General features: G+C 62.6%; 32 protein-coding genes. 23 read left to right on the forward strand and 9 right to left on the reverse strand.

What is annotated here, in order from left to right; translation table 11 throughout:
* The 4 genes from DBR18_RS29100 to DBR18_RS11530 form a co-directional block, all read left to right on the forward strand.
* On the forward strand, positions 1-608 hold a 608-nt coding region (locus tag DBR18_RS29100), incomplete at its 5' end, for an ATPase, T2SS/T4P/T4SS family (protein WP_256588683.1).
* Complete coding sequence (gene gspF / locus DBR18_RS11520) at positions 608-1,819, forward strand: type II secretion system inner membrane protein GspF (RefSeq protein ID WP_108590403.1); 1,212 nt, start codon at positions 608-610, stop codon at positions 1,817-1,819. The genes DBR18_RS29100 and gspF, both read left to right, overlap by 1 nt.
* A gap of 488 nt (positions 1,820-2,307) precedes the next feature.
* On the forward strand, positions 2,308-3,420 hold the full coding sequence (locus DBR18_RS11525) for a substrate-binding domain-containing protein (protein WP_108590404.1): 1,113 nt from the start codon (positions 2,308-2,310) through the stop codon (positions 3,418-3,420).
* A gap of 203 nt (positions 3,421-3,623) precedes the next feature.
* Positions 3,624-16,127 carry a filamentous hemagglutinin family protein gene (locus tag DBR18_RS11530; RefSeq protein ID WP_108590405.1) on the forward strand — a complete coding sequence of 4,168 codons (12,504 nt, stop codon included), beginning with the start codon at positions 3,624-3,626 and terminating at the stop codon, positions 16,125-16,127.
* 65 nt (positions 16,128-16,192) lie between these two features.
* Here DBR18_RS11530 and DBR18_RS11535 read toward each other — a convergent pair whose 3' ends face one another.
* From DBR18_RS11535 to DBR18_RS11550, 3 genes are all read right to left on the reverse strand, one after another.
* The gene (locus DBR18_RS11535; RefSeq protein ID WP_108590406.1) at positions 16,193-16,462 is read right to left on the reverse strand and encodes a type II toxin-antitoxin system RelE/ParE family toxin; all 270 of its coding nucleotides are present in this window, start codon (positions 16,460-16,462) and stop codon (positions 16,193-16,195) included.
* Positions 16,452-16,643, reverse strand: coding sequence for a hypothetical protein (locus DBR18_RS11540; RefSeq protein ID WP_003225628.1), 192 nt, complete (start codon positions 16,641-16,643; stop codon positions 16,452-16,454). The genes DBR18_RS11535 and DBR18_RS11540 overlap by 11 nt, the downstream gene beginning before the upstream one ends.
* Before the next feature lie 269 nt (positions 16,644-16,912).
* Positions 16,913-17,860, reverse strand: a complete 948-nt coding sequence (locus DBR18_RS11550) for a transporter (protein ID WP_108590407.1) — start codon at positions 17,858-17,860, stop codon at positions 16,913-16,915.
* A 210-nt stretch (positions 17,861-18,070) separates the two neighbouring features.
* On the opposite strand from DBR18_RS11550, the gene DBR18_RS11555 reads away from it, so the two are divergent.
* From DBR18_RS11555 to DBR18_RS11605, 11 genes are all read left to right on the forward strand, one after another.
* Positions 18,071-19,111, forward strand: a complete 1,041-nt coding sequence (locus tag DBR18_RS11555) for an AraC family transcriptional regulator (protein ID WP_108590408.1) — start codon at positions 18,071-18,073, stop codon at positions 19,109-19,111.
* Between the two features lie 142 nt (positions 19,112-19,253).
* A complete protein-coding gene (locus DBR18_RS11560) occupies positions 19,254-20,141 on the forward strand; it encodes a Dyp-type peroxidase (RefSeq protein WP_108590409.1) in 888 nt (295 codons plus the stop codon).
* Positions 20,142-20,163: 22 nt separating this feature from the next.
* Positions 20,164-21,129 carry a Gfo/Idh/MocA family protein gene (locus tag DBR18_RS11565; RefSeq protein WP_108590410.1) on the forward strand — a complete coding sequence of 322 codons (966 nt, stop codon included), beginning with the start codon at positions 20,164-20,166 and terminating at the stop codon, positions 21,127-21,129.
* A gap of 174 nt (positions 21,130-21,303) precedes the next feature.
* Positions 21,304-22,056, forward strand: coding sequence for a GntR family transcriptional regulator (locus DBR18_RS11570; protein ID WP_007968661.1), 753 nt, complete (start codon positions 21,304-21,306; stop codon positions 22,054-22,056).
* Positions 22,053-23,783 carry a fumarate reductase/succinate dehydrogenase flavoprotein subunit gene (locus DBR18_RS11575; protein ID WP_108590411.1) on the forward strand — a complete coding sequence of 577 codons (1,731 nt, stop codon included), beginning with the start codon at positions 22,053-22,055 and terminating at the stop codon, positions 23,781-23,783. The genes DBR18_RS11570 and DBR18_RS11575 overlap by 4 nt, the downstream gene beginning before the upstream one ends.
* A gap of 26 nt (positions 23,784-23,809) precedes the next feature.
* Positions 23,810-24,055 carry a ferredoxin family protein gene (locus tag DBR18_RS11580; protein WP_003225615.1) on the forward strand — a complete coding sequence of 82 codons (246 nt, stop codon included), beginning with the start codon at positions 23,810-23,812 and terminating at the stop codon, positions 24,053-24,055.
* Positions 24,056-24,293: 238 nt separating this feature from the next.
* Complete coding sequence (locus DBR18_RS11585) at positions 24,294-25,697, forward strand: ABC transporter substrate-binding protein (RefSeq protein WP_108590412.1); 1,404 nt, start codon at positions 24,294-24,296, stop codon at positions 25,695-25,697.
* Between the two features lie 137 nt (positions 25,698-25,834).
* Positions 25,835-26,617 carry an ABC transporter permease gene (locus tag DBR18_RS11590; protein WP_108590413.1) on the forward strand — a complete coding sequence of 261 codons (783 nt, stop codon included), beginning with the start codon at positions 25,835-25,837 and terminating at the stop codon, positions 26,615-26,617.
* Positions 26,617-27,465 (forward strand): ABC transporter ATP-binding protein, encoded by an 849-nt coding sequence (locus DBR18_RS11595; protein WP_108590414.1) that lies wholly within the window; start codon positions 26,617-26,619, stop codon positions 27,463-27,465. The genes DBR18_RS11590 and DBR18_RS11595 overlap by 1 nt, the downstream gene beginning before the upstream one ends.
* Positions 27,462-28,424: a HEAT repeat domain-containing protein gene (locus DBR18_RS11600; RefSeq protein ID WP_108590415.1), complete on the forward strand. Its 963-nt coding sequence runs from the start codon at positions 27,462-27,464 to the stop codon at positions 28,422-28,424. The genes DBR18_RS11595 and DBR18_RS11600 overlap by 4 nt, the downstream gene beginning before the upstream one ends.
* On the forward strand, positions 28,421-28,699 hold the full coding sequence (locus DBR18_RS11605; protein ID WP_108590416.1) for a DUF971 domain-containing protein: 279 nt from the start codon (positions 28,421-28,423) through the stop codon (positions 28,697-28,699). The genes DBR18_RS11600 and DBR18_RS11605 overlap by 4 nt, the downstream gene beginning before the upstream one ends.
* 131 nt (positions 28,700-28,830) lie before the next feature.
* Here DBR18_RS11605 and DBR18_RS11610 read toward each other — a convergent pair whose 3' ends face one another.
* The 3 genes from DBR18_RS11610 to DBR18_RS11620 all read right to left on the reverse strand — a co-directional run bounded on the left by DBR18_RS11610 (position 28,831) and on the right by DBR18_RS11620 (position 33,308).
* A complete protein-coding gene (locus DBR18_RS11610) occupies positions 28,831-30,489 on the reverse strand; it encodes a phosphoethanolamine transferase (RefSeq protein WP_108590417.1) in 1,659 nt (552 codons plus the stop codon).
* A gap of 206 nt (positions 30,490-30,695) precedes the next feature.
* Positions 30,696-31,433: a TorF family putative porin gene (locus DBR18_RS11615; protein WP_108590418.1), complete on the reverse strand. Its 738-nt coding sequence runs from the start codon at positions 31,431-31,433 to the stop codon at positions 30,696-30,698.
* A 132-nt stretch (positions 31,434-31,565) separates the two neighbouring features.
* A complete protein-coding gene (locus DBR18_RS11620; RefSeq protein ID WP_108590419.1) occupies positions 31,566-33,308 on the reverse strand; it encodes an amidohydrolase in 1,743 nt (580 codons plus the stop codon).
* Positions 33,309-33,411: 103 nt separating this feature from the next.
* On the opposite strand from DBR18_RS11620, the gene DBR18_RS11625 reads away from it, so the two are divergent.
* From DBR18_RS11625 to DBR18_RS11660, 8 genes are all read left to right on the forward strand, one after another.
* Positions 33,412-34,329, forward strand: coding sequence for a LysR family transcriptional regulator (locus DBR18_RS11625; RefSeq protein ID WP_108590420.1), 918 nt, complete (start codon positions 33,412-33,414; stop codon positions 34,327-34,329).
* A 226-nt stretch (positions 34,330-34,555) separates the two neighbouring features.
* The gene (gene lexA, locus DBR18_RS11630) at positions 34,556-35,173 is read left to right on the forward strand and encodes a transcriptional repressor LexA (protein ID WP_108590421.1); all 618 of its coding nucleotides are present in this window, start codon (positions 34,556-34,558) and stop codon (positions 35,171-35,173) included.
* Positions 35,173-35,790, forward strand: coding sequence for a translesion DNA synthesis-associated protein ImuA (gene imuA / locus DBR18_RS11635; RefSeq protein ID WP_007968686.1), 618 nt, complete (start codon positions 35,173-35,175; stop codon positions 35,788-35,790). Before lexA ends, imuA begins: the two co-directional genes overlap by 1 nt.
* A gap of 7 nt (positions 35,791-35,797) precedes the next feature.
* Positions 35,798-37,213 carry a DNA polymerase Y family protein gene (locus tag DBR18_RS11640; RefSeq protein WP_108590422.1) on the forward strand — a complete coding sequence of 472 codons (1,416 nt, stop codon included), beginning with the start codon at positions 35,798-35,800 and terminating at the stop codon, positions 37,211-37,213.
* Positions 37,210-40,287, forward strand: a complete 3,078-nt coding sequence (locus DBR18_RS11645) for an error-prone DNA polymerase (protein ID WP_108590423.1) — start codon at positions 37,210-37,212, stop codon at positions 40,285-40,287. The genes DBR18_RS11640 and DBR18_RS11645 overlap by 4 nt, the downstream gene beginning before the upstream one ends.
* 254 nt (positions 40,288-40,541) lie before the next feature.
* Positions 40,542-41,228 carry a CsgG/HfaB family protein gene (locus tag DBR18_RS11650; protein WP_177482372.1) on the forward strand — a complete coding sequence of 229 codons (687 nt, stop codon included), beginning with the start codon at positions 40,542-40,544 and terminating at the stop codon, positions 41,226-41,228.
* A gap of 28 nt (positions 41,229-41,256) precedes the next feature.
* Positions 41,257-41,625: a DUF4810 domain-containing protein gene (locus tag DBR18_RS11655; protein ID WP_007969675.1), complete on the forward strand. Its 369-nt coding sequence runs from the start codon at positions 41,257-41,259 to the stop codon at positions 41,623-41,625.
* Complete coding sequence (locus DBR18_RS11660) at positions 41,622-42,281, forward strand: DUF799 domain-containing protein (RefSeq protein ID WP_108590425.1); 660 nt, start codon at positions 41,622-41,624, stop codon at positions 42,279-42,281. Before DBR18_RS11655 ends, DBR18_RS11660 begins: the two co-directional genes overlap by 4 nt.
* A gap of 93 nt (positions 42,282-42,374) precedes the next feature.
* On the opposite strand, the gene DBR18_RS11665 is transcribed toward DBR18_RS11660, so the two are convergent.
* The 3 genes from DBR18_RS11665 to DBR18_RS11675 are packed head-to-tail and all read right to left on the reverse strand — an operon-like array spanning position 42,375 to position 45,729.
* A complete protein-coding gene (locus DBR18_RS11665) occupies positions 42,375-43,037 on the reverse strand; it encodes a flavin reductase family protein (protein ID WP_108590426.1) in 663 nt (220 codons plus the stop codon).
* A gap of 11 nt (positions 43,038-43,048) precedes the next feature.
* The gene (locus DBR18_RS11670) at positions 43,049-44,536 is read right to left on the reverse strand and encodes an amidohydrolase family protein (protein ID WP_108590427.1); all 1,488 of its coding nucleotides are present in this window, start codon (positions 44,534-44,536) and stop codon (positions 43,049-43,051) included.
* On the reverse strand, positions 44,533-45,729 hold the full coding sequence (locus DBR18_RS11675; protein ID WP_108590428.1) for an amidohydrolase family protein: 1,197 nt from the start codon (positions 45,727-45,729) through the stop codon (positions 44,533-44,535). The genes DBR18_RS11670 and DBR18_RS11675 overlap by 4 nt, the downstream gene beginning before the upstream one ends.
* Positions 45,730-45,833: the final 104 nt, after the last annotated feature.

Raw genomic sequence — 45,833 nt, forward strand, 5'->3', positions numbered from 1 at the left:
TCACCGTCGAGGACCCGGTGGAATACGACCTGCCGGGAATCAGCCAGATTCAGGTCAACGCCAAGATCGACATGACCTTCGCCCTGGCGCTGCGGGCAATCCTGCGGCAAGACCCGGACATCATCATGATCGGCGAGATCCGCGATCTGGAAACCGCGCAAATCGCCGTGCAGGCCTCGCTCACCGGGCACCTGGTGCTGGCGACGCTGCACACCAACGACGCGGTCTCGGCGGTCAACCGCTTGATCGACATGGGTGTCGAGCCGTTCTTGCTCGCGTCGTCGATGCTCGGTGTATTGGCACAACGCTTGGTGCGACGCCTGTGCAATCAGTGCAAGCAGGAAGACCCGGCGACACCCGGCACTTGGCGCCCGGTCGGTTGCGCCGCCTGCAACCACACTGGCTACAGCGGTCGCACCGGCATCCACGAATTGTTCTGCATCGACGACGACATTCGCACCCTGATTCACCAGGGGGCGGGGGAGCAGGCCTTGCGTGCGGCGGCGGCCAAGGCCGGGATGTTCAGCCTGCGCGAGGACGGCGAGCGCTGGATTCGCAGCGGCGCCACCGCCCCTGAAGAAATCCTCCGTGTGACCCGGGACGCCTGATGAATCGCTATCGTTTTGAAGCCGCCGACGCTACCGGCAAGATCGAGTCCGGGCACCTGGAGGCGGACAGCCAGGGCGCGGCGTTCGGCGTGTTGCGCAGCCGTGGTTTGACCGCGTTGTCGGTGCACAAGGAAAGCAACGTCGCCCAGCATGGCGGCGGTGGCTTGTTCAGTGCGCGGATGTCGGACAACGACCTGGCCTGGGCCACCCGGCAACTGGCGAGTCTGCTCGGCGCCAGTCTGCCGCTGGAAGCAGCGCTCAGCGCGACGGTGGAGCAGGCCGAGAAAAAACACATCGCCCACACCCTCAGCGCAGTACGCGCCGATGTGCGCAGCGGCATGCGTCTGGCGGAGTCGCTGGCTGCGCGGCCACGGGATTTTCCAGAGATCTACCGCGCGTTGATCGCTGCGGGGGAGGAGTCCGGCGATCTGGCGCAGGTGATGGAGCGGCTGGCGGATTACATCGAGGAACGCAACAACCTGCGCGGCAAGATCCTCACCGCGTTTATCTATCCCGGTGTGGTCGGGCTGGTGTCGATCGGCATCGTGATTTTTTTGCTCAGCTACGTGGTGCCGCAGGTGGTCAGCGCCTTTTCCCAGGCGCGGCAGGACTTGCCGGGGCTGACGTTGGCGATGCTCACCGCCAGTGATTTCATTCGGGCGTGGGGCTGGTTGTGTGCGGCAGTGATCGCAGGCGCGTTCTGGAGCTGGCGCCTGTACCTGCGCAATCCGGCGGCACGTTTGAGTTGGCATCATCGGGTGCTGAAACTGCCGCTGATCGGACGGTTCGTGTTGGGCCTGAACACTGCGCGATTCGCCTCGACCCTGGCGATTCTCGGCGGTGCCGGGGTGCCGCTGTTGCGCGCGTTGGAGGCGGCGCGGCAGACGTTATCCAATGATCGACTCAGCCTTAGCGTCAGCGACGCCACGGCCAAGGTTCGCGAAGGGGTGAACCTCGCGGCGGCGTTGCGGGTGGAGAACGTGTTTCCGCCGGTGCTGATTCACCTGATCGCCAGCGGCGAGAAAACCGGCGCACTGCCGCCGATGCTCGAACGGGCGGCGCAAACGCTGTCCCGCGATATCGAACGGCGGGCAATGGGCATGACCGCGTTGCTCGAACCGCTGATGATTGTGGTGATGGGTGGGGTGGTGCTGGTGATTGTGATGGCGGTGTTGTTGCCGATCATTGAGATCAACCAGTTGGTGCAGTAGCTGCGATTGATGTTGTCTGCCCGGGCCCCATCGCTGGCAAGCCGGCTCCCACAGGGGGCAGTGTTGTTAATGCGATCTGTGTCACAACATCAATACCTGTGGGAGCTGGCTTGCCAGCGATAGGGCCATGCAGAACAACAAATAATTCAGACTTTTTTCCAAGGCTTCAGCATCACCCGAGTCAGGTTTCCCCCATCCTCGGGTTCTCCTTTCTGTCATCTGCAACCACCCCGCAACGGCTGCAGCCAATTTCAGTCAAACCCACGATCCAGACCCCTCGCCATCCCCCGCAAACACCCGAGAAAACCCGCTGAAAAACCCCACGCAGCTCCCGAGGTTTTTTCCTTTATCTGTCACCGGAAACTGCGAATTTCTCAGTGCGACTTAACCAAGGCCACCGCTAGCGAGGGTCGACGGTGAGTCCTCCCAGTGTCATGCAAGACCCCCGAAAACCTGTGTCCACAAACCAGTTGAAAAGGAGATTCTTCATGTTCAAGCGCACTCTGATCGCCGCGTCCCTGACCGTCGCCGCTCTGGCTTCCGCTCAAGCCATGGCCGTCACCGGTGGTGGTGCAACTCTGCCAGCTTCTCTGTACAAAGGTTCGGCCGACAGCATCCTGCCTGCCAACTTCAGCTACGCGGCCATCGGCAGCGGCGGTGGCAAGACCGCTTTCCTGACCAACAACCCGGCCGGTTTCAGCACCACCGGCACCGTGCACTTCGCCGGTAGCGACTCGATCCTGAGCGCTTCGGAAATCAGCACCTACAACACCACCTACGGCGCTTCGTACGGCCCGCTGATTCAACTGCCTTCGGTGGCCACTTCGGTTGCCATCCCGTACAAAAAAGCCGGCCAGACCGCGCTGAACCTGACCAGCGCTCAGTTGTGCGATGCGTTCTCCGGTGCCAAAACCACGTGGGGCCAGCTGCTCGGCACGACCGACACCACGCCGATTCGCGTTGTTTACCGCAACGTTTCCAGCGGCACTTCGGAAATCCTCAGCCGTCACTTGAACTCGGTCTGCCCGACTCAGTTCGCCACCAACTCCACCTTCACCAACGCTCGTCTGCCAGCCGGTTCGGCGCTGCCGTCGAACTGGGTTGGCGTCGCCAACACGTCCGATGTCGCCACTGCCGTGAACGCGGTTGACGGCTCGATCGGTTATGTCGGTCCGGACGGTGTCGACGCTACCAGCAACGCTGTTGTTGCTCGCGTCAACGGTGTTCAGCCAACTTCGCTCAACGTCACCCTGGCACTGTCGTCGGTGTCCGCTCCTTCGACCCCGGCCCAGGCTGCAAACCCTGCCAACTGGTCGCCCGTGGTGGCTAACCCGGCTTCGGGTTACAAACTGGCTGCCTACACCAACTTCATCTTCGGTCAGTGCTACAAGGACGCAGCCGTGGCCGCGGACGTCAAAGCCTTCCTGACTCAGCACTACAGCAACCCGGGCAACAACACTGCGACTCAGGCTCACAAGTTCGTCGCCGTGCCTAACGCCTGGAAAACCGCTGTTACCGCCAACTTCATCACCAACACTTCGGGCAACAACCTGGACATCAACAACGCCAGCGTCTGCAACGCTATCGGTCGTCCTTTGTAAGCTCGCGCTGTCGTAACACCGATGACGGCAACCTTCGGGTTGCCGTCATTTTTTTTGGCCCGGATACACGCCGAACATGAAGTTTGTGTGACATCCGTTCGGTCGCGCCCCTCGCCAACGGCCTATGTCGTAACAGCAGGTTTTTGCAGGCCTGCGGCATCTTTGGCAACCAAAGTGTGGCAATCAAAAAGGATCTCGTAGTGATGCTCGCTCGCCCATCCCGTCGTCGTACCCACGTTCTGTCCTCCAAGCGCCAAACCGTCGAGCCGTCGCTTTGGCTGCTCAAACCGTTGGCGCACGCGGTGGCGTTGTGTCTGGTGGCGGGCAGTGCGCAGGCGCAGACGGCGTTCAGTTCGAGCTGGTTTGCTGCCAAAGGTGCGGCGCAGCAGGCTGCAGCAGCGCGTCCGAGCGTTGGCGGGTTGCCGGGGATGACACCGCCATTGGCCCAACAGCAAAAAGCCAATCAGCAATTGCAGCGCTCGATTCAGACCTTGAATAACACGGTCGCGGCGATTGCTGCGCAACAGGCGGCGCAGGCTGCCGGGCGCGCAGCGGCGCTGGGCACGGTGCAGTTTGTGCCGGACGGCCTGGGCGAGGGTGGCTTGAAGGTCGACAACAGCCTGACTCAAGGCTGGCAGAACGCGAAGGGCCCGCAGCAGACCCAGGTCGATGGCAAAACCACAGTGACAATCGAGCAGACCGCCGACAAGGCCATTCTCAACTGGGAAACCTTCAACGTCGGTCGCAATACCACGGTCGATTTCGCCCAGCAGTCTAACTGGGCGGTGCTCAACCGGGTCAACGACCCGACTGCCCGGGCCAGCCAGATTCAAGGCCAGATCAAGGGCAACGGCACGGTGATGCTGATCAACCGCAACGGCATAGTGTTCAGCGGCAGCAGCCAAGTCAACGTGCGCAACCTGGTGGCCGCTGCCGCCAACATCACCGATATCCAGTTCCGTGATCGGGGTCTGTATTTCGACAGCACCGGCACCCAGCCGACGTTCACCGATGCCGCCGGCAAGGTGTTGGTCGAACGCGGTGCCTCCATCGACACCCACAAGCCGGCATCGTCTACCGCTGCCGGTGGTTATGCCTTGCTGCTCGGCAGCGACGTACAGAACGACGGCAACATCAACACCACCAAGGGCCAGACCGTGCTGGCGGCCGGCGACCGTTTCTACATCCGCAAAGGCTCGGGCACCGAAGGCAATGCGCTGTCCACCACATTCGGCAGCGAAGTCATTCCGGGCTTCAAGGCCGGTGCCGTTACGGGAAAAGTCACTAACAACGGCTTGATCCAGTCCGCCACCGGCGACATCACTCTGAGCGGTCACGAGGTGGTGCAGAGCGGTGTCTTGCTCGCCAGCACATCAGTGGCGACGCGGGGCACGATTCACCTCACCAACCCGAGCACCGACAACAACGGCAGCGTGACGCTGGGGCAGGGTAGTGCGACGGCGATCATGCTCGACAGCAGCGACCTGACCGCCCTCGACAGCCAGCATCAGGCCGCGCTGACGGGCGTCACGGCCAACAACCGGATCCGTGGCGATCAGTCACGCGTCGAGATTCAGAGCGGCGGCAGTGTCGAGTTCCAGAACGGCTCGATCACCCTGGCCACCGGCGGCCAGGTTGCGGTCAGCGCACAGCGCCGCAGCCTGGTGCGCGACGGCGCGATGATCGATGTGTCCGGTGCCCTCGGCGTCAAAGTGGCGATGGAAAACAACAGCATCAAGATCAACGTGCAAGGCAACGAGCAGCGCGATGCCTCGGTCAACCGCGAGAAAGGCGCGCTCAACAGCAACGACATCTGGGTCGATGTGCGCGAGCTGGTGCATGTGCCGGCCGGCACCAACGGCTACGCCACGGATCGCTGGTACACCGCCGGTGGCCTGTTGGAAGTCGGTGGTTATCTCGGCACTCAGGGCCACAGCGTCGGCGAATGGATGGCCCAGGGCGGCACGGTGAGTTTTGCCGGCAACGACGTGGTCACGGAAAAAGGCTCGTTGATCAACCTGTCCGGCGGCACCCTGGATGTGCAGAGCGGCGAGATCCGTCAGAGCTGGCTGCGCGGCGCCGACGGCAAGTTGTATGAAGTGTCGCGCGCGCCGGGGGACCTGCTCTACAGCGGCCTGTACAAAGGCTATGAAGACAGCAGCGAACGCTGGGGCCAGACCCGTTATTACTACAGCCCGCTGATTGCCCCGCGCTCGCGTTTCGAGTCGGGTTACACCGTGGGCCGCGATGCCGGGCAACTGGTGATCGCCACGGCCAACGCCGTACTCGACGGGCAGATGATCGGCGAGGTGTATCAGGGTGAACGGCAGAATCAGGCGCCGAAAGCGGTGCTCGACGGCTATCAGCAGAGCCAGACCGCAATGGCCCGGCGTGCGCAGTTGATCGTCGGCAGTTACGACCCGACCTTCGTCGCGGCGTCGAATGGCCTGCTCTACACCCTCGATCCATTGCTCGATCAGGTGCAAATCGGTGGCGCGCGCCCGGTTGCCGGAAATGATCTGGACCTCACCGGCGCGGTGTCCGATACCCGCAAGGGCAAGCTGTATCTTGATAACGATCAGCTCAACGGGTTCCGCCTCGGTGCGCTCAAGGTTTCGGCCAAGGATCAGATCGCCGTTGACGCTGCGCTTACGGTCGATAGCGGTGGCGACATCACCCTGTACGCCCCGGATGTGCAGGTCGGCGCCGACCTGACCGCTCGCGGTGGCAGTCTGCGTCTGGGCAACGTACTCAATCAGTTCAATGGTGGCGCAAACACCGACACGCGCCTGGCGGCCAAAGCTGAAAAAACCACGCAAACCCGCATCGCCGAGGGCGTGCATCTCGACACCCGAGGGCTGTGGAGCAACCTGCGCACCAACCCGGACGATAACGCCAGCCTCGCGTATCTGAACGGTGGCCTGATATCGATCCGCAGCAGCGGTGATATCGACGTCGCTGCCGGCAGCCTGCTCGACGTTTCTTCCGGTGGCGCGGTACTCGCCAATGGCAAGACCCGGGGTGGCAAGGGTGGTGATCTGACGCTGGAGTCCAGTGCGATTTCCGCGCCGGGCACATCGCATCTGAACCTCGATGGCGAACTGCGCGGTTATGGCGTCACGGGCGGCGGCACCTTGACAGTGCAGGCCAACAGGATTCTCGTCGGCCAGACGGATAAAGCCCTGGCAGACAATACCCTGCAACTGTCCACCGACCTGTTCAGCAAGGGGTTCTCCGCCTACAACCTGATCGGTCTCAACGGGCTCGACGTTGCCGAAGGCGCCGCAATTGATGTGACCCTGCCGGTGTACCGTTTCGGTGATGCGGCACCCAACCAGGTCAGTGGCGTCAATCCGCGCACGGCGCTGGAATTGTGGACACCGACGCTGTTCCAGGAAAACCCGACCAAGGGCGTGCTGACCCAACGCGCCGGCGCCAGCCTGACCCTGCAAGGTGGCGCGACGCTGGTCGGGCTGATCGACGCGGCCAACAGCCCCCTGACCCTGGGCCGTGGCTCGCGCATCAGCGTCGACCCGGGGCAGAGCATCAAGCTGCGCGGTGCCGGGCAGATCACTGTCGACGGTGAACTGAATGCCTGGGGCGGCACGATCGATATTCGTCAGCAACAATTCGGCTCGATCCAGCCGGCCACTTCGATTCAAACGGCTGATCCGAGCGCACATGACCGCTCGATCTGGATCGGCGAGCAGGCCGTGCTGGATGTCGCCGGGCGTGCGAATACGGCGACCGACACCCTGGGCCGCACTTACGGGCAGGTCGGCAAGGGCGGCAGCCTCATCATCGGCGGCGAGATCGATGCGAAACTGGCAACCGCCACGGCCGCCGATGCCTACGTGATTGTGCGTCCGGGCGCGCGGCTGGATGCCTCGGGCACCGAGGCTGTTCTGGATATCGCCGGTCAAGGCCCGACGCGTATCGCAACGGACGGCGGGCGCATCAGTTTGAGTTCCTATAACGGTCTTTTCGTTGAAGGCAACTTGCGTGCGGCGGCGGGTGGCGTCGGGGCGGCCGGTGGTCGTCTGGAACTGGCGCTGGAGACGCCGTTGTATTCCGATTCGGCGAGCAACGCGGTGCGCTCGCCGAGGGAAATGATCATTGGTCAAGCGGCAGAAAACGAGCTGCTGCCCGCGAACCTGCAACCCGGCGAAGGCGCCGATGGCTTGCGTTACGGTCAAGCCCGTCTGAGTGCCGATGGCTTGATGACGGGCGGTTTCGACAATCTCAGCCTGCTGAGCAACGGTCTGTTGTCGTTTGACGGTGACGTCAATCTGCGCATGAATCAGAGCCTCAGTCTCTTCGCCGCAGCGCTGTCTCTCGCCGAGAATTCCAAAGGCTCGGCACGGGTTGATTTGAGTGCTCCATACCTGCGTCTGTCAGGGGTGGGCACCTACTTCGCCGGCTTCAACATGATGCGCCCACGGTTGCTCCCTGGCCCGACGGCCCGATCGTCCGATGCAATGTTCAATGCCTCCGCGAATTTGTTGGACGTGGGCAATGGCCTGTCCTTCGGGACTCAGGGTTCGATCCTGCAACGGCAGGCGCCGGCCGTTGAATACAGCCGTCGGGCTTTCGGTCTGGTGAGCCTCGACAGCAGCGGCGACCTGCGCTTCCTCGCGCCGAATGATGGTGCGGAGAAAACCAGGCTGTGGACGCCGGGCGACTTGAACCTCGGTGCGGCGCAGATCTATCCCGCCACCGGCATTCAGGCTGAGGTGCGTGCCGGTTATCAGGGCGCCGTCCCGGTTTCCGAACACACCTTGCGGATCAGCGGCCACGGCGCGGCACCGACTGCGGTGCCGTACTCGGCATTCGGAAAGCTGATTTTTTCCGCCGCGTACATCGAACAGGGCGGTGTCTTGCGTGCACCGCTGGGCAAGATCGTATTGGGTGACGATTTGCTCAGCACCACTCACGAGGTTCGTCTTCTGCCGGGCAGTCTGACTTCGGTCAGCGGTGCCGGCCTGGTCATGCCATACGGTGGCACCACGGACGGTATCGACTATCGCTATAACGGCAAATCCGTGGTGCTCGACGGCATCTCCGGCGAAACATCAGGCGTGTCGATCGGCACGCAGTTCGCCGATGTGCAAAGCGGTGCGGTCATCGACCTGTCCGGCGGTGGCGATCTGCGTGGCGCCGGTTTCGTGTCCGGTCGCGGGGGTTCCACCGATGCACGTTTCAACCCGCTGGTGCGCACTGCGACTGACGGCACCTTCAGCCTGCCGGGGCTGGCGAGCAACCCGGTGTATGCCATCGTGCCCGGCAACCAGAGCAGCTACGCGCCGATGCTGGCCGAAGCGGGTGCGGGCGATCCGCGCATTGGCCAGCAGATCACTATTGGCGCTGGTGTGCCGGGGTTGGCGGCGGGTACTTACACACTGTTGCCGTCAACGTTTGCCCTGATGCCTGGTGCGTTCCGGGTTGAGGTAAACGGTCAGGCAGCACCCGGCGTGACAACGGGGGCGTTGCCACTGCGCAATGGTTCATGGACCAGCAGCGGGCAGATGTCGATCGCCAATACCGGCCTGCGTGACAGCCTGGCCAGTCAGGTGATTCTCACGTCAGCCGATGTGTTGCGTCGTTACTCGCAGTACAACGAAACCGGTTTCTCTCAATTCATCCAGAGCGACGCCGCCCGGCGCGGTGTGCCGCGTGCGCTGGCACCCATGGACGGCAAGACACTGGATCTGCGCCTGGCCTCCGGCGGCAAGCAAGACATCGCTTTGCAGTTCAACGGGCGCACGCTGTTCGAGGCTGCCGAGGGCGGCATGGCCGGCACAGCGGTGGTACGTGGCGGCAACGCCGGGAGCAGCTTCGAGATACTGGGCGCGGGCCGTCCATCGACACCGGGTTTCAACGGTGTGTCGCTGTACGCCGACACGCTCAACAGCCTCAACGCGGGGCGGCTGACCATCGGTGCGATGCCGAATGTCTTGTACAACACGACCGCTAACATCATCGGCTTCCTGGGCGCGAGTCAAAGTATTGTCTTGCGTGAAGGGGCGATTCTGTCTGCGCCGCAGGTTTTGCTGCGTACCACGTCAACGCTTGGCGGCATCACGGTCGAGGCGGGAGGCGGGATCAATACGCTGGGGCGTGGCAACGTGGCCTACGACTCGCTGGCCGGTTACGTTTATGAGCCGAAAGGTTCCAGCCTGTTGGTCGTTTCCAACGGCTGGACCAATGTGCTGGCGCCGGAAGCGGCCAGCGGCATCAGCGGCGCGGGCAGCATCCGGATCGGCACTTGCGCAGCGAGTGCGTGCAACAATCCGGCCCTGCTGTATTCGAACGGCAGTATCACGGCCGCTACGGATAACCAGTTCGAACTCGGTGAAACGGTGCGTTTCGGCACCCGTCATCTGGCATTGTCGGTCGGCTCGGTCAATACCGGCAGCGCCGAAGCACTTGCAGCGGCGGGCAGCCGCGTGCCCGCCGGCCTCACGCTCAACCAGAACGTACTCGACCGCTTGCTGCGCGGTGATACGCAGTTTGCCGCGCCGGCCCTGGAAACCCTGAGCCTGACCACTCGCGACGCCTTCAATTTCTACGGCAGCGTGAGCCTCGACACGATCGATCCACAGACCGGTCAGAGCAAACTGCAGAACCTGGCACTGGTCACCCCGGCGATCTACGGTCTGGGCGATGCCAACGATGTGGCGAGCATTCGTACTGCCAACCTGATCTGGAACGGCGCTACCCAGAGCCCTGGCGCTGTCATCACGGGTGGTGCGGGCACCGGCAGCGGCACGCTGGACATTCAGGCCCAGCGGATCGAGCTGGGTTACGGCCCGATGCCTCAGGCCAGCGGCCTGGATCAGAACAATCGTCTGGCGCTGGGTTTCGCCAACGTCAACCTCAGCGCCAGCGAGCGCATCACCGCCAATCACAAGGGCAGCCTGGCGGTGTATCAGGAGCAGGGCGCGTACGATCCGCTCAAGGGTTACAGCTACAGCGGCGGCAATCTGAACCTGCGCACGCCGTTGCTCACCGGTGAGGCGGCATCGGTCAGCCTGCTCAAGGCTGGCAACAGCCTGACGCTCAGCGGCGCCGCGGCTACCGGGGTGGCCAATGCCTTGGGTGCGGAGTTGAATCTTGAAGCCCGCGATATCGTGCTGGACAGCCGTATCGCCTTGGCCAGCGGCAAGCTGACGGTGAAATCCGAAGGCGATTTGACCCTCGGCGGCAATTCCGTGCTGGATCTGGCCGGGCGGACCTTGCCGTTCAACGATGTCAGCAAATACAGCTGGGGCGGCGACGTATCGCTGTACAGCGCCAACGGCAATATCGGTCAGGCTGCGGGCTCGCGGATCGATCTGTCGGCGAAGAACAATCAGGCCGGTAACCTCAGTGTCGTCGCACTGGCCGATGCGGCCGGGATGGTCGATCTGCAAGGCGAGATTGTCGGCGGCAGCAGCGGTTACTACGACGCCGGCGGCACCTTGGTGCCGTACAAGGCCGGTGGCGTGGACATTCGCGCGCAGCGCCTGGGTGGTGACGCGTCTGAGCAGTTTGCCGCACTCAACCAGCGCTTGAACGCAGGTCAGGTGTTCGGCAGCCGCAGCCTGCAGCTCAAGCAAGGCAACCTGGTGATCGGCGACGGCCTCAAGGCCGGTGAGGTCAATGTGTCGGTGGACAATGGCAGCCTGACGGTGGCCGGTCTGATCGACGCCAGTGGCGAGCGTGTCGGCAGCATTCGTCTGTCGGCGAAAAATGGTCTGACCCTGGCGGGCAGCAGCGTACTCGATGCCCATGGTCGCGTGCTGCGTGTCGACAGCTACGGCAAGATCATCGATGCGCCGAACCGTGCCACGGTCGAACTGAATTCCGGCGATGGTTTGCTCACGTTGGGCAGCGGCGCGCGTATCGACCTGCGCCACGGCACCGATGCCGTTTCCGGTTTCTTCGCCGGGCAGCACGATGGAATACTGCGCGGCACGCTGGAGCTGAACGCGCCGCGTCTGGGCAGCAATGACATCGCCATCGACGCCAGCGGTGTGTTGACCATTCAGGGTGCGCGGTCCATCGGCCTGAACGGTTTGCGCCGCTATACGGATGCCCGCGAGGGTGTCGATCAGGCGGTCAGTGGCCGGCCGTATCAAGTCATCGATCAAGCCATGCTCGAACGCATTCACGGCGACAGCAACAACTTTATCAACGCCGCACTGGGCAACAACGATCTGCTGCAACGCAGGCTCGCCGGGTTGAACAACGCCACGTATGCCGATGCGTTCCATCTGCGGCCCGGTGTGGAGATCGCCAGCAAGACGGCTGACGGTGATCTGGTGGTGGAGGGCGATCTGGATTTGTCCGGTTATCGCTACGCCAGTCTCAATCCGCACACACAGTTGAACCCCTCTGTATATGGTTCCGGGGAAGCGGGCAGCCTGGTGATTCGTGCCGGTGGCAACCTCGATATTTACGGCAGCATCAATGACGGCTTCGCGCCGCCACCGGAAACCCAGGACGATGCCGGCTGGAAACTGATTGCCGGTGTGCAGCCGTTCGGCGGCGATCTGATCGTGCCGGGCAGCGGAGTGACGCTGGCCGAGGGCACGCAGTTTCCGGTGGGCGCGACGCTCAATTACGACGTGACGATTCAGGGCGCGAGACTGGCCAGTGGCACGTTGCTGCCGACCCAGGCGGTACTGGGCGAGGCGTACACGTTCAGCGCCGGCACTGTGCTGGCGGGGGCTATCCATGATGCCAACGGAAATCTGTTGTATGCGGCGGGAACGGTGCTCAGCGAAAGTGTGACGTTGCCGGCGAACACTCGCCTGGGTGCCGGTATCCGCCTGAACAAGGCGACGAGCCTGCAGGCCACGACCTGGCCCAGGGGCGTGCCGCTGCCAGGGGTTTTCGACCTCGATCTTTTGACGGTTTCCGGTGTGAAGCTGAGCAGCTCGCTGGCCTTGCTGCGCGGCTCGCTGATTCCTTCGATGACGGATGTAAAGCTTGCCGATGGCACTTCGCTGATCGAACTGCGTCCGTTCGCGGGTGACCAGCAAGGCAAGAACTGGGCGGTGGCGAGCATGCTGCCATCGGGCAGTGCGTCGTGGTCGATGCGCGTGGTAGCGGGTGCGGATATTGATTCAGCCGACAGCCGTGTCGTGAAACCGGTGACCCGCGAGGGTGATCTGCGGCTGGCCGATACTCATTACGGTGTGAAGGTGACGACATCGCCCGGGCGAATGGTCTGGGCGGCGGGTAACCAATATGGCTTCCCCGAGTTTGAACCCGTCCTCGATGACGCTCTGGTTGCTTGCACTATCGAGCCCAGCGATTGTGCCCCCATGGCTCGCTGGGTCTGGGCGCCAGGCAGTGGAGCGGGCCCGGATTACGAGCCGGTTCCCGAGGAGGCTCAATTCATTTGTGATCTGCAGCCAGAGCTGTGCATCGGCAACAATCCCGGAAAAACCGCTAAAGCTCATACGCAGATGTTCAGTGTCCTGCGCACCGGTACTGGCGATCTCGATCTGATGGCTGCCGGCAACCTGAGCATGGATTCGCCTTTCGGCGTGTACACCGCCGGTACACAGTCATCGAATGTCGACCCGTTGTATAACCAGAAACGCGGGCATCTCTCGGACAATAACTCGGTGTTGGGCACCGCCGGCGCCGATTATGAAAAGTGGGTCAACGGCGGCAGCGACAGCCTCTATCAGGCCTGGTATCCGCAGATGGGGGGCAACCTGACAATCAATGCCGGCGGGTCGGTGTCGGGTGACTCGGTGGGCACGAAAGCGCAATCGGAAGCGGCTGGGTTCCGCGAGCAGATGGCCAGTGTGGCAGTGGGCAACTGGCTGTGGCGCCAAGGCACGGGTAGCCCGGATGTGCCCACGGCGTGGTGGATCAACTTCGGCAGTTACGCCACCCAAATGATCTCGGATCGTGTGATTAATACTGAACCGTACCTGGTGGGGTTCACCGGTTTCGGCACCTTGGGCGGGGGCAATATCAGCCTGCGGACTGGTGGTGATGCCGGCATGCTCAAACCGATGGGCGATGCCGTTCACTATCCGCGCGGGCAGGGGCTGATCGTCGCAGTCGGCAGCACCGGTCGAGTCGCCAGCGATGGCAGCGTGCAGATGACCGGTGGTGGTGACATGGATATTCGTATCGGCGGCACGCTCAACCCGTCGCTGCAAGCGCGGGCCGGAGAAACCGGTATCGGCAAACCGGTCCATGATCTGCAAGGTGCGCTGATCAACCTGCGCGGTGCGGCACAAATGACGGGTGGAGCACTGGGTGGCATCAACCTGCAGTACGGCGCCGGCACCGTGGTCAATGATCTTCGGGAAACCCGGGCACTTGATCCGTTTACCTCGACCACTGGTAGCGCTTCCGGAGGCGTGGTACTGATTCCGGGTGACTCGGGCATGAGCCTGAGCAGCCGCGCTGATCTGGTGTTGGGCGGTGCAGCGGATCCTGGGCGAGTCAGTCTGATGAACGCCAGCCCGATCATGGCGGCCGACGCAAGCGTTCAGCAGGGCGGCACCCTGAGTGGCTTCTCTTTGTGGACGGATCACACCGCAATCGATCTGTTCTCGGCTGGCGGGAACTTGACGCCGGGCACACAGATATCCGAGTTCAGTACCAGCAACGGCCTGATCACGGGACGCAATACCTCGCCTACCGATGGCCGGTTTGTCTACCCGTCGATTCTGCGTGCGGTGGCGGGGCAGGGGTCCATCTATGCAGGGCCGTCCGCGACGTTCACTGGCGTGGATATCTACCCGCTGCAAGGTTACTCACTCCTCCTGGCACCGTCGAAGTCGGGACAGCTTGAACTGTTGGCAGGTGACTCTATCTACGCCGGTGGCTATGCGATCAACCAGTCGGGAGCCAGCCCGATGGCCATTACCACGCCGCTCAACCCGGCGTTCAACACGTATACCACCAACAGCAACACCAGCAAGCCGGTGCGCACCAACTACAGCGACGATGGTGTGGCACCTGAGGGCAACGTGCGATATCCGCTGTTTGCCTTTGGTCCCAACAGCTACTCGGGATTGAACGACGTACAGGGGCCGGCGCGATTCTATGCGCTGACGGGGGATCTGGTGGGCATTCGCAGTGGCGAAACGTTGAGCTTTTCCACTTCCGGACGCACCTGGTACGAAGCGGCGGGGCCTGTGTGGATGATCGCCGGACGCGACATCGTTGCTTCCGGCACTACCCTGGGGCAGCCTGCGGCCGTGCCGACAGTGGAAATGAGTAGCGGCAAGGAGAACATTTTTTCCACCGGCAACCTGTTCGTCCACAATGACCAGCGAGATGTATCGCGGGTGTCGGCGGGTCGCGACATTCTCTACAGCAGCTTCGATATCGCCGGCCCCGGCACGCTGGACATTAATGCCGGGCGCAACATCCTGATGGAAAATCGCGCCAGCATTACCAGCCGCGGCGCGATAGTGGCCGGGGATACGCGGCCCGGTGCCAGCGTGGTATTGCAGGCGGGCGTGGGCGCGCAGGGGCCGGATTACGCAAGGTTCATCGCGCGTTACCTGAACCCGCAGAACCTTGCCAATCCGAATGCCGCTCTCAACGGTCAGCCGGGCAAAGTGGTCAAGACCTACCTCGACGAGTTGCAGAGCTGGCTGACCCTCGGCTATGACTTCAGCGGCAACGCCGAGCAGGCACGGGCGTTCTACGCCGCGTTGCCAAGCGCCGAGCAGGCGATCTTTGCCCGCCAGGTGTACTTCGCCGAACTGCGTGCGGGCGGCCTGGAGTACAACGACGCCGACGGCCCGCGTCAAGGCAGTTACCTGCGCGGTCGCAATGCCATCGCGGCGCTGTTCCCGACCACCGATGTGGCCGGCAACCCGATCCGCTACGACGGCGACATCACGCTCTACGGTGGCGCCGGGGTCAAGACCCTGTTCGGCGGCGATATCCAGATGCTCACGCCGGGTGGCGGTCAGGTGTTCGGCATCGAAGGCGCGGCGCCACCGTCCACGGCGGGGATCATCACCCAGGGTTCGGGCAACATTCAGCTCTACTCGCAGGGCAGCATTCTGCTGGGGCAGAGCCGGATCATGACCACGTTCGGCGGCTCGATCCTTGGCTGGTCGGCCGAGGGTGACATCAACGCCGGTCGCGGCTCGAAAACCACCGTGGTCTACACCCCGCCGAAACGGGTTTACGACACCTGGGGCAACGTGACCCTGTCGCCATCGGTGCCGAGCACCGGTGCCGGTATCGCCACCCTTAACCCCATCGCCGAAGTGGCGCCGGGCGACATCGACCTGATCGCCCCGCTGGGCACCATCGATGCGGGCGAGGCGGGCATTCGGGTCTCGGGCAACGTCAACATCGCCGCGCTGACCGTGGTCAACGCTGCCAACATCTCGGTGCAGGGCAAGGCGACGGGTGTGCCTGTTGTGTCGGCGGTGAACACCGGGGCGATCACCTCGGCAAGCTCTGCGGCCTCTTCAGCCACCCAGGCGGCTGAAGACGTGGCCCGTCAGCAGCAAGCAGCGGCGCGGCAGAATCAGGCGTCGGTGTTTACCGTGCAGGTGCTGAGCTTTGGCAACGAACAACTGGCCCCGACCCGCGATGGTGCCAGCCGTGCCCCGGCCAGCGGATACAACCCGAACAGCCCGGTGCAGGTGCTGGGCGCCGGGGTGCTGGATGAACAGGCGAAACAGCAGCTGACCGAGGAGGAACGGGGGCAGCTGACGTTGTAAAGGACTCTCGTGTAGTACTTTGGGCGACCGGTTGGTCGCCCTTTTTTTGTGTGGGTGGGGAAAGCTCAGGGATACGCTTGTCGAGCGTGCAAAAGGTTGAGAATCTCGATCCGGTCGGTCACCCGATAAACCACGACGTAGTTGGGATGAACAACGATTTCCCGGGTACCGGCGACCTTGCCGAAGCGATAAAGGTAGGGGTGAAGTGGGAGGGCAGAGGTAGCCGCTTCGATGGCGGCGTTCAGTTGACTGGCCGCAACGGCGTTACGGTCAGCGATGTAGCTCAGGGTTTGCCAGAGTTGAGTGCGAGCTTCAGGTCGCCAGTCAACCCGCACTGTTTTTGTTGAGTTTCGATTCGATGAGGGCGCGCATCTCGGCCATCACCTGCTCGTGGGGGATGTTGGGCCGCGGATCATCCATCGAGGCCTGTACCTGTGCCCGAAACCAGCGATCATAACTGGCGGCCTGCTCTGGGGTTTCGAAGTCTGAAACGATAAGTGAAAGTTCGGCGCTCATAGTGACCTCCATGATCAATGTGAAGCAGTCTAAGGGGGATGTGGCTCGCTGTCGTCACTGGCAAGACGAAGTGCGAAGTATCCCGAAGCGCTAGCGGGAAAGATGTCAGACGTTTCCCTTGCCCATAAGGGAAAATCGACGCACGTTGTCATCGGATTCCCCACAACACCGTTCCCTGTAGGAGCTGCCGCAGGCTGCGATCTTTTGATCTGGCTTTTAAAAACAAAAGTCAAAAGATCGCAGCCTGCGGCAGCTCCTACAGGTCGAGGTCAGAAGGCGTAGGGGATGCTGACCTTGGCCCAGAGCATGTCGCCTTCCGGGCGGTTTTCCACGTCGAATTCCCTGGCCCAGCGAATCTCCGCGCTGGCGTATTTGAGGAAGGTCAGGTGCAGCGCCGGGCCAATCGCGAAGACTTTGCCGCGCACGCCGTCGTCCACATCCTGCCCGGCGAATTGCACGGTGTGGCCGTACTGTTTGTCGTCGGTGGTCTGCTTGAGGTAGTAGCCGTTGATACCGAGCATCACGTTGTCGGTGATCTTGTAGCTGGCCGAATAATCGAAGTGGAAAATCTGCCCGGACTTGTAGTCGGTGTCCTTGTTCTTCTCGTTGAAGCTGTAAGTGGTCTTCATCGACACTTCAGTCTTGTCGGTGGGCAGCCAGGTGAAGGAGAACAGCGGCTTGTAGGTGTAGAAATTGTTGCTGGTGTTGGCCAGCCGGTCGACGCTGTATTCACCGGTGGGCACGGTGACTTCCAGGGCCGCGCCGAGGGTCAGGTTCTTGCCCATGTCCCACAGGATGATCGGCGCAATCGTGGTGTCGCCCATGCCTTCGCGGGTATCGCTGGCGCCGTAGACCGAGACTTCCTGCTTGAGCCAGGGCTGGGCGATGTAGCCGGCCAGACGTCCGCCGAATACCCGCACCGGGCTCAGGTAATCGATGCGCGGGATCACCGCCGTGGATTCGATTTCGACATTCGGCACCTTGCCGCCCAACGAACTGATGTTGAGCTTCGTCGATTTGTAATGGTTGTAGTAAAGGTTGAACGCGACCATGTTCTCCGGGAGGCTGTCGACCTCCAGCGGCAGCATGAAGAACCCGTCGGTGCCGGGGCCGATGTTGTCGACGCCGGCTTCGGTGGCCAGGGCCGGCAGGGACGCGGTGCAACCGAGCAAAGTCAGTGCCAGACGCAAGGGGAAAGTGGCGCGGTTCGGGTTCATGGCTGTCCTCATTATTATTGTGGTGGGACGTGGCGCCGGTACGCAGAACGTCCGGCACCATAGAAATAAGCGCTTGGCGCCCGACGGGGCAGGGTATTGGCGGACAGTTAGGGGGACTTCTGCGGACAGTCGGCCAACCCTGTGCTAACGTCGTTCGACATAACCGGTTACAAAAATAACAATCAAGCGTGATCCGGAATGTCAGCCCCCATGAACGTAAAAGTCCAAGACCCCACTTTCGAACTGGCGCTGGTCTCGCCGTTTCTCCTGCAAACCCTCGCCGAAGTCGCGCAGAACAAAGGCATCGACCCCGAAAGCCTGTGCCGTGGCCTGGGCTTCACCCTTGAAGATCTGCAGGATCCGGCGCAGCGGATTTCCTATCGCCAGGCCGTGGCGATGATTCAGCGCGCGCTCAAAGTGCTGCCCAATCAGGGGCTGGGGTTGTGGGTCGGGGCGCAGAATGTGTTGGGTACGTTGGGGCTGCTCGGGCATGTCCTGTCGCTGTGCAAGACCTTGCGCGATGCCTTTGCCCTCGGCATCCGCCACCAGCACACCTCCGGCGGGATCGTGGTGTCCAGCGTCGATGTGGTCGGCGATCAGGTGCAGTTGAATGCCGAGTGCCGCTTGCCGTTCGCCGATGTCCAGGTGTTCGCCGTCGAAGAATTTTTCGCCAGCCTGTTGGTGTATGGCCGGGCCTTGGCGGGCAATGAATTCAAGGCGATTGCCGTGGAGTTCGTGCACGCCGCGCCGGATTACCTGAGCGAGTACCACCGCCTGCTCGGGCCGGACGTACGCTTCGGCTGCCTGCACAACCGCATGCTGATCGATGCGCAATGGCTGGACGTCAATCTGCCCAATCATCATTCGCTGGCGTTGCGTCAGGCGGTGGCCTTGCTGGAGTTGGAAGCGGCGCAAGTGCACCAGAAACTCGATCTGATTCAGGCCGTGGAACGGGCAATTGCCCGGGACCTGAGCCGGGGCAGCCATATCGAAAAAATCGCCGGCGACCTGAACATGAGCAGCCGCACCTTGCGCCGCCGTTTGACCGAGCATGCGCTGACCTTCGAGGCGCTGCTGGAGCAGGTGCGTCAGGCGCGGACGATGAGTCTGCTGGCGAACCCGGACATGCCGATCGAGCGGATTACCGAAGAAGTCGGCTACAGCGATGTGCGCAGTTTTCGTCGGGCGTTCAAGCGCTGGACGGGGATGAGCCCGAGTGCGTGGCGCACCGAGAGCACTGCTGCCATTTAGAAGATCAAAAGATCGCAGCCTGCGGCAGCTCCTACACCGATCCCTGTAGGAGCTGCCGCAGGCTGCGATCTTTTGACTTTCATAGCCCACACAAACCCTCCGGCCACAGGTAAACTCCCGCGCACTTTCCCAAGGAGTTCACATGAGTTACTACCAGCCGGGCATTCTCGCCACCCCCGTTCCTGCGCAAGCACGTCACCTGTTTTTCGCCCTTGCGTCGGTTGAAGCACTGCCGCAGGCGATCGACAACCTGATGAATCTGGTGGACGGCAAGTCGGCTGTGATCGGTTTCGGTGAATCCCTGACCAAGGCTCTCAACGTGCAGATCGACGGTCTGCGCAGCTTCCCGGCCATGACCGGCGTCGGCGTGGAAAACCCCTCGACCCAGCACGCGCTGTGGGTCTGGCTGCACGGGGTCGACCGGGGTGAGTTGCTCAACCGCTGCAACGCTTTCGAAGCCGCGCTGGCCCCGGCGCTGCGTCTGGTGCAGGCGCAGGAAACCTTCCGCCACAAGGACGGCCACGACCTGACCGGCTACGAAGACGGCACCGAAAACCCGCACGATGACGCCGCGATCGCCGCCGCGTTGCTGGGCGAGGGCGCTGATGGTCTGGTCGGTGGCAGCTTCGCCGCGATCCAGCAGTGGCAGCACGACCTCAAGGGTTTCCACACATTGTCCGCCGAAGACAAGGACAACATCATGGGCCGTCGCCTCAGCGACAACGAGGAAATCGACGACGCGCCGGTCTCCGCCCACGTCAAGCGCACCGCGCAGGAAAGTTTCGCCCCTGAAGCTTTCGTCGTGCGGCGTTCGATGCCGTGGATCGAAGGTGATCGCGCCGGTCTGATGTTCCTCGCGTTCGGTTTCTCGCTGGATGCCTTCGAGGCGCAACTGCGCCGCATGAGTGGTCTGGAAGACGGTATCACCGATGGACTGTATCGCATCAGCCGGCCAATCACCGGTGGCTACTACTGGTGCCCGCCGCTGAAAGACGGCCACCTCGACCTGCGCGCCTTGCGCATCGGCTGAATTCAAACAAGGGGAGTTGATGATGAATGTGGTGCGTTGGGGCATGATCGGTTGCGGCAGTGTCGCTGAGCGCAAGAGCGGGCCGGCCTTCTACAAGGCGCCCGGTTCGGCGCTGGTGGCGGTGATGGGCCGGCGCCTTGAAGCGGTGAGCGATTACGCCGCACGCCACGGCATCGCCCGGGTTTACACCGACGCCGATGCGCTGATCAACGACCCCGAGGTGGACGCGGTGTACATCGCCACGCCACCCGACAGCCACCATGCCTACAGCCTGAAAGTCGCCGCTGCCGGCAAGCATTGCTGCGTCGAGAAACCGATGGCGCTCAATGCCGGGCAAAGCCGCGAGATGCAGCAGGCGTTTGCCGACGCCGGTCTGCACCTGTTCGTTTCCTACTACCGCCGTTCGTTGCCGCGCTTTGCCCAGGTTCGGCAATGGCTGGCCCAGGGCCGCATCGGTGAGGTGCGGCACCTGAGCTGGACGCTGACCAAGGCCCCATCGGCGGCGGATCTGGACGGCAGCGCCAACTGGCGAACCGATCCGAGCGTGGCCGGTGGCGGCTACTTTGCCGATCTGGCCAGCCATGGTTTTGACTTATTCCAGTACCTGCTCGGCGATATCGTCGAAGTCGCCGGTTTCACCGCGCGGCAGGCCGGGTTGTATGCGGCGGAAGATGCGGTCAGCGCCAGTTGGCGGTTTGCCTCCGGAGCACTGGGCATGGGCTGCTGGAGCTTTGTCGCGGATCGGCGTGAGGACCGGGTGGAGATTATCGGCAGCCTGGGTCGGATCGCTTTCTCCGTGTTTGACGAACATCCGGTGCAGCTGTTCGCCGATGAGCAGATCAGCCTGGAAATCCCCCATCACGAGCACATTCAGTGGCATCACGTGCTGGGCATGAATGCGCATATCCGTGGCGATTCGCAGCATCCGGCCGTCGCCGAACAGGCCGTCAAGACCGATTGGGTGATGGACCAGATTCTCAAGCGTTAAAGTCAAAAGATCGCAGCCTTCGGCAGCTCCTACAGGGCAATCTGTAGGAGCTGCCGAAGGCTGCGATCTTTGCTTTTCAAGGGCGTGTCTAAGGTTATGCCCAAACAATATTTCTCAAGCTTGTCATAACGTCTCTAAGATCACGTCATAACTCGTTATAACAAGTGATCCCTGATGACCGATAACGTCCTGTCCCTCAGTAGCGTCCCCTTGCACACCCAACTGCGCGATGTCCTGCGTGCGCGCATTCTCGATGGCGAATACCCGCAAGACAGCCAGATGCCGTCGGAAAGCGAGCTCGGCACGCTGTTCAAAGTCAGCCGCATCACCGTGCGCCAGGCGCTGGGTGATCTGCAGAAAGAAGGGCTGATCTTCAAGATCCACGGCAAAGGCACCTTCGTCGCCAAGCCGAAAACCTTTCAGAACGTCAGCAGCCTGCAAGGCCTCGCCGAGTCCATGACCGGGCGCGGCTACGAGGTGATCAACCGCCTGCGCAGCTTCAAATTCATCCCCGCCGACAAACGTGTCGCCGAGCGTCTGCAGGTTGCCGAAGGCGAGACCGTGGCGCAGATCAAACGCGTCCGGTTGATCAACCGCGAACCGATCTCGCTGGAAATCACCTACCTGCCCAAAGCCGTCGGCGAACGGCTGGAGAAGGCTGATCTGGTCACCCGCGACATCTTCCTGATTCTGGAAAACGACTGCGGCATCGCCCTCGGCCACGCTGACCTGGCGATCGACGCGGTGCTGGCCGACAGCGATCTGACCCAGGCGCTGAACGTCGAAGCCGGCTCGCCAATCATGCGCATCGAGCGTCTGACCCACGACGCCAACGGCCAGCCGCTGGACTTCGAACACCTTTACTACCGTGGCGATGCGTTCCAGTACCGCCTGCGGATCGACCGGCAAAAAGGGGAGCAGGCATGACGCGCAACACCTTGGAACAGGAATACGACATCGTCGTGATCGGCGGCGGCACCGCCGGGCCGATGGCGGCGATCAAGGCCAAAGAGAAGAACCGCGATTTGCGCGTGCTGCTGGTGGACAAGGCCAACGTCAAGCGCAGCGGCGCCATCAGCATGGGCATGGACGGCCTGAACAACGCGATCATCCCCGGTCACTCGACGCCGGAGCAGTACACCAAGGAAATCACCATTGCCAACGACGGCATCGTCAATCAGGCGGCGGTGTACGCCTATGCCACCCACAGCTTCGAAACCATCGAGCAGCTTGACCGCTGGGGGGTGAAGTTCGAAAAGGACGAGACCGGCGATTACGCGGTGAAAAAAGTCCACCACATGGGCGCCTACGTGCTGCCGATGCCGGAAGGGCACGACATCAAGAAAGTCCTTTACCGCCAGTTGAAACGCGCGCGGGTGAGCATCACCAATCGCCTCGTTTGCACCCGCTTGCTCACCGACGGGGAGGGCGCGGTCAACGGGGTGATGGGCTTCGATTGCCGCACCGCCGATTTCCATGTGATCAAGGCCAAAGCGGTGATCCTCGCCTGCGGCGCGGCCGGTCGCCTGGGGCTGCCGTCCTCCGGTTACCTGATGGGCACCTACGAAAACCCGACCAATGCTGGCGACGGCTACGCCATGGCCTATCACGCCGGGGCCGAGCTGGCCAACCTCGAATGCTTCCAGATCAACCCGTTGATCAAGGATTACAACGGCCCGGCCTGCGCCTACGTCACCGGTCCGCTCGGCGGCTACACCGCCAACAACAAGGGCGAACGCTTCATCGAGTGCGACTACTGGAGCGGGCAGATGATGTGGGAGTTCCACCAGGAACTGGAAAGCGGCAACGGCCCGGTGTTCCTCAAACTCGATCACCTGGCCGAGGAAACCATCCAGAACATCGAGGAAATCCTGCACAGCAACGAGCGCCCGAGTCGTGGTCAGTTCCACGCCAATCGCGGCACTGATTACCGCACGCAGATGGTCGAGATGCACATCTCCGAGATCGGCTTTTGCAGCGGCCATTCGGCGTCCGGGGTGTGGGTCAACGAACGTGCCGAGACTTCGGTGAAAGGTTTGTATTCGGCGGGTGACATGGCTGCGGTGCCGCACAACTACATGCTCGGTGCGTTCACCTACGGCTGGTTCGCCGGGCACAACGCGGCGGATTTTGTCGCCGGGCGCGAGTTCTCGGCGCTGGATGCCGCGCAGATCGAAACAGAGAAAGCGCGGGTCTACGCGCCACTGGATCGTGAACAGGGGCTGCCACCGGCGCAGGTCGAGTACAAGCTGCGGCGCTTCGTCAACGACTACCTGCAACCGCCGAAAGTGACCAAAAAAATGCAGATCGGCTTGCAGCGCTTCAGCGATATCGAACGCGACCTCGATCAGATGAAAGCCCACAACGCCCACGAACTGATGCGCGCGATGGAAACCAGCGTGATCCGCGACTGCGCGGAAATGGCCGCGCGCGCCTCGCTGTTCCGCGCCGAGAGCCGCTGGGGCCTGTACCACTATCGCGTCGATCATCCGCAACGCAACGACAGCGAATGGTTCTGCCACTGTCATTTGAAGAAGGGCGAGGACGGCCGCATGACCAGTTTCAAGAAGCCCGTCGAGCCGTACATCATCCCGCTCGATGCCGAAGAAATGCAGGCCTATGACCGTTTGCGGGTCGGCGCATTTGCCGCTTGATACACCACTGAAAGAGAGTCCGAACCATGGCCTATCAAGCCCAGGAAATTTTCTTCCGCTCCAACGCCCCGGTCACCGTGGACGAGGACAAATGCATTGCTGAAAAGGGCTGCACCGTGTGCGTCGACGTCTGCCCGATGGATCTGCTGGCGATCAACCCGGCCACCCAAAAGGCCTACATGGCGTTTGATGAATGCTGGTACTGCATGCCGTGCGAAAAGGACTGCCCTACCGGTGCCGTAAAGGTCGACATCCCTTATCTCCTGCGGTGACTGCGCGGACGCCATCGCTGGCAAGCCAGCTCCCACAAGGATTTGTAGTGAGACATGGATTTCGCGAACACCCGAGAAACCTGTGGGAGCTGGCTTGCCAGCGATGAGGCCCGCCTGGACAACACAAAAGCCATCCGGAAACCCCGGACGCTGGATTCACCGAAACCCCTCGTTTCCCACCGCGCCCTGATCGCGGCGGAGACGAACATCCAATAAACGATTCGAGGGGAAACACACCATGTTGCGTGCAGCACTCGCCGGTCTGGTACTGGCTTCATTGACCCTGTCGGCCTCGGCCGAAACCATCCGCATCGCCATCGGCACCCAGGACACCACCATCAACTGCGCCGCTGGCGGGCTGTTGATTCGTGAACTCGGTCTGCTCGACAAATACCTGCCGCACGACGGCGCCTACAAAGATGCGAAATATGATGTGCAGTGGAAGAACTTCACCAGTGGCGCGCCGCTGACCAACGAGATGGTCGCCGGCAAACTCGACTTCGGCGCCATGGCCGATTTCCCCGGTGCGTTCAACGGGGTGGCGTTCGAGACTGCCGGCAAGCACAGCTTGTTCATCAGCGTGCTGTCGGGCAGCATCAAGGGCAGCGGCAACGGCATCGTGGTGCCGAGCGCGTCCGGTGTGCAGGCGCTGAGCGAACTCAAGGGCAAGACCATCTCCGTGCCATTCGCCTCGACCGCCCACGGCATGCTGCTGCGCGCGGTGGCGGAGCAGGGCTGGGACCCGCTCAAGGACGTCAACATCATCGCCCAGCCGCCGGAAGTCGCCGGCTCCGCGTTGCAGGCCGGCAAGATCGACGCCCACGCCGATTTCGTGCCGTTCGCCGAACTGTTCCCGAGCCGTGGTTTCGCCCGCAAGATCTACGACGGCGCCCAGGCCAACGCGCCGACTTTCCACGGAGCGCTGGTGGATCAGGCCTACGCGAAACAGTACCCGGAAATCGTCGTCGCCTACCTGCGCGCAAGCATCGAGGCCAACCAGTTGTTGGCCGCCGAGCCGGAGAAATACAGCGAGCTGATCGCCAAAGTCACCGGCGTCGACGCCGAGGTCAACTACCTGTTCCACGGCCCGCTCGGCGTGCAGACCCGCGACCTGAGCTGGAAGCCGGAATACCGCCAGGCCGTAGGCACGGCGATCGACACCCTGAAGCTGCTGAAGAAGGCCGATCGCGGGCTCGACCTCAACACCTTCATCGACGATCAGTACATCCGCGCTGCCTTCAAGGCCTCGAATCTGGACTACACCGCGCAACTCGCCAACTACGCGCAAACGCCGTTGAAAGCGCCGGATGCGGCGACCGGCAAAGCCATCGCCGACGTTAGCCACGTCGCCGAAATCTGGGTGCGCGGTGAAGACAAGGTGCGCCAGTACGCCTCGGCGGAATCGGCCTTCACCGCGTTGGCCGCACTGAAGCAGGAAGGCAAAAACATCCGCGCGGTGTATGCCCAGGCCAGTGACAGCGGGATCAAATTGCTCGCCGATCAGGCGTGGTTCGCCAGCGATGCCAAGGGCCGCTTGAGCGCGTTCCTGCTCAAGGGTCAGGCGCAGCAGTTTGCGGCGGCGCAGGGCGGCAAGGTCTTCGACTTCACCGATGCCACAACCCAGGCCGTGGCTGCCCGCTAACCCGAGAACACCGCGCCCCTCTGTAGGAGCTGCCGAAGGCTGCGATCTTTTGATCTTGCTTTTTAAAATCAAAATCCAGATCAAAAGATCGCAGCCTTCGGCAGCTCCTACAGGGGGGCGTGGTGAAAGGAATATTTATGTTCAGATCCATTAAGCGCTGGGTTCCAAGGGCCGCGTCTTTGCTGCTCTGCCTGCTCTTCTGGCAACTCGCCGCCAGCCACCACTGGAACCTTGGCCTGGTCACCTTCGCCAACGTGCCCACGCCGTTGGCCGTGATCGAAGCGGCGCTGGGCCTGGGCGATTCCGGCAAGCTGCTGCAGCACCTGAGCGCCAGCCTCAGCCGGGTTTTCGCCGGTTACCTCGCGGCACTGGTGATCGGCATCGCTCTGGGCCTGGCCATCGGCCGCTCGAAATGGGCCGAAGACCTGCTGCTGCCGCCGCTGGAAGTGCTGCGGCCGATCCCGGCGGTGGCGTGGATTCCGCTGGCGATCCTGATGTTTCCGTCGTCGGAGCTGTCGATGGTGTTCATCACCTTCACCGGCGCGCTGTTCCCGATCCTGCTCAACACCGTGCACGGCGTTGAAGGCGTCGACCCACGGCTGATCGCTTCGGCAAAAAGCCTCGGGGCAGGGCGCCGGGCGATTCTGCTGGAAGTGATCTTGCCCGGCGCTGCAACGAGCATCATCACGGGGCTGGCCATCGGCATGGGCACCTCGTGGTTCTGCCTGGTGACGGCGGAAATGATCTCCGGCCAGTTCGGCATCGGTTACTACACCTGGGAGTCCTACACCATTCAGAACTACGCCGATATCGTCGTCGGCATGCTGCTGATCGGTGTACTGGGCATGGGCAGCAGCCTGTTGATCAAACGCCTGGGCGGGCTGTTCACGCCCTGGCACCGGCCACGAGGAAAAGCCTGATGAGCGCGATGCAAACCCCGGAAGGGCGAATCGATATTCGCCAGTTGTCGATCGTGCTCGGTGAGGGGCAGCAAGCCTTCGAAGCCGTGCACGGTCTGGATTGCCAGATCGAACCGGGCCAGTTCGTGTGCATTCTTGGCCCGTCCGGTTGCGGTAAATCGACCTTGCTCGGCGCACTCGCCGGACACTTGAGCGCCCATACCGGCAGCCTCAAAGTCGATGGCGGCGAGGTCAGCGGGCCGTCGCCACAACGCGGCATGGTGTTCCAGCACCACACGCTGTTCCCGTGGCGAACGGTGCGCGACAACGTTGCCTTCGGCCTGAAAATGCGCGGCATCGGCAAAACCGAACGCCATCGCGCAGCCGATGAAATCCTCAAACTGGTGGGCCTCGACGGCTTCGCCGAGCGCTGGCCCGATCAGCTCTCCGGCGGTATGCAGCAGCGGGTGGAAATCGCCCGGGTGCTGGTCAACCGTCCGCGTCTGCTGCTGATGGACGAACCGTTCGGCGCGCTGGATGCCTTGACCCGACTGAACATGCAGGAACTGCTGCTGGACATCTGGACACGGATTCGCACCACTGTGGTGTTCGTCACCCACGACATCGACGAGGCGCTGTTTCTCGCCGATCGCTTGCTGGTGATGAGCGCGCGCCCTGGGCGAATCATCGAAGACCTGCGGCTGGATTTCCCACGCCCGCGTACTTCTGAACTGGTCACCAGCGCCGAATTCTCTCGCCTCAAGCGCCATTGCCTCGACCTGCTGCGCCACGACAACGACCGACCGCTGCCGCGCCTCAATCCGCTCGGCCTGCCTCCCGAAAACCCCTTGCCGCGATTTGCCCTATGACCTCATTTTTTGCTGTGACCGATAACGATGACATCCTCGCCCTGCAACCGCGTCTGACCGCTGACGATGCCGGTGTGCGGCGCATTGCACTGATTGATCTGGCGGATCTGGAAGAACCGGACGGCCTGCTGTGGCTGGTCGAAAGACTGAGCGAAGATCCGGCCGAAGAAGTCCGCGCCGAAGCCGCGCGGCTGCTGGAGGCGTGGGAAGACGAACCGGTGGTGGCTGCGCTGTGTCAGGCACTGACCGATCCGTCTGCAGCAGTGCAGGCAGCCGCTGCGCAAAGTCTGAGCCTGCTCAAAACTGAAGCCGCCGGCCGGGTGATTCTGCCGTGGACCGGTCATGCGCAAGTCAGTGTGCGAATCGCCGCGTTCCGTGCCTTGCGCGAATTGCGTTTTGCCGCTGCGGCACCTGCTGCAGTCGCGGCTCTTGATGATGCCGACGCCAACGTGCGCCGCGAAGCTGTCGGCGTGCTCGGCTGGCTCAAGCAGCTCGACGCATTGCCGGCATTGGCGCGACTGTGCAGCGCCGACCCGGACACCGAAGTGCGCCGCGCCGCCACCGGGGCTTTGGGATTGGCCTCCAGCGCTGAAGTCCTGCCGGCCCTGCGTCAGGCGCTGCAGGACGACGCCTGGCAAGTGCGCGAAGAAGCGGCGACAACCCTGGGCAAGGTCGGCCATACCGACGCCGGCCCGGCATTGATCGCAGCCCTCGGCGATGACTACTGGCAAGTGCGCCTGCGCGCCACCCGCAGCCTCGGGCGTTTGCGCTTCGCTGCGGCGCTCGACGCCCTGATCGAAACGCTTGGCCATCGCATCAGCAACCTGCGCAAGGAAGCCGCGCTGGCCCTCGGTGAGTTGAATGATCGCGGTGCGGTGGCGGCGTTGCAGGCGGCGCAGGATGACGGAGATCCGGAAGTGCGCAAAGCGGTGCGGATTGCCTTGAGTCAGCTGCAATGAGCCCGCTGTCGGTGGGCAACTCGCAAAACGAACGGACACTGCGCCTGAGCTGGCCGGACGGCCGTGAATCGCAGCTCAACCACGCCGAACTGCGCCGCCAGTGCCCGTGCTCGCAGTGCCGCGCGTTTCGCCTGAAAGGTGGGACTCCGCTGGTGGATGACCGCGTCCGCCTGATCGAAATCAACCCGCAGGGCTATGGCGTGCAACTGGTGTTCAGTGACGGCCATCAGCGCGGGATTTACCCGTGGGACTATCTGGCCCAGCTCAGTTCTTGAAAACACTGCTTTCCCTGTGGGAGCTGGCTTGCCAGCGATGAGGCCGGCACACCAGGCATCTATGTAAATGACATACCGCCATCGCTGGCAAGCCAGCTCCCACAGGGTTTTTCGGGTTTCCAGAATTAGGGTTACTGCGCAGCCGTCATCGCCGGCCGGCACCCACGAAACACATCCAGCCCCGGCTGATACAGCGCGGTCTTCACCTCGAACAACCCCAGCACCGAATGGAACAGGTTGTCATGGCTCAGGTCCGGCTGCCCGGTCTTGCCTTGCAGGCAATCGCGATCGATCCCCAACTGCGCCAAGGTGTTGTTGCCGAACCACATCACCATCGGCACATGGGTCTGCGCTTCCGGCGCCAGTGCATACGGCGCCGCGTGCAGGTACAAACCGTTTTCACCCAGCGATTCGCCGTGATCGGAGACATACACCATCGAGGTGTCCAGTGAGTCCTGATTGCGTTTGAGCAACTCGATCACCTTGGCGAGGAAGTGGTCGGTGTAGAGGATGGTGTTGTCGTACACGTTGACCAGTTCATCGCGGCTGCAACTGCCCAACTGGTTGGTGTGGCAGATCGGGGTGAAGCGCTCCATGCTTTTCGGGTAGCGCTCGTAGTATTCCGGGCCGTGGCTGCCGTCGGCGTGCAGGACAATGATCGCGTGGCCCCTGAGGCTGTCGATGTAGCTTTGCAGATCGGCCAGCAGCGCCTCATCGAGGCAGTTGTTGCCGTCGCAGAACGGCCCCGGCTGATTCTTCGCGATGTCGCGGTGCGGCACGCGCAGGCAGGTGCCCTTGCAGTCACTGTTGTTGTCCAGCCACAGCACCTGCACGCCGGCGCGTTGCAGGATGTCGAGCAGGCCTTCGTAGGTTTTGCCTTTCTTGTCGCTGTAATCCTCACGCGGGAACATCGAGAACATGCACGGCACCGACACCGCCGTGGACGTGCCGCAGGAGTGCACCTGAGTGAAGTTGAGGATGTCCAGTTTGCTCAGCTCGGGATTGGTCTCGCGCGCATAGCCGTTCAGCGAAAAATGATCGGCGCGGGCGGTTTCGCCGACCACGAACACCATCAGCGACTTCTTCTCGCGGTTGGCGGCATTGGCGCTCATCACCGCGTCTTCACCGATGGCCTGCACCACAAAATGCTTTTTGATGCCCAGACGTTGCTTGGTGTACTTGCTGATGGCGTAGATGTAGTTGGTCGGGTTGATGAAATGGGTGAGCTTGTCTTCTTCGCGGAAGATCGGCGCGTAGGTCGAATAGAACGCGCCCACCGACGCACCGATCACCAGCACGCAAGCGGCAATCACCAGCAGCTTGTTGAGCACGCCGCGAAAGAACGGTCGATAACTCACCGGCCAGCGCCAGATCAGCACCGCTGGCAGCACGCCGAGCAACAGCACGTAGGCCAGCAGCTTGCCGTTGAACAGCGCCGCAGCCTCGGCCGGGTTGGTTTCGAACACGTTCTGGATCATTACCGTGTCGATGGTGATCCCGTATTCGTTCATGAAATACGCGGCGCAGGCCGAGAGCAGCGCGACCACGGTCAGCGCCGGTTTCAGCGTCCAGCGAAACGAAACAAGGGTCAGCAGCAGGGTGATCGCCGCCCACAGGAACAGCCCGAACGAAGCAAAAAACGCCAGTTTGTGCGCGCCCTGCAGGGTGATCAGATTACCCAGCGCCTTCCAGGTCGCCAGGTTGTACAGCGCCACCAGTGCCAGGGAAAACAGCAGCACCAGACGGGTTGAAGTGATGGACGGTAAACGCAGTCCTTTGCCCAAAGCCATTACTCACATTCCTCCAGCAGAATAGAAAACACACGCGGTTACGCGCGTAACTGTAGAAGAACAATAGTAAAAATTCCGTAAACATCTCGTAACAAACACCCGACTCCCTGTAGGAGCTGCCGCAGGCTGCGATCTTTTGATCTTTCTTTTTAAAATCAAAAATCAAAAGATCGCAGCCTGCGGCAGCTCCTACACGGGGCGGGGGGTCAGAAGGATTTGCTGAGGCTGGCGACCACCGTTGCAGTGCACACATCCTTGAATCCCCAGTTGCTCAGGCATTGGCTCTGCGACAGATCGGTGTCGATATAGCTCAGGCCCAACACCACTCCGGCCAGGTTGTGGGTCAGCTTGACCTCCCATTCACGGTAACTGTCCTCGCCATGCCCGGACGCCGAGTACAAATTCGGGTCCTTGAGATCCATGTTGCCGTAACGCAGCTTCAGGCCGGAATCGAACGGCAGCTCGGTTTCATAACCGACGTAGGTGTAGAGCGAACTCTGCTTGCTGTCGATTCCCGGCGCATCGCCGGAGTAATACGCCGCCAGCTTCACCCCGTGGAAGCCGAGAATCCCGTAAACCTCGCTCTGGTTGAACTGGCTTTCCCTGGGGTAGGCGTACTTGATGTAGCCCAGATCGAGGCTGACATCCTCGGTGGCTTGCCACAGCCAGCCGGCGTAGTAATCGACTTCCTGCCGGGTTTTCAGACCGCCGCCGAAATCGACGTTGGAACTCCAGGCCCCCGCGTACAAACCGCTGCTGTGGGCCAGGGTCAGACCGGCCTGCACAGCCGGGTCATTCTGGGTTTGCGAGATGCCGCGGGTGCGGTAGTCGCTGGCCAGGGTCAGGTCGACCAGTACGGCGAAATCGTCGTTCAGGGGAATTGCGTGGCTGCTCAGGGGCAGCAGGCTCAAGGAACTCAAGGCGAGCAAGGGCAAGGCTTTCATGTGAAGTCCCGGTGTTGTGATTGTTTTAGGGGCTGGACGCAAAACCTGTAGGAGCTGCCGAAGGCTGCGATCTTTTAAAAACAAGATCAAAAGATCGCAGCCTTCGGCAGCTCCTACACGGGGAACGAGTTGTTATGGGGTGGCGGTGTAGACCTGGCGGCCAGCGAACCAGGTCTGCAGCACCTGGGTGTCATGCAGGGCTTTTTCGTCGACGCTGAACACGTCGCGATCGACCACGATGAAATCGGCCTGTTTACCCGGCGTCAGTGAGCCGATCTGCTTGTCCAGGCCAATGGTCCGCGCCGCATTGGCGGTGTAGGCGTAGAACATGGTTTCGCGGTCCAGTCGCTCGTCGGCATTCAGCACCCCCAGCGGGCCGATGCGGGTGATGGCCTGGGCCATGGCGTTGAACGGGTTGGGCGAGGACACCGGCCAGTCGCTGGCACCGGCAATCGTCGCGCCCTGTTTCAGCAGCGAGTGCGCCGGGTATTGATAACGGAAGGCGAGGGCGCTGACGTAGGGTTTGATCATGTCGGTGGTGTAGTCGTCGGCGCTGGCCCACAGCAGTTGCATCGAAGCGATCACGTTCAGCGGCTTGAAGCGGGCGAACTCTTTCGGGTTTACCATTTGCAGGTGGGTGATCGAGTGAGTGATGCCGCTCTGCCGATCTTTGCGCGCGCGCTCGATACCGTTGAGCGATTCACGCACCGCGCGGTCGCCGATGGCGTGGATGTGCACCAGCCAGCCGCGCTGGTCGATGGCGCTGACCAGTTCGCCGAAATGCTCTGGATCGATCAGCAGCTCGCCCTGTTTGTGCGAGTTGCTGTACGGATCGATCATCGCCGCGCTCTGCGCCGGGTACTCGATCACGCCATCGGCGAAGATCTTGATCCCGGGCAGGCTCAGGTTGGGGATGCCCTGAAACTGCTGGCGCACCTTATCCAGCGTGTCGAGGTCGGCGGGCACGCTTTTCGGATTGGCGACCAGCAGCGCGGCGACATGCACACTCATGTCGCCACTGGCCGACAACGCTTTGTAGGCCGGCAGCACGCCGACGGTTTTCTCGGTGGGTTTGAGCGCGAACACGGCCTCGCCCGGCGCGGCGTTGGCGGCCGGATCCATCCACGCGGTGATGCCGAGGCTGTTGTTGAAACGCACGGCGGATTTGGCCGCGTTGAGCATGTCGGCAGGGCTTGGCACCGGCATTTTTGCGGCGACCCGATCCCAACCGGCGTCGACCACAAAACCATTGGGCTCGCCGCTTGGCAGTTTGCCGATGGTGTCTTTTTCCGCGTTGGGCAGGTTCTTGAGCAACGCCGCGTCGATACCGGCGCGCTTGAGCATCACGTTGTTGGCCCATGCGGTGTGGTGATCGCTGCCGATGAACACCACCGGCACGTCGGCCCATTCGCCCTGGTTGAACGTCTTGCCCAGCGCTTCGGCCTGCGCCCAGTACGCCGAACTCATGCCGGCGATGCTCAGCACGTCGCCGTGTTTCGCCTTGCCGTCATCACGCCAGGCGCGCAGACGCTTTTGCAATTCATCGAGGGCGACGACTTCGTCTTCCATGTTGGCCGAGACCATTTCCAGGCCGCCGAAAATTGCGTGGGAATGACTGTCGATCAAACCCGGCATCAGGGTTTTGCCGCCTAGGTCGATCACTTGTGTGCCGGGTTCAATCAAAGCCTTGATTTGCGCATCGGTGCCGACTTTCAGCACCTTGCCGTTTTCCACGGCCAGCGCCTGCACCTTCGGTTGCGTGCGATCGGCGGTGAAAATCTTGCCGTTCACCAGCACCAGATCGGTGGCGGCCATGGCTTCCATCGAGGCAAAACTTACAGCGCTCACCAGCAGGCTCGGGATGAATCTTTTCATTGAAGATTTCCTTGTTATTGCGTCTGATGGCCAGATTAGTGGCTGACACTGGCCGACAGAACGCCTCCCTCACGAAAAACGTTTTTGCCTGAATGGAAAAAGCATGGACAAGCTGGGTGCACTGAAAATGTTCGTGGTCACCGCGCAACTCGGCAGTTTCAGCCGCGCGGCCGAGCAACTGGGCAAGACCCCGTCGGCCCTGACCAAAGCGGTCAATCACCTGGAGTCGGAACTCGGCGCACGGTTGTTCGAGCGCAGTACACGGCGGATCCTGTTGACCGAAATCGGCCGGGTGTACCTGGAAACCGCGCGGCTGGTGTTGCAGCGGCTGGAGGAGGCCGGCGAGGAAATCGAACAGTTGCAGCATGGTCTGCGCGGCAGCTTGAAAATCACCGCACCGCTGGCGTACGGGCGGGCGTTTCTCGATCAGGTGTGTGACGGCTTTTTGCAGCAATACCCGCAGATCAGCCTGCAAGTGGACCTGTGCGACGCGTTCGTCAATCTGCTGGAAAGCGGCTACGACCTGGCCTTGCGCGAGGGCCATGACGACTTGCCGGGGCTGATTGCGCGGGTGGTCGGCAGCAATCGACTGGCGTTGTGCGGCAGCCCGGACTATCTGGCGCGCAAGGGATTGCCGGTGAATCCGCAAACCCTTGAGCAGCATGACTGGCTGCTGTATCAGCATCCGTTGCTCAGCCGCGAGTTCCGGTGGGCCGAGCGCGACGGCCAGCGCCTGAGCCTGGCACAGCCATCGGCACCGCGCTTGCGCAGCGATAATTACGACCTGCTGCTGGCCGGTGCCCTGGCAGGACGCGGCTTGCTGCACACGCCGCTGTGGAGTGCCGCGCCGTACATCGCTGACGGGCGTCTGGTGCGGGTCATGGCTGACTACGAAATCGACCCCGACACCTTCGGCCCGCACATCCTCGCGGTGTACCCGAGCCATCGACGGGCCACGGCCAAGGTCGTGGCGTTCATCGATTACATCGCCGCCTTCCTCGCCGAACGCGGCCTCAACTGACATCCATTCCCCCTGTAGGAGCTGACGAGTGAAACGAGGCTGCGATCTTTTGATCTTGCTTTTTAAAATCAAAAGATCGCAGCCTTCGGCAGCTCCTACACAGTTCCCGGGTCGCCTCTTTTGTAGGAGCTGCCGAGTGAAACGAGGCTGCGATCTTTTGATTTTTGTGGATCGCCGGCCCAGGCCGACTGGCGGTGCTTGTCAGTAAAATCCCCCAGGAGTACAAATGTACTCCATGACGAACCTGACTCCCCGCCGTACCGCCATCCTGACCTTTATCCGCGAACGCATCGCCGAACACGGTCAGCCCCCAAGCCTCGCTGAAATCAGCGAGGCTTTTGGTTTTGCCTCGCGCAGCGTGGCGCGCAAGCATGTGCTGGCGCTCACCGAAGCCGGGTTTATCGAGGTCAATCCGCACCAGGCCCGGGGCATTCGCCTGCTTGGGCAACCCGCGCGGCCGGAGCTCCTGGATATTCCCGTGCTCGGTCGGGTCGCCGCCGGTGCGCCGATTGGCGCTGATGCCGACATCCATAACCGCTTGATGCTCGACCCTGCGCTGTTCTCCCGCACCCCCGATTACATGCTGCGGGTGCAGGGCGATTCGATGATCGAGGACGGCATTCTCGACGGCGATCTGGTCGGTGTGCGGCGCAATCCCGAGGCGCTCAACGGCCAGATCGTGGTGGCGCGCCTCGACGGTGAAGTGACGATCAAACGCTTCGAGCGCGTCGGCGATGAAGTCCGGCTGCTGCCGCGCAACCCGGCGTACCAGCCGATTGTCGTGCGCGACGATCAGGACCTGGCCATCGAAGGCGTGTTCTGCGGTCTGGTGAGGCAAGGCTGATGGGCGCCGTCGTCGCACTCGATACGCTGTTCAATGGCGGCCAGGTCTGGAAGGGCCGGCCTGCGCCGCCGGCGGCCAGCCCGCAACCCACCGGGCATGCCGCGCTGGATGCGGCGTTGCCCAGCGGCGGCTGGCCGGAAGCGGCGCTGAGCGAAATCCTCCTGGCCGGCCCCGGGGTCGGCGAGCTGCAACTGGTGTGGCCGACCCTGGCGCGGCTGTCGGCGGCGGGCGAGCGCATTGTGCTGGTGGCGCCCCCGTTCGTGCCGTACCCGCAGGCGTGGGCGAACGCCGGGGTCGATCTGCGCCAGTTGTCGGTGATCCAGGCCAGCGAACGCGATGCCTTGTGGGCGGCGGAACAATGCCTGCGTTCCGGCAGTTGCGGCGCGGTGCTGTGCTGGCCGCACAAGGCCGATGATCGTGCGTTGCGGCGCCTGCAGGTGGCGGCGGAAACCGGCCAGACCCTGGCGTTTGCCTGGCGCCCGCTGAGCGAGGCGATCAACCCGTCGCCGGCCGCGCTACGCATTGCCATCGACGCCAGACCGGCGCAGTTGCGTGTACTCAAATGCCGGGGCGGGCTGGCGCGCACGGCGCCGATTGCGTTTGCCGTTGGGCACTGAGGTCATCATGCGCTGGGTGTGTATTCTGTTCCCGCAATTGGCCCTCGACGCGGTGCTGCGTCAGCGTGCCGATCCCGATGAGCCGTTGGTGCTGCTCAGCGGCCCGGCCCAGCGCCGGGTGCTGCAAGCGGTCAATCCGGCGGCGCGTCAGCTCGGCCTGCGCGCCGGCCAGTCGATGACCGCCGCCCAGGCCCTGAGCAAAGGCTTTGCCACTGCCGATTACGACCTGGCCGAGGTCGAACACTGGCAACAGTTTCTTGCCGCGTGGGCCTATCGCTTCAGCGCGCAGGTCAGCGTGCATTACCCGCGTACCGTGGTGTTCGAGATCGAATCCAGCCTGGGCCTGTTTGGTTCGTGGGCGCAGTTCGAAGCACGGTTACGCAAGGAACTGACCGAGCTGGGCTTCCGCCATCGCATCGTCGCCGCACCGAATCCGGTGGCGGCGCGGGTGCTGGCCAACGCCTATGACGGTCTCGTCGTACCGGACGGTGAAGCCCTGCAACATCACCTCGGGCAGTTGCCCGTCGACCGTGTCGGGCTGGAGCCGCAGGTCGCCACGGCGCTGACGCGCATGGGCCTGCGCAACCTGAACCAGCTGCAGAGCCTGCCGCGCCAGGCCCTGGCCCGGCGCTTCGAAGCCTCAATGCTCAAGCATCTCGACACCTTGTTCGGCGCACGGCCGCTGGCCTTGGCGTTCTATCTGCCGCCGGATCGTTTCGATGTGCGCATCGAACTGAATTTCGACGTGCAATCCCATCAGGCGCTGTTGTTCCCGTTACGTCGATTGACCGCTGACCTGTCGGCGTTCCTCTGCGGACGTGACAGCGGCGTGCAGCGTTTCGACCTGCATCTGGAACACGCCGGGTTGCCGGACACGGTGATCAAGGTCGGCCTGCTCAGCGCCGAGCGCGATCCGGCGATGCTTTTCGAACTGGCCCGGGGGCGGCTGGAGCAAGTGCAGGTGGAGGCCCCGGTGCGTGGTTTTCGCCTGCGCGCCGAGGATCTGCCGAGTTTCGTGCCGCAGTTTCAGGAACTGTTCGATGACCGTCCGCAACAGACCTTGCCCTGGGAGCAATTGCGCGAACGCCTGCGCGCACGGCTCGGCGATGACGCGGTGCAGGGCCTGCGCTTTCAGGCCGACCATCGCCCGGAATGTGCCTGGCAGAACGGCGTCGACAAGCAGCGTTGCAGCGGGTTGCCGAGTGTGCAGCGCCCGGGCTGGCTGCTCGGCGAACCGCAGAGCGTGGCCGAAGGTTCGGCACGGATCCTCATGGGCCCGGAGCGCATCGAGTCCGGCTGGTGGGACGGTGATGACGTGCGCCGCGATTATTACCTGATCCAGAACCACGCCGGTCAGCAGGGCTGGGCCTATCGGGCGGTGGGCGAGGGCGGTCCGTTGTGGCTGCAGGGCTGGTTTGCATGAGCGAGGGTTATGCCGAGCTGCACTGCCTGTCGAACTTCAGTTTCCAGCGCGGTGCCTCCAGTGCCTTGGAGCTGTTTCAGCGGGCGAAAAAACACGGTTATCAGGCGCTGGCGATCACTGATGAATGCACGCTGGCCGGGATCGTCCGCGCCTGGCAAGCGGCGAAATCAGTGGAGCTGCCGCTGGTCATCGGCAGCGAAGTCCGCATCGATAACGGCCCGAAACTGATACTGCTGGTGGAGAATCTTGCGGGCTATCAGGCCTTGTGCGGCTTGATCACTCAGGCCCGACGGCGGACGCAGAAGGGCCAGTACCAGGTGCTGCGCGAGGATTTCAGCGAGCCGCTGCCGGGATTGTTCGCCATGTGGGTGCCGGACAGTGTCGATGACGTGGAGGAGGGGCGCTGGCTGAAACAGACCTTCGGCGAGCGCCTGTATCTGGCGGTGCAGCTGCATTGCGGGCAGGACGACCGGCGGCGGCTGACGGCCCTGCTGAATCTGGCCGATCAGTTGCAGATTGTCGCCGTGGCCAGCGGCGATGTGCACATGCACGCCCGTGGCCGGCGCGCCCTGCAGGACACCATGACCGCGATCCGCCATCACGTCCCGGTGGCCGAGGCCGGGTTGCGCCTGCACCCCAATGGCGAACGGCACTTGCGCAGCCTCGACGTGTTGCGCGAGCTGTATCCGCAAGCGTTGCTCGACACCTCGGTGCAACTGGCCCGGCGTTGCACGTTCGAGCTGGGCGAGTTGCGCTATCAATATCCGAAGGAGCTGGTGCCAGAGGGGCACACCGGCAGTTCCTGGTTGCGGCAGTTGACTAAAGAGGGCATCGCCTGGCGCTGGGAAAAAGGCGCGCCCTTCAAGGTGTTAAGGCAGATCAACAAGGAACTGAAGCTGATCGCCGAACTCGGCTACGAAAGCTACTTCCTCACCGTGCACGATGTGGTGCATTTCGCCCGCCAGCAAAAAATCCTTTGTCAGGGCCGTGGTTCGGCGGCCAACTCGGCGGTGTGTTTTGCCCTGGGCATCACCGAGATCGACCCGGACCGCACCACGCTGCTGTTCGAGCGTTTCATGTCGAAAGAACGCAACGAGCCGCCGGACATCGACGTTGACTTCGAACACGAACGCCGCGAAGAAGTCCTGCAATACGTGTTTCGCCGTTATGGCCGGCGGCGTGCGGCGCTGACGGCGGTGGTCAGCACCTACCACGCCGCCGGTGCGGTGCGCGACGTGGCCAAGGCCTTGGGGCTGCCGCCGGATCAGATCAATGCGCTGGCCGATTGCTGCGGTCACTGGAGCGATGAAACGCCGCCGCTGGCGCGCTTGCTCGAAGGCGGCTTCGACCCCGACAGCCCGCTGCTGCGCCGGGTGCTGAGCCTGACCGGGCAACTGATCGGTTTTCCCCGGCACCTGTCGCAACACCCCGGCGGTTTCGTGATTTCCGAGCAGCCGCTGGACACCCTGGTGCCGGTGGAAAACGCGGCCATGGCCGAGCGCACGATCATTCAGTGGGACAAGGACGACCTCGATGCGGTCGGGCTGCTCAAGGTCGATATCCTCGCCCTCGGCATGCTCAGTGCGATCCGTCGCTGCTTCGACTTGCTGCGCCGTCATCGCCATCAGAATCTGAGCCTGGCGACGATTCCACCCGAAGACAAACCGACCTACGAGATGATCAGCCGCGCCGACACCATCGGCGTGTTCCAGATCGAATCCCGGGCGCAGATGTCGATGCTGCCGCGGCTGAAACCGGCAAAGTTCTACGATCTGGTGATCGAGGTGGCGATCGTCCGCCCGGGGCCGATTCAGGGCGGCATGGTTCATCCGTATCTGCGCCGACGCAACAAGGAAGAACCGGAAACCTATCCCTCGCCGGAGCTGGAAGTGGTGCTCAAGCGCACCCTCGGCGTGCCGCTGTTTCAGGAGCAGGTGATGCAGATCGCCATTGTCGCCGCCGACTACAGCCCAGGCGAGGCTGATCAGTTGCGCCGCTCGATGGCCGCGTGGAAACGCCACGGCGGGCTGGAGCCGCACAAGGAACGTCTGGCCGCCGGCATGAAGAAAAACGGCTACACCCCGGAATTCGCCGCGCAGATTTTCGAGCAGATCAAGGGTTTCGGCAGTTACGGCTTTCCCGAATCCCACGCCGCCAGTTTCGCCTTGCTGACTTATGCCAGTTGCTGGCTCAAGTGCCACGAACCGGCAGCGTTCGCCTGTGCGCTGATCAACAGCTGGCCGATGGGTTTCTACAGCCCGGATCAGATCCTTCAGGACGCGCGCCGCCACCAATTGCAGATCCGTCCGGTGGACGTGCGCGCCAGCGACTGGGATTGCAGCCTCGAACCGATCAGCGGCGCGCAACCGGCGATCCGCATGGGGCTGCGGATGATCAAGGGTTTTCGCGAGGAGGATGCCCGGCGCATCGAAGCGGCGCGGGCGCGGGGGGCGTTTGCCGATGTCGCCGATCTTGGCGAACGCGCCGCGCTCGACAGCCGCGCCCAGGCGCTGCTGGCCGATTCCGGAGCGTTGCGCGGCATGGCCGGGCATCGGCATCGCGCACGCTGGGAAGTGGCCGGGGTGCAGAAACAGCTGGGCCTGTTTGCCGGGTTGCCGAGTCAGGAAGAGCCGGATGTGCTGCTGCCCAAACCGAGCGTCGGCGAGGACCTGCAGGCCGATTACGCGACCATCGGCACCACGCTGGGGCCGCATCCGTTGGCGCTGCTACGCGGTGAACTCAAGGCACGGCGTTGCCGCAGCTCGCAGGAATTGCTGGACGTCGAACACGGCCGGCCAGTGAGCATCGCCGGGCTGGTCACCGGGCGTCAGCGGCCGGGCACCGCCAGCGGCGTGACCTTCGTCACCCTCGAAGACGAGTTCGGCAACGTCAACGTGGTGGTCTGGCGCGATCTGGCCGAGCGTCAGCGCCAGGTGCTGGTCGGCTCGCAACTGCTCAAGGTCGATGGCCGCTGGGAGCGCGAAGGCGAAGTCCGGCATTTGATCGCCGGGCGGCTGAGCGATCTGACTCCGCTGCTCGACGGCATCCGCGTACAAAGCCGCGACTTCCACTAACACCGATCCCCCTGTAGGAGCTGCCGCAGGCTGCGATCTTTTGATCTTGTTTTTAAAAAACCAAGTCAAAAGATCGCAGCCTGCGGCAGCTCCTACAGGGGGGATTTGTGGTGTTCAGATCAGCCAATTCATTGGCGTCAAAAAAATCTGTCGCGAATGATGGCACTTTGTCATAATGCCGCCCCTTTTCCCGCTCCCCACTGCGTTGCCGTGCCGGGACACATCGTTTTTTTCAGAAGGAATGCACAGTGAGAATGATCTCCAGGATGTTGGTCTCAGGCGTTGCGATTGCCGTGCTCGGCACCCTCGCCAGCTCCCTGGCCGGGTGCGCTACCGAAAGCTCCCGCGCACTGCCGGTGGCCAAGGTCGAGAGCGCCGCGCAAGTCTGGACCGGCGCTCGTGTGCCGATGGCGGTGGGCAAGTTCGATAACCGCTCCAGCTACATGCGCGGGATCTTCTCCGACGGCGTCGATCGTCTCGGCGGGCAGGCCAAAACCATCCTGATCACTCACTTGCAGCAGACCAACCGTTTCTCGGTACTGGATCGCGACAACATGGGCGAGATCCAGCAGGAAGCCGCGATCAAGGGCCAGGCTCAGCGCCTCAAGGGTGCCGATTACGTGGTCACCGGTGACGTCACCGAGTTTGGCCGCAAGGAAACCGGCGACCATCAGTTGTTCGGCATTCTCGGCCGGGGCAAGACCCAGGTTGCCTACGCCAAGGTCAACCTGAACATCGTCAACATCAGCACTTCCGAAGTGGTGTATTCGACTCAGGGCGCCGGCGAATACGCCTTGTCCAACCGCGAAATCATCGGCTTCGGCGGCACCGCTGCGTACGACTCCACCCTCAACGGCAAAGTCCTCGATCTGGCCATGCGCGAGGCGATCAATCGTCTGGTCGATGGCATGAACGCCGGTGCCTGGAAACCGGCCAACTGATCGCTATTCATTGCAAGGAGCAACACCCATGAATCTGACTTTGTCGCGGTCGCTGCTGGCCCTGACGCTGGCCGCCAGCGCCTTGCTGGCCGGTTGCAGCAGCCCGAAAACCCTGTACCAGTGGGAAGACTACCAACCGCAGGTCTACGAATACTTCAAGGGCGAAGAGCCGAAGGAAGCCCAGGCCGAAGTGCTGGAGCGCGACCTGCAGAAGATCCGTTCCACCGGCAAGGCCGTGCCGCCGGGTTACCACGCGCACCTCGGTCTGCTGTACCTGAGCATGGGCAAGGACGATCAGATGGTGCAGCAGTTCCGCACCGAGAAAGCGCTGTTCCCCGAGTCCGGCCCGTACATGGATTTTCTGCTTAAAAACGCCAAGACCGGAGACGCCCAATGATCTCGCGCACCCTGAAACTGTTGGCCGCCGGTTTGGCCCTGACCGTACTCGGTGGCTGCGTCGCGCCGAAAACCGTGGATTACTCGGCGTACAAACAAGCGCGGCCGAAGACCATTCTGGTGCTGCCACCGCTCAATACATCGCCCGACGTGAAGGCGTCGTACAGCCTGCTGTCGCAGGTGACGTTCCCGCTGGCCGAAGCCGGTTACTACGTGCTGCCGATCGCCCTGGTGGACGAAACCTTCCGCCAGAACGGCCTGACCACCCCGGATGACATTCATCAGGCTCCGGCCAACAAGCTCAAGGAAATTTTCGGCGCCGACGCTGCGCTGTACATCACCGTGACCGAATACGGTACGCGCTACATGGTGATTAGCAGCGAAACCGCGGTAACCGCGACCGCCAAACTGGTGGACCTGAAATCCGGCACCACGCTGTGGACCGGTTCGGCCCGGGCGTCGAGTGAAGAGGGCGGCAACAACAGCGGTGGCGGGTTGGTCGGCATGCTGATCACCGCCGCGGTGAAGCAGGTGATCAACAGTTCGACCGATGCCGGATACCCGATTGCCGGTGTGGCGAGCAATCGCCTGTTGTCGGCGGGGCAACACGCCGGCTTGCTGTATGGCCCGCGTTCGCCGAAATACGGCACGGACTGAAGATCAAAAGATCGCAGCCTGCGGCAGCTCCTACAGGGGATTGCATTCCACATGTAGGAGCTGCCGCAGGCTGCGATCTTTTGCTGTTGGCGTTTATTTGGCAGAAGGCCAGAACCGTTCGCCACCCCCCGGCGCTTCCGTCCACGCTTGCAACGAGCGGGTCGGCAAGTCGAAATAATCCCGGGTCCGCGCATAGCCATGGCCGCCCATGCGCCCGATCGCATCTAGGCCCAACTGATCGATGTACAGCGTTTTTGGATCGATCAGTTCTTCGCGCACATGCGCCATCAGCACCTCGCCAAAAATGATCTCCCGCGACTGACCGATGTTCAGCGCCATCATCCGTCGACACTCCAGCGCCACCGGTGCCTCGCCGATGCGCGGGCATTTGACTGTGGTGCCGGGGATCGCCGTCAGGCCGGCGGCGGTCAGTTCATCAAAGCCCGGAGCGAACGGCACGGCGCAAACGTTCATCGCTTCCACCAATGCATCGCTGACGATGTTCACCGTGAATTCCTGATTCAACTGGATATTGCGCGTGGTGTCCTTGGGGCTTTGGTCGCCGTAGTTTTCCACGCCAAGGGCAAGAATCGGCGGATCGGCGGACAGCGCGTTGAAGAAGCTGAACGGTGCGGCATTGACCCGGCCTTCACCATCAATGGTGGTGACCAGGGCAATCGGGCGTGGCACCACGCTGCCGATCAGGATCTTGTATTTTTCCCGGGGGCTGAGCTGGCTGAAGTCGAAGCTGTGCATGGCAGATATCTCTAAAGAAGTGGATCGATTGCGCTCAATGGCGCTTCGGCGCTGTAGTCGTCAGCGAACGGGATGGCTGGCTGGAACAGGGTCTTCCAGTCCGGGCGAGCAAAGGCCCGCTCGCTGTGGCTGCGCATGAGTTTTTCGTATTGGCGCTGGGCCTGACGTTGCAGGGTGGGGTAGTCGACGCCATTGACCTGACCGTCGTGCATCACGCAGCGACCGTCGATGTAACTGGCGATGCAATCGTCGCCGCGCCCGGCCAGCAGCAGGTTTTTCAATGGGTCGAACAGCGGCCCCAGATGCAGGCCGCGCAGGCTGAACACGGTAATGTCAGCCTTGGCACCGGAAGCCAGACGTCCGAGGTCATCGCGGCCCAAAGCCCTGGCGCCGCCAAGGGTGGCGGCGTTGTACAGATCGAGGCTGCTGGTCAGCGAAGCATCGCCTTCCATCAGGCGTGCGACGTTTAAACCGTGGCGCATGTTTGCCAGCAAGTCCGCCGGCCAGGTGTCGGTGCCGAGGGCGAAGTTGATGCCCTTGGCCCGATAGCGCCCGAACGAGTTCAGCGCCTCGCCATCGCGGGCGAACACCAACGGGCAGTGCACCAGGCTGGCGCCACCGTCGATCACCCGTTGCAGATCGTCGTCACCACGGGTGTAGATGCCGTGAGGCAACAGGCTGCGCGGCGTCAGCAAGTCCAGTTGTTGCAGCCAGCCCAGCGGTGAAGTGCCGCGCAACTGCTCGACCATTGCCACTTCGCTGCGCGCCTGGCAGCAATGCAGGCGCATTGGCGCATTCAGTTCGCGGCTCAACGCCGAGGTGCGTTGCAGCAGCGCCGGGGTGCAGGTCTGGATGCGATCGGGCAACAGCGCGCCGCGAATCAAGCCGTTGTGGGCACCGTCGAAGTCCTTGAAGAAACGTTCAGCCGCCGCAAGCCCGGCCAACCCTCGTTCTTCATCCCAGTGATGGGCGAGTGTGCCGTCGGCGCGCCAGTAGCTCATGCCGCTCATGTAGCAAGGGCCGAGGTAGGTACGCAGCCCGAGTTCACCGGCAACGCCTGCGACGGCGGCAAACTCGGCGTAGGTCTCGGCCCACTCGCGGTAGTACATCGAGGTGATCGGCATCGCCGTGGTGATGCCGTTGCGGATCAACTGCGTGAAGGCGTAGCGGTATTTGAAGATTTCTTCTTCGGGGCTGTAGGTTTCACGCGGGCCTGCTGCCAGATATTCGGCAGACCACATGCGACCCATGCTGCGCTCGTCGCCGTTGTCGAGGGTCAGCACGGTGGAGTCCAGATCTCCCAACGCGTCCAGATCGATGAAGCCGGGGCCGATCAGCGCATTGCCGTAGTCGATCCACTGATCTACCGGCCCCTGATAGCCGCGCCCGACGAACTCGATCCGCGAGCCGGCGAACACCACCTCACCGTCACGCCACAGCACGTGCTGCGTGCCGTCGAAGCCGACCACGCAACTGGCGCGCAAGCCGATGCGTTTCACAGGCGACTGTCCAGCAGACGACCACCGCTGGCGATCAACGCACCGCCGCGATAGACCTCACGCACCGGACGCGCCACCACGGCCTCGCCAAGGGTCTCGACCGGCATCAGCAGAAAGTCCGCTGGCCGTCCGAGATCGAAGCCGTAATCGGTAACTCCCAGCGCAACCGCGCCATTGACCGTGGCCGCTTCGAACGCCGCCGCCAGTTCATCGTCCTTGCCCAGATCGAAACGAAACGCCAGCAGCATCGCCCGCTCGAGCATGTCGCCGTTGCCCATTGGCGACCACGCATCACGAATGCCGTCGGAGCCGAGACACACGTTGACGCCGGCTTCGCGTAACGCCAGAAACGGTGGCACAGCGGTGTCGGCCGGCGCCGAACTCATCAGCGAAATGCCCAATGCGGCGAGGCGCTCGGCCACTGGTCGCACCTGGCTCCACGGCAGCATGCCCAGGCAGTAGGCGTGGCTGATCATCACCCGATGCTGCAGGTTGAAGTGTTCGGTGTATTCGGCGATTCGCGCGATTTGCCACAGGCCCAGTTCACCTTTGTCGTGCAGGTGAATGTCGACGCCACGGCCGAACTCGGCGGCGAGTCTGAAGACGAAATCCAGCTGCGCAATCGGGTCGTTATCGATGCCGCACGGGTCGAGGCCGCCGACGTTTTCCACGCCCAGGGCCATGGCTTCGCGCATCAGCTCGGCGGTGCCGGGGCGGCTGATCAGCCCGGTCTGCGGGAACACCACCAGTTGCAGGTCGATCACGTCTTTGTAGCGTTCGCGTAGATGCAGCATGGCTTCGACGTGGCGCAGACCGAATTCGGGGTCGATGTCGACGTGACAGCGCATCGTCAGCGAGCCACGGGCGATGCAGTTTTCCAGCAGCGCACCGGCGCGTTCGGCAATCGGCGCCTGAACTTCGCGCAGTACCCGGCGTTCGTTACTGATGTAGTCCTTGAGCGTCGGGCCGGCGCTGTTCGGGCGCCACGGCTGGCCGTAGAGGGTCTTGTCGAGGTGGACGTGGCTTTCCACCAGTGGCGCGGTGAGCAATTGTTTGTGGCCGTCGATGTCGCTGGCGGCCAGCGGGATGTTCGAGGCCGGGCGGCGCTGGGTGAACCGGCCGTTTTCGATCAGCAGGTCTTCGGCGGGGCCGCCGTAGGGGCGGACATTTCTGAGCCATTGTGGCTGGGTCATCGGTTTACCTCGGTTTCAGTGGTGTCTGGTCGGGCCTCTTCGCTGGCAAGCCAGCTCCCACAGGTTCAAGGGTGTACTCAATTTCTGTGAACGACACAGGTCCT

This window comes from Pseudomonas sp. HMWF021 (genome assembly GCF_003061005.1).
Classification (GTDB): Bacteria; Pseudomonadota; Gammaproteobacteria; order Pseudomonadales; family Pseudomonadaceae; genus Aquipseudomonas.

Excerpts from the sequence above, each read along its gene's own strand:
- DBR18_RS11570 (WP_007968661.1), top strand. The coding sequence starts at position 21,304 with ATGACCGATAACGTCCTGTCCCTCAGTAGCGTCCCCTTGCACACCCAA.
- DBR18_RS11655 (WP_007969675.1), top strand. The coding sequence starts at position 41,257 with ATGAATCTGACTTTGTCGCGGTCGCTGCTGGCCCTGACGCTGGCCGCC.
- DBR18_RS11640 (WP_108590422.1), top strand. The coding sequence starts at position 35,798 with ATGCGCTGGGTGTGTATTCTGTTCCCGCAATTGGCCCTCGACGCGGTG.
- DBR18_RS11550 (WP_108590407.1), bottom strand. The coding sequence starts at position 17,860 with ATGAACCCGAACCGCGCCACTTTCCCCTTGCGTCTGGCACTGACTTTG.
- gspF (WP_108590403.1), top strand. The coding sequence starts at position 608 with ATGAATCGCTATCGTTTTGAAGCCGCCGACGCTACCGGCAAGATCGAG.
- DBR18_RS11530 (WP_108590405.1), top strand. The coding sequence starts at position 3,624 with ATGCTCGCTCGCCCATCCCGTCGTCGTACCCACGTTCTGTCCTCCAAG.
- DBR18_RS11575 (WP_108590411.1), top strand. The coding sequence starts at position 22,053 with ATGACGCGCAACACCTTGGAACAGGAATACGACATCGTCGTGATCGGC.
- DBR18_RS11590 (WP_108590413.1), top strand. The coding sequence starts at position 25,835 with ATGTTCAGATCCATTAAGCGCTGGGTTCCAAGGGCCGCGTCTTTGCTG.
- DBR18_RS11555 (WP_108590408.1), top strand. The coding sequence starts at position 18,071 with ATGAACGTAAAAGTCCAAGACCCCACTTTCGAACTGGCGCTGGTCTCG.
- DBR18_RS11580 (WP_003225615.1), top strand. The coding sequence starts at position 23,810 with ATGGCCTATCAAGCCCAGGAAATTTTCTTCCGCTCCAACGCCCCGGTC.
- DBR18_RS11600 (WP_108590415.1), top strand. The coding sequence starts at position 27,462 with ATGACCTCATTTTTTGCTGTGACCGATAACGATGACATCCTCGCCCTG.
- DBR18_RS11610 (WP_108590417.1), bottom strand. The coding sequence starts at position 30,489 with ATGGCTTTGGGCAAAGGACTGCGTTTACCGTCCATCACTTCAACCCGT.
- DBR18_RS11645 (WP_108590423.1), top strand. The coding sequence starts at position 37,210 with ATGAGCGAGGGTTATGCCGAGCTGCACTGCCTGTCGAACTTCAGTTTC.
- DBR18_RS11665 (WP_108590426.1), bottom strand. The coding sequence starts at position 43,037 with ATGCACAGCTTCGACTTCAGCCAGCTCAGCCCCCGGGAAAAATACAAG.
- DBR18_RS11620 (WP_108590419.1), bottom strand. The coding sequence starts at position 33,308 with ATGAAAAGATTCATCCCGAGCCTGCTGGTGAGCGCTGTAAGTTTTGCC.
- DBR18_RS11660 (WP_108590425.1), top strand. The coding sequence starts at position 41,622 with ATGATCTCGCGCACCCTGAAACTGTTGGCCGCCGGTTTGGCCCTGACC.
- lexA (WP_108590421.1), top strand. The coding sequence starts at position 34,556 with ATGTACTCCATGACGAACCTGACTCCCCGCCGTACCGCCATCCTGACC.
- DBR18_RS11625 (WP_108590420.1), top strand. The coding sequence starts at position 33,412 with ATGGACAAGCTGGGTGCACTGAAAATGTTCGTGGTCACCGCGCAACTC.
- DBR18_RS11560 (WP_108590409.1), top strand. The coding sequence starts at position 19,254 with ATGAGTTACTACCAGCCGGGCATTCTCGCCACCCCCGTTCCTGCGCAA.
- DBR18_RS11605 (WP_108590416.1), top strand. The coding sequence starts at position 28,421 with ATGAGCCCGCTGTCGGTGGGCAACTCGCAAAACGAACGGACACTGCGC.
- DBR18_RS11585 (WP_108590412.1), top strand. The coding sequence starts at position 24,294 with ATGTTGCGTGCAGCACTCGCCGGTCTGGTACTGGCTTCATTGACCCTG.
- DBR18_RS11675 (WP_108590428.1), bottom strand. The coding sequence starts at position 45,729 with ATGACCCAGCCACAATGGCTCAGAAATGTCCGCCCCTACGGCGGCCCC.
- DBR18_RS11540 (WP_003225628.1), bottom strand. The coding sequence starts at position 16,643 with ATGAGCGCCGAACTTTCACTTATCGTTTCAGACTTCGAAACCCCAGAG.
- DBR18_RS11525 (WP_108590404.1), top strand. The coding sequence starts at position 2,308 with ATGTTCAAGCGCACTCTGATCGCCGCGTCCCTGACCGTCGCCGCTCTG.
- DBR18_RS11595 (WP_108590414.1), top strand. The coding sequence starts at position 26,617 with ATGAGCGCGATGCAAACCCCGGAAGGGCGAATCGATATTCGCCAGTTG.
- DBR18_RS11615 (WP_108590418.1), bottom strand. The coding sequence starts at position 31,433 with ATGAAAGCCTTGCCCTTGCTCGCCTTGAGTTCCTTGAGCCTGCTGCCC.
- DBR18_RS11650 (WP_177482372.1), top strand. The coding sequence starts at position 40,542 with ATGATCTCCAGGATGTTGGTCTCAGGCGTTGCGATTGCCGTGCTCGGC.
- imuA (WP_007968686.1), top strand. The coding sequence starts at position 35,173 with ATGGGCGCCGTCGTCGCACTCGATACGCTGTTCAATGGCGGCCAGGTC.
- DBR18_RS11565 (WP_108590410.1), top strand. The coding sequence starts at position 20,164 with ATGAATGTGGTGCGTTGGGGCATGATCGGTTGCGGCAGTGTCGCTGAG.